Source organism: Treponema vincentii, from assembly GCF_018336815.1.
GTDB lineage: Bacteria > Spirochaetota > Spirochaetia > Treponematales > Treponemataceae > Treponema.
Genome location: NZ_CP050497.1, coordinates 1,153,148 through 1,210,818, shown reverse-complemented (window position 1 = coordinate 1,210,818; position 57,671 = coordinate 1,153,148). Strand labels below are relative to the sequence as shown.

General features: G+C 46.5%; 56 protein-coding genes, 3 tRNA genes and 1 pseudogene (2 of these 60 running past the window's edge). 31 read left to right on the top strand and 29 right to left on the bottom strand.

The annotated features are described in order from the left end of the window. The 3 genes in view from abc-f to GWP40_RS05565 are tightly spaced (at most 2 nt apart) and all read right to left on the bottom strand, a layout consistent with a single transcriptional unit that may run on beyond the window. Positions 1–682: the start of a ribosomal protection-like ABC-F family protein gene (gene abc-f, locus GWP40_RS05575; protein WP_212566397.1), read on the bottom strand. 1,451 nt of this gene lie to the left of the window's left edge; the window shows 682 of its 2,133 coding nt (coding positions 1–682); its start codon is at positions 680–682; its stop codon lies beyond the left edge, outside the window. Beyond that, entirely contained in the window at positions 682–2,001 is a 1,320-nt protein-coding gene (locus GWP40_RS05570) for an SH3 domain-containing protein (protein ID WP_212566396.1), read from the bottom strand. Before GWP40_RS05570 ends, abc-f begins: the two co-directional genes overlap by 1 nt. 2 nt (positions 2,002–2,003) lie before the next feature. Beyond that, a complete protein-coding gene (locus tag GWP40_RS05565; protein WP_212566395.1) occupies positions 2,004–2,165 on the bottom strand; it encodes a hypothetical protein in 162 nt (53 codons plus the stop codon). 211 nt (positions 2,166–2,376) lie between these two features. Between GWP40_RS05565 and GWP40_RS05560 the strand changes: the two genes are divergently transcribed. After that, complete coding sequence (locus tag GWP40_RS05560) at positions 2,377–3,621, top strand: extracellular solute-binding protein (protein WP_212566394.1); 1,245 nt, start codon at positions 2,377–2,379, stop codon at positions 3,619–3,621. 176 nt (positions 3,622–3,797) lie between these two features. Here the strand turns inward: GWP40_RS05560 and GWP40_RS05555 are convergent, their stop codons facing one another. The 12 genes from GWP40_RS05555 to GWP40_RS05505 form a co-directional block, all read right to left on the bottom strand. Then, positions 3,798–5,381 carry a BamA/TamA family outer membrane protein gene (locus tag GWP40_RS05555; protein ID WP_230974629.1) on the bottom strand — a complete coding sequence of 528 codons (1,584 nt, stop codon included), beginning with the start codon at positions 5,379–5,381 and terminating at the stop codon, positions 3,798–3,800. A gap of 202 nt (positions 5,382–5,583) precedes the next feature. Continuing rightward, positions 5,584–6,075 carry a carbohydrate ABC transporter permease gene (locus tag GWP40_RS13390; RefSeq protein ID WP_330997237.1) on the bottom strand — a complete coding sequence of 164 codons (492 nt, stop codon included), beginning with the start codon at positions 6,073–6,075 and terminating at the stop codon, positions 5,584–5,586. Then, positions 6,059–6,421 carry an ABC transporter permease family protein gene (locus GWP40_RS13385; protein ID WP_330997236.1) on the bottom strand — a complete coding sequence of 121 codons (363 nt, stop codon included), beginning with the start codon at positions 6,419–6,421 and terminating at the stop codon, positions 6,059–6,061. Before GWP40_RS13385 ends, GWP40_RS13390 begins: the two co-directional genes overlap by 17 nt. Before the next feature lie 17 nt (positions 6,422–6,438). Next, positions 6,439–7,356, bottom strand: a complete 918-nt coding sequence (locus GWP40_RS05545; RefSeq protein ID WP_212566393.1) for a carbohydrate ABC transporter permease — start codon at positions 7,354–7,356, stop codon at positions 6,439–6,441. Between the two features lie 111 nt (positions 7,357–7,467). Beyond that, positions 7,468–8,730: an ABC transporter substrate-binding protein gene (locus GWP40_RS05540; protein WP_212566392.1), complete on the bottom strand. Its 1,263-nt coding sequence runs from the start codon at positions 8,728–8,730 to the stop codon at positions 7,468–7,470. 215 nt (positions 8,731–8,945) lie between these two features. Next, on the bottom strand, positions 8,946–10,031 hold the full coding sequence (locus GWP40_RS05535) for an HD-GYP domain-containing protein (protein WP_212566391.1): 1,086 nt from the start codon (positions 10,029–10,031) through the stop codon (positions 8,946–8,948). A 3-nt stretch (positions 10,032–10,034) separates the two neighbouring features. Then, positions 10,035–10,700 carry a tRNA (adenosine(37)-N6)-threonylcarbamoyltransferase complex dimerization subunit type 1 TsaB gene (gene tsaB, locus GWP40_RS05530; protein ID WP_212566390.1) on the bottom strand — a complete coding sequence of 222 codons (666 nt, stop codon included), beginning with the start codon at positions 10,698–10,700 and terminating at the stop codon, positions 10,035–10,037. Beyond that, the gene (tsaE, locus tag GWP40_RS05525) at positions 10,697–11,152 is read right to left on the bottom strand and encodes a tRNA (adenosine(37)-N6)-threonylcarbamoyltransferase complex ATPase subunit type 1 TsaE (protein ID WP_212566549.1); all 456 of its coding nucleotides are present in this window, start codon (positions 11,150–11,152) and stop codon (positions 10,697–10,699) included. Before tsaE ends, tsaB begins: the two co-directional genes overlap by 4 nt. Before the next feature lie 706 nt (positions 11,153–11,858). Continuing rightward, a complete protein-coding gene (locus GWP40_RS05520) occupies positions 11,859–12,971 on the bottom strand; it encodes a 4-hydroxybutyrate dehydrogenase (protein ID WP_212566389.1) in 1,113 nt (370 codons plus the stop codon). Continuing rightward, the gene (locus GWP40_RS05515; protein ID WP_212566388.1) at positions 12,968–13,297 is read right to left on the bottom strand and encodes a ferrous iron transport protein A; all 330 of its coding nucleotides are present in this window, start codon (positions 13,295–13,297) and stop codon (positions 12,968–12,970) included. Before GWP40_RS05515 ends, GWP40_RS05520 begins: the two co-directional genes overlap by 4 nt. 35 nt (positions 13,298–13,332) lie before the next feature. Next, positions 13,333–14,808, bottom strand: coding sequence for a hypothetical protein (locus GWP40_RS05510; protein ID WP_212566387.1), 1,476 nt, complete (start codon positions 14,806–14,808; stop codon positions 13,333–13,335). A 200-nt stretch (positions 14,809–15,008) separates the two neighbouring features. After that, on the bottom strand, positions 15,009–16,460 hold the full coding sequence (locus GWP40_RS05505) for a 4-hydroxyphenylacetate 3-hydroxylase family protein (RefSeq protein WP_212566386.1): 1,452 nt from the start codon (positions 16,458–16,460) through the stop codon (positions 15,009–15,011). Positions 16,461–17,221: 761 nt separating this feature from the next. Here GWP40_RS05505 and GWP40_RS05500 point away from each other — a divergent pair. From GWP40_RS05500 to GWP40_RS05470, 7 genes are all read left to right on the top strand, one after another. Then, a complete protein-coding gene (locus GWP40_RS05500) occupies positions 17,222–18,592 on the top strand; it encodes a hypothetical protein (RefSeq protein ID WP_016523802.1) in 1,371 nt (456 codons plus the stop codon). A 219-nt stretch (positions 18,593–18,811) separates the two neighbouring features. Next, entirely contained in the window at positions 18,812–19,096 is a 285-nt protein-coding gene (locus tag GWP40_RS05495; protein WP_212566385.1) for a NifU family protein, read from the top strand. Next, positions 19,086–19,820, top strand: coding sequence for a 3-hydroxyacyl-ACP dehydratase FabZ family protein (locus tag GWP40_RS05490; protein ID WP_212566384.1), 735 nt, complete (start codon positions 19,086–19,088; stop codon positions 19,818–19,820). Before GWP40_RS05495 ends, GWP40_RS05490 begins: the two co-directional genes overlap by 11 nt. 130 nt (positions 19,821–19,950) lie before the next feature. Beyond that, a complete protein-coding gene (locus GWP40_RS05485; protein ID WP_212566383.1) occupies positions 19,951–21,249 on the top strand; it encodes an acetyl-CoA hydrolase/transferase family protein in 1,299 nt (432 codons plus the stop codon). A 387-nt stretch (positions 21,250–21,636) separates the two neighbouring features. Beyond that, the gene (locus GWP40_RS05480) at positions 21,637–21,873 is read left to right on the top strand and encodes an acyl carrier protein (RefSeq protein WP_016523806.1); all 237 of its coding nucleotides are present in this window, start codon (positions 21,637–21,639) and stop codon (positions 21,871–21,873) included. Beyond that, entirely contained in the window at positions 21,874–22,542 is a 669-nt protein-coding gene (locus GWP40_RS05475) for an MBL fold metallo-hydrolase (RefSeq protein ID WP_212566382.1), read from the top strand. It abuts the gene before it with no gap. After that, positions 22,529–23,605 (top strand): LuxE/PaaK family acyltransferase, encoded by a 1,077-nt coding sequence (locus GWP40_RS05470; protein WP_212566381.1) that lies wholly within the window; start codon positions 22,529–22,531, stop codon positions 23,603–23,605. Before GWP40_RS05475 ends, GWP40_RS05470 begins: the two co-directional genes overlap by 14 nt. A gap of 38 nt (positions 23,606–23,643) precedes the next feature. On the opposite strand, the gene GWP40_RS05465 is transcribed toward GWP40_RS05470, so the two are convergent. The 4 genes from GWP40_RS05465 to GWP40_RS05450 form a co-directional block, all read right to left on the bottom strand. After that, positions 23,644–23,826, bottom strand: a complete 183-nt coding sequence (locus GWP40_RS05465; RefSeq protein WP_212566380.1) for a hypothetical protein — start codon at positions 23,824–23,826, stop codon at positions 23,644–23,646. A gap of 2 nt (positions 23,827–23,828) precedes the next feature. Beyond that, entirely contained in the window at positions 23,829–25,571 is a 1,743-nt protein-coding gene (locus GWP40_RS05460; protein ID WP_212566379.1) for an ABC transporter ATP-binding protein, read from the bottom strand. A 75-nt stretch (positions 25,572–25,646) separates the two neighbouring features. Then, complete coding sequence (locus GWP40_RS05455; RefSeq protein ID WP_212566378.1) at positions 25,647–26,702, bottom strand: Fic family protein; 1,056 nt, start codon at positions 26,700–26,702, stop codon at positions 25,647–25,649. A 157-nt stretch (positions 26,703–26,859) separates the two neighbouring features. Further along, positions 26,860–30,057: an energy-coupling factor transporter ATPase gene (locus GWP40_RS05450; protein WP_230974662.1), complete on the bottom strand. Its 3,198-nt coding sequence runs from the start codon at positions 30,055–30,057 to the stop codon at positions 26,860–26,862. A gap of 330 nt (positions 30,058–30,387) precedes the next feature. Between GWP40_RS05450 and GWP40_RS05445 the strand changes: the two genes are divergently transcribed. The 5 genes from GWP40_RS05445 to GWP40_RS05425 all read left to right on the top strand — a co-directional run bounded on the left by GWP40_RS05445 (position 30,388) and on the right by GWP40_RS05425 (position 35,807). After that, complete coding sequence (locus GWP40_RS05445; protein WP_212566377.1) at positions 30,388–30,612, top strand: hypothetical protein; 225 nt, start codon at positions 30,388–30,390, stop codon at positions 30,610–30,612. Between the two features lie 1,122 nt (positions 30,613–31,734). Then, positions 31,735–32,355 (top strand): TetR/AcrR family transcriptional regulator, encoded by a 621-nt coding sequence (locus GWP40_RS05440; protein ID WP_212566376.1) that lies wholly within the window; start codon positions 31,735–31,737, stop codon positions 32,353–32,355. A gap of 110 nt (positions 32,356–32,465) precedes the next feature. Next, complete coding sequence (locus tag GWP40_RS05435; RefSeq protein WP_212566375.1) at positions 32,466–33,050, top strand: MptD family putative ECF transporter S component; 585 nt, start codon at positions 32,466–32,468, stop codon at positions 33,048–33,050. Between the two features lie 238 nt (positions 33,051–33,288). Then, complete coding sequence (locus GWP40_RS05430) at positions 33,289–34,026, top strand: energy-coupling factor transporter transmembrane component T (protein ID WP_212566374.1); 738 nt, start codon at positions 33,289–33,291, stop codon at positions 34,024–34,026. A gap of 32 nt (positions 34,027–34,058) precedes the next feature. Beyond that, positions 34,059–35,807: an ABC transporter ATP-binding protein gene (locus GWP40_RS05425; protein WP_212566373.1), complete on the top strand. Its 1,749-nt coding sequence runs from the start codon at positions 34,059–34,061 to the stop codon at positions 35,805–35,807. On the opposite strand, the gene GWP40_RS12730 is transcribed toward GWP40_RS05425, so the two are convergent. From GWP40_RS12730 to GWP40_RS05405, 4 genes are all read right to left on the bottom strand, one after another. Next, entirely contained in the window at positions 35,770–36,027 is a 258-nt protein-coding gene (locus GWP40_RS12730) for a hypothetical protein (protein ID WP_230974628.1), read from the bottom strand. The genes GWP40_RS05425 and GWP40_RS12730 overlap by 38 nt on opposite strands. A gap of 22 nt (positions 36,028–36,049) precedes the next feature. Continuing rightward, positions 36,050–36,331, bottom strand: coding sequence for a hypothetical protein (locus GWP40_RS05415; RefSeq protein WP_212566372.1), 282 nt, complete (start codon positions 36,329–36,331; stop codon positions 36,050–36,052). Positions 36,332–36,468: 137 nt separating this feature from the next. Then, complete coding sequence (locus tag GWP40_RS05410; RefSeq protein WP_212566371.1) at positions 36,469–37,200, bottom strand: energy-coupling factor transporter transmembrane component T; 732 nt, start codon at positions 37,198–37,200, stop codon at positions 36,469–36,471. Next, complete coding sequence (locus tag GWP40_RS05405) at positions 37,201–37,803, bottom strand: MptD family putative ECF transporter S component (protein WP_212566370.1); 603 nt, start codon at positions 37,801–37,803, stop codon at positions 37,201–37,203. A gap of 269 nt (positions 37,804–38,072) precedes the next feature. Here GWP40_RS05405 and GWP40_RS05400 point away from each other — a divergent pair, with 269 nt between their 5' ends. Beyond that, a complete protein-coding gene (locus GWP40_RS05400; RefSeq protein WP_212566369.1) occupies positions 38,073–39,290 on the top strand; it encodes an acyl-CoA reductase in 1,218 nt (405 codons plus the stop codon). Here GWP40_RS05400 and GWP40_RS05395 read toward each other — a convergent pair. Beyond that, positions 39,270–39,836 (bottom strand): cyclic nucleotide-binding domain-containing protein, encoded by a 567-nt coding sequence (locus GWP40_RS05395; RefSeq protein ID WP_212566368.1) that lies wholly within the window; start codon positions 39,834–39,836, stop codon positions 39,270–39,272. The genes GWP40_RS05400 and GWP40_RS05395 overlap by 21 nt on opposite strands. Before the next feature lie 224 nt (positions 39,837–40,060). On the opposite strand from GWP40_RS05395, the gene GWP40_RS05390 reads away from it, so the two are divergent. From GWP40_RS05390 to GWP40_RS05350, 10 genes and pseudogenes are all read left to right on the top strand, one after another. Continuing rightward, the gene (locus tag GWP40_RS05390; RefSeq protein ID WP_212566367.1) at positions 40,061–40,834 is read left to right on the top strand and encodes an RluA family pseudouridine synthase; all 774 of its coding nucleotides are present in this window, start codon (positions 40,061–40,063) and stop codon (positions 40,832–40,834) included. Then, positions 40,831–41,766, top strand: a complete 936-nt coding sequence (locus GWP40_RS05385) for an RsmB/NOP family class I SAM-dependent RNA methyltransferase (protein ID WP_212566366.1) — start codon at positions 40,831–40,833, stop codon at positions 41,764–41,766. The genes GWP40_RS05390 and GWP40_RS05385 overlap by 4 nt, the downstream gene beginning before the upstream one ends. Before the next feature lie 160 nt (positions 41,767–41,926). Beyond that, positions 41,927–42,569: pseudogene (gene trmB, locus GWP40_RS05380) on the top strand (tRNA (guanosine(46)-N7)-methyltransferase TrmB). A gap of 181 nt (positions 42,570–42,750) precedes the next feature. Next, positions 42,751–43,104 (top strand): hypothetical protein, encoded by a 354-nt coding sequence (locus tag GWP40_RS05375; RefSeq protein WP_212566365.1) that lies wholly within the window; start codon positions 42,751–42,753, stop codon positions 43,102–43,104. A gap of 9 nt (positions 43,105–43,113) precedes the next feature. Beyond that, positions 43,114–43,488, top strand: coding sequence for a chorismate mutase (locus tag GWP40_RS05370; RefSeq protein WP_212566364.1), 375 nt, complete (start codon positions 43,114–43,116; stop codon positions 43,486–43,488). A gap of 67 nt (positions 43,489–43,555) precedes the next feature. Further along, complete coding sequence (locus GWP40_RS12725; RefSeq protein WP_230974627.1) at positions 43,556–43,954, top strand: glycogen/starch synthase; 399 nt, start codon at positions 43,556–43,558, stop codon at positions 43,952–43,954. Position 43,955: 1 nt separating this feature from the next. Next, positions 43,956–45,191, top strand: coding sequence for a glycosyltransferase (locus tag GWP40_RS05365; RefSeq protein WP_230974626.1), 1,236 nt, complete (start codon positions 43,956–43,958; stop codon positions 45,189–45,191). A gap of 100 nt (positions 45,192–45,291) precedes the next feature. Further along, positions 45,292–45,648 (top strand): hypothetical protein, encoded by a 357-nt coding sequence (locus tag GWP40_RS05360; RefSeq protein WP_212566363.1) that lies wholly within the window; start codon positions 45,292–45,294, stop codon positions 45,646–45,648. A gap of 94 nt (positions 45,649–45,742) precedes the next feature. After that, on the top strand, positions 45,743–46,672 hold the full coding sequence (locus GWP40_RS05355; RefSeq protein ID WP_212566362.1) for a hypothetical protein: 930 nt from the start codon (positions 45,743–45,745) through the stop codon (positions 46,670–46,672). 80 nt (positions 46,673–46,752) lie between these two features. Beyond that, positions 46,753–46,825 (top strand) — tRNA-Phe (locus GWP40_RS05350). A gap of 373 nt (positions 46,826–47,198) precedes the next feature. Here GWP40_RS05350 and GWP40_RS05345 read toward each other — a convergent pair. The 4 genes from GWP40_RS05345 to GWP40_RS05330 all read right to left on the bottom strand — a co-directional run bounded on the left by GWP40_RS05345 (position 47,199) and on the right by GWP40_RS05330 (position 49,474). Then, positions 47,199–47,280: transfer RNA gene (locus tag GWP40_RS05345), tRNA-Tyr, on the bottom strand. Between the two features lie 9 nt (positions 47,281–47,289). Continuing rightward, positions 47,290–47,363, bottom strand: a tRNA-Thr gene (locus tag GWP40_RS05340). A 250-nt stretch (positions 47,364–47,613) separates the two neighbouring features. Beyond that, positions 47,614–49,014, bottom strand: a complete 1,401-nt coding sequence (aspA, locus tag GWP40_RS05335; RefSeq protein WP_212566361.1) for an aspartate ammonia-lyase — start codon at positions 49,012–49,014, stop codon at positions 47,614–47,616. A gap of 46 nt (positions 49,015–49,060) precedes the next feature. Beyond that, entirely contained in the window at positions 49,061–49,474 is a 414-nt protein-coding gene (locus GWP40_RS05330) for a cytidine deaminase (RefSeq protein ID WP_212566360.1), read from the bottom strand. 22 nt (positions 49,475–49,496) lie between these two features. Here GWP40_RS05330 and GWP40_RS05325 point away from each other — a divergent pair, with 22 nt between their 5' ends. From GWP40_RS05325 to GWP40_RS05295, 7 genes are all read left to right on the top strand, one after another. After that, entirely contained in the window at positions 49,497–50,615 is a 1,119-nt protein-coding gene (locus GWP40_RS05325) for a hypothetical protein (protein WP_212566359.1), read from the top strand. Positions 50,616–50,636: 21 nt separating this feature from the next. Further along, entirely contained in the window at positions 50,637–51,500 is an 864-nt protein-coding gene (locus GWP40_RS05320) for a peptidoglycan DD-metalloendopeptidase family protein (RefSeq protein WP_212566358.1), read from the top strand. Between the two features lie 370 nt (positions 51,501–51,870). Then, a complete protein-coding gene (locus GWP40_RS05315; RefSeq protein ID WP_212566357.1) occupies positions 51,871–52,512 on the top strand; it encodes a bifunctional 2-keto-4-hydroxyglutarate aldolase/2-keto-3-deoxy-6-phosphogluconate aldolase in 642 nt (213 codons plus the stop codon). A gap of 12 nt (positions 52,513–52,524) precedes the next feature. Next, positions 52,525–54,105 carry a ClC family H(+)/Cl(-) exchange transporter gene (locus tag GWP40_RS05310; protein ID WP_212566356.1) on the top strand — a complete coding sequence of 527 codons (1,581 nt, stop codon included), beginning with the start codon at positions 52,525–52,527 and terminating at the stop codon, positions 54,103–54,105. Positions 54,106–54,306: 201 nt separating this feature from the next. Next, positions 54,307–55,656: a uracil-xanthine permease family protein gene (locus tag GWP40_RS05305; protein WP_212566355.1), complete on the top strand. Its 1,350-nt coding sequence runs from the start codon at positions 54,307–54,309 to the stop codon at positions 55,654–55,656. Positions 55,657–55,661: 5 nt separating this feature from the next. Beyond that, positions 55,662–56,387: a nucleoside-triphosphatase gene (locus tag GWP40_RS05300; protein WP_212566354.1), complete on the top strand. Its 726-nt coding sequence runs from the start codon at positions 55,662–55,664 to the stop codon at positions 56,385–56,387. 11 nt (positions 56,388–56,398) lie between these two features. Continuing rightward, complete coding sequence (locus tag GWP40_RS05295; RefSeq protein WP_212566353.1) at positions 56,399–57,238, top strand: nucleotidyltransferase family protein; 840 nt, start codon at positions 56,399–56,401, stop codon at positions 57,236–57,238. A 21-nt stretch (positions 57,239–57,259) separates the two neighbouring features. Here GWP40_RS05295 and GWP40_RS05290 read toward each other — a convergent pair whose 3' ends face one another. Further along, positions 57,260–57,671, bottom strand: partial view of a hypothetical protein gene (locus tag GWP40_RS05290; protein ID WP_212566352.1) — the final stretch only. 830 nt of this gene lie beyond the right edge of the window; 412 of the gene's 1,242 nt are visible here — the last part of the coding sequence; the start codon falls outside the window, past its right edge — the gene reads right to left on this strand; its stop codon occupies positions 57,260–57,262.

The window sequence follows — 57,671 nt, the reverse complement described above, 5'->3', positions numbered from 1 at the left end:
TAACTGTCGCATCTAAAAACGAGCGGTCATGACTAACCAGCAAAAAACCGCCGGTAAATTTTTTTAGCCAGAGTTCAAGCCAGCTGCGCGCTTCGATATCGAGGTAGTTGGTAGGCTCATCCAAAATAATGATGTCAGCCCCGCTCAAAAGAATCTTCGCAAGCGCAATGCGCATCTGCCATCCGCCTGAAAACTCATCGGTCAGGCGGGTAAAATCTTCCGACGTAAAGCCGAGCCCGCGCAGCGTTTCATCCGCCAACCGTTGCCTGAAATACCAGCCCGATTGTTCAAGTTCCGTCTGCAGCGCGTGATAGTCATGTGCGAGCCGCTCCGCCTTCACGGCATCGGCTTCTTCGCTCATCTGTTTACCGACCGCTTCAAGCTGCTCAACCAGCTGCGCTCCACGGGAAAAGGCGGTATCGGCTTCTTCTGCCAGCGTTTTACCCCTGTGCACAATACCGGACTGCGGCAGGTAGGCAACACGGGTGTTCTTTTCCATCGAAAGAGAGCCGGAATCTGCCTGCATTACTCCTGCGATAATCTTCATCAGGGTTGATTTACCGCTGCCGTTGGCTCCGGTAAGCGCCGCCTTTGTTCCCTGCGTCAGTACCAGCGTAATATTTTGGAGAATATCACGATCACCGAACGCAAGCGAAATATTTGAAAGCTGCACAAACGGCATTATTCTTCCGTTCCTTCCGTCCCGAAAAAGAGGATAACGGGATTGAGGTTACGCACGGCAGCAACGCCGTCGGTAATATTTGCAGGCTGTACATACTCAAGTTTAACGCCCTGTTTGGATATCGTATAAAGGAAATCAATCCAGTCTTCGCTGCCGTCGAATTTGAAAGACAGAACGCCTATATATTCGGTTTTCAGCTTAGCGCTGATAAAATACCGGATTACCACAGAGCCGGAATCCCCTGCCCCTCTCGGAATAATCGCAGGCGATAACACTTGGTATCCGTTCCAACGGAACTGCCCTCCGTCTAAAAACTGGAGTATACCGTAATTTACGGAATTAAACACCGGGCCGGTTGCAACAAGAGTTTGCAGTGCAGCATCCCGCCGTTCGGTCTCTGCCTGAGCAAGCTCCTGCGGATCTTCCTTCAACGTAATAAAATACTGTATTTGCACCCGCCCCTTCTCATCGGTATAATTGACGGCAATCGTATCTGAATCTCTAATTTGCATCAGAAGCGGAGAACCTTCAAACTGATAGGCACCCATCCGGTTTTTTGTGATACCGGTATACGAAAAGGCTACCTGTTCATCTTTCAGCATAATGCGTGCAACGCCGGTTCCTTCGCCGGGGAAGAAGCCGAAGTTATTCGTCATCCGTTCAGGATCAATCTGTTTTTTCCGAATCATATCGCGATAATATTCAGGATACCATCGGCTTTTCAGAATTTCAGTGAGGATTTCATCCGCTGCGGTTTCCGTTGTCTGCCGTGCGACGGACGGTTCCCCTTCATCATACGTAAAAAGATTATAAGAAAAACACCAGCCGCGAGTACCGTCATTGGTCATCACATAGAGCCAATCACCTTCCAAAGGCTTATCCCGTGCAACGACCGGAGTGCCCTCCCCTTTCCAAAGCACCTTCACGATCTGACTTTCGCGCAGGCGGTATACCTGCTTACCTGTATTATCGGGCTTAGAGCGAAGCGGCAGACCGTCCAACTTTACCGCGGCATACACGGAGCGGTATTCGGCAGTCTTTTTGATGTATGCTTCGGCTTCACGTTTTGAAGAACAAAAGGTGAGCTGCCAGAGCGGAATCTCTATTTTTTGATTATTCAGCTCGGCGATATACACCTTCGAAATATTTGACCGGACGAGAATCGGCACCACATCCGACGCTGTCAAGTTATATTCGGGGATAGACCAATTGACGACACCGTAGCCGATCTTTTTAGAACAGCCGGTTACCGTAAAAATAACAAAACAAAGGACCGTTAAAATAAGCTTAGTATTATAAAAACAACGCAATTTTTTCATACTTACGGATTATACTTTAAAGCCCGTATCCGCGCAAGGATATTGCCGCAGAGTAAACGTATCAGTCTGTTTTTTAGTAGCCCCGCAGAATCATTGGAGCTGCTCAACCAGAACTGCCAAGGATGGCAGTGATTCCATACAGCAGCGACGTTTTGTGCACGCACAAAACTCGCCTTCCACTGTTGTACACGGATGTACAACAGTGGAAGATGGTTCAAATGGTCTCACAGCCCCAATGATTCTGCGATTTTTGCCTAGTCTGCCTGATACGTTTACTCGTCTACTCGAAAAATGTGCGAAATTTTGAATCAAATTTCGCACAGAAGAAATGCAACCGCATTGACAAGGAGATTATTGTAGTCATAATGGATGAGTATGAAAAATTTCCTTTTTATCGCAGTGTTTGTATGCTGTATGCTATCTGCTTGTAAAAGTGCCGAGGATTCGATTGCCGTTATTTGGACTGACCGTACTGAATTCATTCCTTATTGCGAAGCTTTTAACAGCGCTCAAAGCCGTTACAAAATAACTGTCAGCTATAAAGAAAACCCATCGGATGCTTTAATGGCCGCATCCGAACAACCGGATATCGTCATTGGACCATGGCTCAGAGGCGATGCAACACGGGTAAAATTCAGTAAGCTGGGAGGACTGCTTTCTAAAAAGAAAATAGATCCGGATATTTTTTATCCGTTATTATTTGAATTGGGGAATAGTAATGGGTCGCAATACCTCTTGCCGGTCAGCTTTAATTTACCGGCCATTATCTTTTCTGCATCGCAAAAAAATTTGGTAAAAACAAATTTTACCATTTCTCTTGAAGAAATGAGAGAACTTGCCGCAGCGTATAATAAAAAAAGCGGATCGGAATATACTAAAATGGGTTTTTCTCCCCGCTGGGATACCGATTTTCTCTATGTTACCGCACAAGGTCTCGATGTATCCTTTGAAGAAACAAAAAATTTCTTTTCGTGGAATGATAAAATGCTGCAGGAATTGATTATGTATACACGCCGATGGTCGGAAGAGATCAATACAAACGCTGCGGCTGAAGATGAATTCAAATTCAAATACCTCTACGATCCGCCGTATACGTTGATTACAAACGGACGCTGCCTATTCTGGTACTTACCGAGCGATAAACTGTTTTCATTAAATAACGAAAGATTAAAGTCGCTCGATTATCGGTGGATGAATTACAACGGTAAGACACCGGTACAGGATGAGGTTATATATGCAGGGATTTGTAAAAAGGCAAAAAATACGGCAGCAGCACAAGCATTTCTGATTTGGTTCTTCAATGAAGAAAGTCAGAAAGGTTTGCTTGCCCGTTCCCAAACCGATAATATGATCGCGCCTGCTTTCGGATTAGCCGGAGGTTTTTCTGCGGTAAAAAACGTAACCGAAAATATTTTTCCCGTTTATTATCCTCTTTTGCTCAAACATTTGCCGCAAACCGATGATTTTTCCGCCCCGCATATCTTACCTCACAACTGGCTGCTGCTTAAAAAAGAAATTATCTTTCCATATTTACGGGATCAAACACGAATGTTCTCCGGTGATGAAAAACCGCTATCACTCAATAGACGGGTATCTGATTGGTATAAAAAACCCCGTTAGTTTTTATCGAAAATCTTAGCGCATCTCTAAAAACTTGGTTAGATTTGCTTCCTATCCTTTGGAATAGAGATGTGCTTTAATAGTGTAGACCGATTCCAATAAAGATTTCACTCATTGCTTCTCCATCACGGTTTGCACGCCCATTTAAACCGGAAAGATTTTTAAGTTCTGTTAAATCAAAGCCGACACTCGCCCTGACATAAATACTCCGCATTTTTTTCAGGATAGACGATCACTTCAAGCCCCCCCGCATACCATCCGTCTGCCGGATGATAGTATCGTCCCGTTTGTTTATCGTGTGTTAAAGCGATATCTAGAAAAGGAACAAGCTGAATATCGCAATTAAAAAATCGCGTCCATGCAACGCCGGTAATAGTTTGAAAATCCAATGAAACAATCCGAATAGGGATGTCGAGATTAAAAGTAAAAGCAGTGTCCGTATCGATCCGTTTATTTAAGATTCCGCGAAGTGTAGAACCTGCCTGCGTACTCGTACTTCCGAATAAATGATAAAAAAACTGCATCCGTCCATATATACCGATCCTATTTATAAATGGATAATATCCGGCTAAAGAGGCGGAAAAGCCGATATTCATCTTTCGTTTGTCGTAAAATTGATAAGCATACGTATTACCGAGTGAAAATGAAAGACCTTTTCTAAAATTCAACTCCCAATTCACCTTTGAAAGAGAAAGCGTATGCCCCCAGGTAAATGTCCATGTTCTCAGACTGTCTGCCTGTATGCCGTCAAACGCCCAGTTTCCTGCGAGGCTCATAGCTGGTGTCCATACGAGCGAGCCGAAGTTTTTCACCTCAGTAATCATAACAGGGGCATGTACAAATAATGTTGTTTTAAAATAATACCGGTCATTAGGATATAAATAGCCTAACCCGCTCGGCCGTTTTTGCTCTGTCTGCTCTACAGGAGGCTCTACGATGTGCTCTTCCCTTTCAGGGGACACTTCAGGGGTTCGCGACGTACTCGTAATGGACATTTGGCTTGATGCACGATCATTAATTGCCAATTCAGGTAAAAGACCGAATGTCAAAGACAGCCGCTTATTAAATTTGACTGATGCCGTCAGTCCGGTACCGATATTTATTTTCGGAGCTTCTTTGTATGCATAAACAATTTGAAAACTATTATCCCATAACAGATTAAATGCCCCTACTTTAAATGGTAATGCAAAATTGATTGAAGATGAAAAAATCTGCTGACCTGTTTCGGTTGAACGGTACACTGCATCTACTTTTAAGGGCTGCAATGTTCCGATAAAATTAAAATCTTGCATTTTCAGCTTCAACTGAAAGCCGCTATTCGAATCGAAAGAAGGATACGGAACTACAATGAAATTCCATGTATCGGTGATTGCGATGGTAAGCGTAACAGGTATTACTGCTTCGTTATTCGGGGCGCCGTACTCCGTATCGATTTGAACTGACTGAATAACCCGAATGTTTTTAAATTGCTGTTCAAGATCTTTGAGATAGCGCAGCATTACTTCTTCCGAATCAAAAATACGACTGGTGTCGATCGGAACTGCTTGGGAAAGCGGATGTTTCCGTGTCATCCCCTTAATGTTGTAGTTGACAACCGTTATTTGATAACTTTGCACAAGAGGTACTTCGGCAGCTGTATCGGTTAGAGGTGTCTCTGTCGGCACATCATCAATAAGAGCGGATTGTGTGGTTTCAGCTTTCTGTGCATAGGCAACCGCACTAAAGAAAATGCATACGCTGACAATGACAGATCGTATCAAACGTGTATCCTTATATGGTTTATATTCAATCATACTAATCCTTTTAAGGAGCAATGCTAAGCCGGACATTTAAAATGGATTTTCTATTTTTTGAATCCAATATGTTTGATTTTCAAGAGTTGCAAAATTTCCGGCAATAAGGTCGATGTACGCGCAATGCCGTCAGCGCCAAGCGATGATATTACATGGAATCGCAATGTGCCTATCCTTTTACAGCCCCTGCGGTCAATCCTCTAATAAAGTTTTTAGACATAGTAAGATAGAGAAGCAAAACGGGCACAGCAGACAAGGTGAGTACGGCTAAAATCCGTGACCAATCAGTCATGTATTGTCCGAACAAGCGTGTTACGCCGAGCAATAATGTTTTGTGCGCATCATTGTTGATAAAGATAAGCGGGAACCACAAGTCATTCCAAAATGGGATAAGATTATAGATAGCGACGGTCGCAAGCGCAGGACGCAAGAGAGGTAGAATAATAATAGTAAAAACTTTGTTCCGCGTAGCTCCATCAATAACCGCAGCCTCGGTCAGTTCGGTTGGAATTTGACGGATAAATTCAGTTAAGACAAATACAGCTATCGGTAATCCCATCGCCGTATATACGGGAAACAGCCCCCATAAAGTATTCAAAAGTCCCAACCCTTTAATAAGCTGCAAAAGGCGGATACTTCCGATTTTAATCGGAAGCATCATACCCGCAATAAAAAAAGAGATATAAAAAACGGGAAGCTTTATGTTTCCAGTTTACCAATGCATAAGACGCCATAGCGCCGAATAATAACACAAGGAAAATCGAACCGAGTGTTACAAATAAGCTATTGCGAAAATATAAAAAAAAGTCACCGTCTGTTATAACCGACACATAGCTTTCAAAATTCCACTTTTTAGGTAACCCGAACGGGTCGGTGTAAATGTCGAATTTAAACTTAAATGAATTAATAACCATTGTCCACAAAGGGAAAAGCACTAAAAACGTCCAAAAAATAAGTACAACATGAGAACTGAGATGCATTCTGTCACGTGAAAGAGAAGCTTTCATTCTATTTCCCCTTTACTTTAATTCTTGTCACCCTGTGTTAAGCGCAGCATTATACCGACGCCAATCATCAGCATAATAAAGGTTACCGTTGCAATTGCAGCTCCCATACCGGGATTCGGAATACCCACCGGATGCTGTCCTGCAATTCCTACACGATAAAAAAGAGTACCGATCAAATCGGTTGCATACTGCGGCGCACCGTTTACATTTTCCATCGCAAAAACAACGTCGAACGCATTGAAGTTATTTACAAATGTTAAAATTGCGACCATACCAAGCACCGGTTTTATTAACGGGAGTTTTATATATCGAATTTTTTGCCAGCCGTTGCAGCCTGCGATATCAGCTGCCTCCAACAAATCGTCCGGAATAGTTTGTAAACCGGCTAAAATCATCATGGCGGGAATACCAACCCACTGCCATGACGATACTAACGAGAGAGCTGTCAGTGCATATTGCTGCTCACCGAGCCACGGTTTTATCAGTGTTTCCAAACCGAGATTTTTTAATAGAAGCGGCAACGCTCCCCATTGAGGGTTCAATATCAACTTCCATAAATAACCGGTAACCAAAATGGCAAGCGTAACCGGGATAAAAATAATCGTCTGATAAAAACGTGTCCACTTCATCCCCTTCGCTGTGAGCATGAGCGAAAACGTAAGACCTAACACATTTTGAACCAGCATGTGAATAAAGAAAAAATACCACGTATTTCCGAAAGCGCCCCAATACCGGCGGGCATTGTCGGCATCACCAAAAAGCTCTTTATAATTATTTAAGCCGACAAAGATATTTTTACCGGACGTCGAAGAACCGGAAAAAAAACTGAGTCTGATTGAATCCGCCAGCGGAAATGCCATAAAGACAGTGTACACGATAAAAGCAGGTAAAAGATATATAATCCATCCGTACCTGTCACTTTTTTTAATATTCATATTCACAACTCCGTTGCGCAAAACAGAATAAACAGGGAGAGGAATGGCTCGAAAGTCGCTTCTTTTCATCCCCTTCCCTGTTTATATTATTTTATATAGATACAAATCAACTTAAGGCTTATACCACTTTGCAACGCCTGCGGCTAATGCATCGGCAGCTTGCTTGGCGGTTTTTTCACCCTTCATAACAGCGATAACGCCCTGATTCATCAGCACGTAGCCGCTGGGATCGCCGTCCATAAAGCGTTCCCATACAAAACGAGCATCCTGCAGCTTTCCTGCCGTAAGCGCAAGAATTTCGTTCGCATGTGCATCTTTAAGTTTAATGGGGGCATTAATCATCGGGAAAAAGCCGGTAGGCATAAATTCGGCACAAACAGTCGCACCCTGTACCGTACAAAGCCATGCTAAAAAGTCTTTACATTCCTGAACATGCTTACTTGCCTTATTATACGCCATACCCGTGTCGGGATGGAAACAAACGGCGGCTTTTTTACCGGCGGGAGCGGGCGGTACAAAGGTTCCCCAATCGAATGCAACATCTTTAAAAGCGCCGGCATTCCATGAACCGTCTACCCACATGGCAGCCTGACCGGTAGCAAACAATGCAATCGAATCGTTGTATGTAAGAGCGGCAAAACCGTTGGGACAATATTTCGCTACATCGGCCATTGCCTGAAACGCACTCACCATTTTGGCATCGTTTAACGGTACCTTTCCCGATTCATACGCTCTACGGCCTTCGGCTCCGCCGACAAAGCCCGGTAAAATGCCCATCATAAAACATTCGTTAATGTCCCATTCATCGGCAAGTCCGTTTGCAATCGGCGTAATGCCGGCTTTTTTCAATTTATCGCACGCAGCTAAAAAGTCTTCCCACGTTTGCGGAACCGCAATACCGGCTTTTTTAAAGATATCTTTATTATAGTAGACAACTTGCACAATCGCATTAAACGGAACGGCAAAGTTTCGTCCATCGGCGGCTGTCCACGGTGCACGATTCCCTGCGGTAAAATTCGATTTTAACCCGGGAATATCCGACACATCGGCAAAATAGCCGTCCATAAGCAGTTTTGCACCGGTCGCGTACGAACGTGCATACATTAGGTCAGGACCGGTACCGCTTTCAAGCTGAAGCCGTAACGTCGCATTGTAATCGACATTGATAGTCGGTTTAAACTCGATCGTTACGTTCGGCTTTACTTTTTTGTACTCTTTAAGCAAAGCGGTGATTTGCGCAACATCATCGGTACGCCAAGAACCCATCGTTAATGTTACCTTCTCCCCGCCTCCTTCATTTGCGCCGTTCGCAAAAACGGGAGAAACTGCCGCAAGTAAGACACCGGCGAGCATCACAGTCATGAGTTTTTTCATAAAACACTCCTAAACCAGATATTTATTGTCCGCTGAAAAGCGGCATAGGGCTTTGCAACGCAAAAGCCATGGTTCACATTATCAGTGCTTATTATAGTATCACCTGTGAATTTCGATTTGTCAAGAAAAATCATTTCCGCTCTGCAGAGCCGGTATTCAGCACCTCCTCGAGAAGCGCTGGGATATTAAGCGCTCAACACAAATAAGCGTTTCTCCTATACCACCGCTTGAGAAGTCTCGGTGTTTGAATGTTCTCCATGTTCATCTTTAAGGGTCTGCCATATCTTATCAAACGCGTGATGTATCTTTTTAAAATGCGTTATCAACAGCGGGTCAAAATGCTTTCCTGCATTATCAAAAATATATTGTACCGCTTCATCATGCGAAAGTTCGTTTTTATATGAGCGTTTCATACGGAGCGCATCATATACGTCAGCTATCGCGACGATCCTTGCCGATAGCGGTATCATCTCACCTTCCAGCTTAAAGGGATATCCAGAGCCGTCCCACCGTTCATGATGGCTCAATGTTATTTCCTTTGCCATTGCAATAGGATAAGAAGACACAATGAGCGCACCGTTAATAGTATGTTCTTTCATGACTTCCCATTCAATGCCGGTTAATTTGCTCTGTTTTTGCAAAATATAATCCAGTGTACCGATCTTGCCCACATCGTGAATAGCGGCTAAAAAGGAAATATTCTCGATAAAATCCGGTGTAATTTGCGGATACCGGTTAAGTCCAAACAGGTAGTCGGAAAACTCTCGGCAATAAAAATTGAGCCGTTGCGCATGGTTTCCGGTATCGTTGTCTTTCAGCATTGACGCTTGCAGCAACCCGTTTAACATCATTTTGTACATTCCGATCTGCTGTGCGGTTATATCTTCAATAATTACCCAATACCCAAGCAGGTAGCGTTTTGCCTTGTCAAAAATAGGATGAACCCGCACTCTCGTATACAGCGTTTTTAACGTGTGCGATTTATGCACCATATTACCGATCCACGACCAACCTTTTTCCGGAGACCGTATACTTTGAAAAAAATCCTGTATCTCCGCTTGAGTAAAAACTCTGCCGAAAACATTAAAAAGAGGCTTCTTCTCCAATGCGTAATAACCCGCAAGTAATGTATACACGCTCTTGGTCATGTAGCGTATAACTAAATTACTGTCAATAATCATAGTAGGAATGCTTCCCGCATTTGTCAATTCAGCAAGTTCGTCAAAATACGCCTGTTGTTCTTCCGCAGTCAGCTCTCCTGTAATTCGGGGCTTCTGCCCGGATGATATACTTTTTTCCATAGTTTAGTCCTTCTCCGCATCGCTCTTCCGAATATACTGAGGCCCTGCATAATCAGCCGCGTTCTTCAGTACATTACCGTGCTTTTGCATATACTTAATCATCGAATATGCAAAAGAGAGAGTATCCGCTTCAATAAAATGAAAGCGGATACTACTTTGTGAAATTGCAGCAGCGTCTCTAAACGCCGCTGTTCCATAGCCGGTAACCAGCCATTCTTCGTTTTCCGAAAAGTGCGGGAGTAAATCAGCCGCTGTTTTGTCAAAAGCTTCCGTTACCGCTGTTCCGTTTTTAAAAAGCTGCGCGTAAAAGCGTTCTCTTTTTGCATCTATTACTACGGCAATATTTCCGTTCCACGCCTCATACTGCGATGCTATGCATGGGAGTGTAGGGATGGGAATAAAGCAGCTGTTACTACTCAGCTGTAATGCTTTTGCCGCTGCAAATCCGAGTCTTAAACCGGTAAAAGAACCGGGACCTTCAGGCGCCAATACTATTTCCGTATTGGCGGCAGTAAACCCCGCAGCTGATACGGCTGCATCGATAAGGGGGAGCAGCCGTTCTGCGTGGGACGGACCGTTACCGGCGAAGGATTGGGTAACTAATCCGTTAGAGCCATAAGCTGCAACTGAAAGGGTTGAAGTGAGGGTATCTATTGCAAGTATATTCATGGTGCTGCCTCATATTCGGTTAAGCTGTCCGTTTGATACGGCCAGTTCGTGATGGTAATAGTTCTACTTGTATCTTCTTCTGTCTTGATATGAATAAGAATGGTACGCGCCGGTAATTCCGACATGATTTTTTCACTCCATTCGATAATACACACGCCCTGCCCGTACAGCATATCCTCAACACCGAGATCTAAAAAATCTTCCGGTGAACTGAGCCGATACACATCCATGTGATAAAGCGGTAGACGTCCGTAATATTCCGATATGATGGTGAAAGTGGGACTGGTAACTGCTTCGGATATATCAAGCCCTTGCGCAATGCCTTTTGTCAGCTGCGTTTTTCCCGCGGCGAGCGTCCCTTGCAAAGCAAGCACATCGCCTGCATTAAGTAAGCGTCCTAAAGCTTGACCAAAATTAATAGTATCTTTTACTGTTTTTGTTCTGTATACCATATCAGCCATAACTTTTTTCTCAAGTTAAAGAAAACATCCTTCGTAATAGTTACAAGTATGAGCATACTATTCCGAAATCTGCCGTTTGTATAGGGTCATCAACAGAAGTAAAAGAACGAATAGGCTTTCCCAACAGATAATTTACTATCAATAAATTTACACCCAATGTGTGTGTGTGTGTGTGGGGGGGGGGGGCAGTCCTATAAAAAACACACTTTTTCATATAAATTTCTCCTTTTAATTAGCATAGCACTGGTATGAGTCTTTGTCAAGTATATGTCCTTTTGAAAATATACGGCGCATCTGCGTTGTCGCTATGCCGAAATAAATGCTCGACGTACAACAAGTACGCCTCCGCTTTATTTCGGCTAGGCTCCTAGCATCTGCACCGTCTATTTTCAAAAGGCTTACGGAATGGGTGTATCAGTACCGCCACGGATGGCGGTGGTTCTATGCAGTAGCCAGTTTGCTTGCAACTGGCAGAGAAGTACACGGATGTACACTGCTCAACAGTCTATTTTCAAAAGCGCTGGATAGGGCGGCATCCGTGTGCCAAAAATGAACAAGGAGGTTTATTTTTGAGCGAGGATGTCAGTGTTTCCCTAACCGAGTTTTTAGAAATGCCCAGATGTTTAATCGATAAAATGGTAAGAAGTAAACGAAGAAGAACCACTAAAAACTCACATTTTTAGTGGTTCCCGATATTTTAAAATAATTCGGTATAGATTTTAATCAGCCGATCTCTGTCAAGGAATACAAAGTTGTTTGCCATAAGGCGCTGCTGATTGGCAATAACGCTGTCGGCAAATTCTGTAATCTGCTCTTTTTTCATGCCATATTCGTGCAGCGGCTTTTTTGGGATTAGACAGTTGAGCAGTTTTTCCAAAGCATCATAAACGTGCGCCGTGTCGCAGCCGAGGATATCTGCCATAAACCGGTTAAGCTTTGCAATTTCACCGTCTTTTTTAATTTCAAGATAATTTTTTAAAACGCCGGCAAACATCGCATAGTTTGATTCGCCGTGAGCGACATGGAAGGTTGCGCCGACCGGATAGCTCATTGCGTGAACTGCTGCGCATCCTGCAATGCTGAAAGCGATACCTGCATAGTTTGAGGCAAGCAAGAAATCGCATAAAAGCGGAAGCCGCGCATCGTGACCGTTCTTCTCAATTTCTTTGTAGCCTTTTAAAATCATCTCGATAGCTTTATATCCGAACAGCTTTGTGCTTTCCGTCGCTTTGGGTGAAAGCGATGATTCAACGGCATGTACCAATGCGTCGATGGAACTCGTTGCAAAAAATTTAAATGGCAAGTCTTTCAGCAGTTCAGGAATTAGTACCGCATAGTCGCCGTACATTTCATCGTGTGCAAGGCCTTTTTTCGTACCGCGTGCATTCAGCGACAGTACGGCAATATTGGTTACTTCCGAGCCGGTACCGCAGGTAGTCGGTACGATGATCAACTCTTTGCCTTTTACGATTTCCTGCTTTCCATCGTATAAGTCCAGCACCGGCGAGGTATGTGTCAAGGAGAAAAACTTTGAAATATCGATGACGGTACCGCCGCCGATTGCGATAATACGCTTATAGCTGCCGTGTACATCTTTATACATCGCTTCGACCATATCATCGGAAGGCTCTCCCGCACCGTATTTTTCTTGAAAAAGCGTCGCGCAGGGCAAGTTCAATGCTCCGAAAAACGGTTTATAGATATACTCATTCGTTATGACTAGATCATCTTTTCCGAGTTTGAACGCTTCTGCAAATTCTTTCGCCGTTTCAAACTTGTGAATCTCGGGTTTTACCGCAAGTTGCTTCATTGCTTTTCATCTCCTATATGTTCGTTAATTTCGTTTGCCCTATCCCAGAGGTCGCCTGCACGGCCGTAAGAGCAACAGCTGAACAAAACGGGGTCTCCGTTTCGTTTAAACTGTTCTCCGACATTGATGCAGGCAGCCTCTTCAACTGATAGTTCTATTTCACGTTTAACGGTTTTAATCCGGCATGCAGTTTCGGTATGTTCGATCACTTCCACATCCGCGCCGGCTGCGATTCCCATATTTTCCATCCGTCTTTTAAGATCGCGCGAGCCGTTTATTTTTTTGACGGTATAAACAGCACAGGGCGCTTCTTGTAATGTCATCATAGCATACCGATCCTTTCATACCGATTTTACCGACGTTAGGCGGCTGTTTGAGCGCCGGACTTTTTTGCAAAAAGCTCGGTTCCTTCGATAACAACCCACAGGATAATGCCGATAAGCAGCGCCCATCCGGGGGTGTAGAAGCAGAGTGCCGAAGCGATAACGCAGGCAATACCTCTTTCGTTTCGGTTGGTACACATCGTCATACCGACGTTACCGCAGGCAAAGGCCTGAACGCCCATCGTAATACCGAAGAATATGGCGAAAGCAGGGCGTATAAGCGTAACGAGCGGCAAAATCAAAACGGCAATAACAGTTGCGGCGCGGAACGTACAGACGCCATCCCAGTAGCTGTGCAAGGTCTTATATCCTCTCTTATAGCGTTCCGTAATAGTCAGCAGACCCGATGCCCACAGCGGACCGCACATGGGAACCCACGGAGCAAAGAGTGACATAATACCGTTACGCAGGAAGGATACGAGATTTGATCGTCCGGCGTCAAAGATAACGGTTTCATCATCGCGGGTTGCGGTTGCTTCGGTAACAATTTCTTTTGCAAGAACAAAGTCGGAGAACGCAATAATGTAGACGGTAAGCGCCATCGGCAGTGCTGCCAAGAAGAATTTCGTAGCCGGCAATCCTAAGCCGAAAATGGTGAAGTGTTCAAGCACAAAGCCGAAAGAAAGCGGCGTAAAGCCCCACTGAATATTCGGCACGGCTATTTCTTTGATAAGGAACGGGGCCAATACAATGGCGAATACTTGTGCCGGAACAACGCCTTGGTTGCGGAGCGTCTCTAATGTTTTGTTCTTTGCAGCGGCCTTTGCAAAGGTCGAGTTAAACAAGAAGAAGTAAGACATCAATACCGCTATGACAACGGTAATCGGCGCTTTGGGCATACGAGATTGGAATACGTTGATACCTGCGGTAACGCCGGCGCCCAATACGATTCCCGCCTTAATGGAGCGCGGTACCGTATCTACCAGTTTACGTCCGATACCGGTTACGCCCATGATTAAAAAGAACAGCGCTACAATCATTTGCAGGGCGATCATTGCATAGACGCGGTCGACATTTCCGGTTGCGTAGTTAGGCAGTTCCCATTGTGCCAAATACTTTAAAGTAAGCGGGAGCGCGGGGGTAATCCATCCGGGAACGACGGGGTCGCCCAATAATGACGGCAGATAATAACAGATAGCGTTTAGTACGCCAAATGTCAGCGACATTAAAAAGACGCTGTTCTCCGTCATCCCCAACGCGGCGATGTTTTCGGGGTTATCAAACCCGAAAGTCGTCATTGTGGTAGCGGTTCCTGCTCCGAGACAGGCGACGCCGAGAAAGAATGCAGCAAGCATTTCCGTCCACGACCATTCGTGATGGATCAGCGGAATGCGTAAATTGAATGGGCCGAGCGGAATGTACGGCTGCACGCCGCCGAATTCTCTCTTCTTTAAAGGAAATTTCCCTTCGTTGAAGTGCTCCGGCATCTTTGCAGTTGCGAGTTGGTCACTCATATATTTCCTCCTTCAGTTATTTCGGTAGCTTCTAAAAGAATACCGAGTTTTTAGAGCTAAACTGTTGTATATGGGTAACAGTTTGGTAAAGCATTTTTAAAAAAAGGCAGGGTTATTGGCCCTGCCTTTATTCGTAAGTTTCGCCTCTTTAGCTGCGGTATGTTATCATTAGCAACCGCAGTTAAAGTTCTTAGGCGGCACTATTCTTTAATCTTCGCGATATCCTTTGCAAGCTTTTTCTTCATTGCAAGGTTACCTTGGCGGGAGATCATGATACGCTGTGCCTGCGGAGAACCGGCGCCGTGCATAGATTCCGTGCGGTAACCGACGGCAGCACTGCCGAGGGTCAGGTTTTCGATCAAGCGGAGAATGCGTAAACGGTTCTCGGTAGAAACGGAGGCAACACCCTGCAAGTATTTGACAACATACGGTCCGAGTTTGGGATCGCGCAGATCGGATTCTGCCGGAGCGGTTACCATCAAGCCGCCTGCGATGTCTTCTGCAAGGCGTGCAATTTCATACGGGAAGCGCGTAACGTTCTGCTTACAGACGTTTGCAAGCAGCAAGTCGATAAGGTAGTTACCGGATTTGGTCTTGGTACCTTCTGCCGAACATGCGATACCGCAGCAGTACAGTGTTTCGTTCAGGTGGGTCATTTCAATCAGCTTGTCTTTAACGTGAGAAGCTTTTTGAGCGCCGTTGAAGTCTGCCGCAACTGCCGCCGCACCGATAAGAACGTCGCCGACGCCGACCTTGCATCCGCCGTAGGACTGGCGGTGATATCCAGCAAAGCGTTCAACCAGCATACCGGCAAATTCAAATTCGCCGTTCAGGAAGATGTGATCGTTCGGAATAAATACGTTATCGAAGATAACCAAGGCTTCGGTTCCGCCGTAGGTGGAGTTACCGACATCGATTTCGGAACCTTCCAGCTTTCTGGTGTCGCAGCTCTGGCGTCCGACAATCATGAAGATACCTTTCGCATCGGTCGGGCAAGCAAAGGCTACCGCATAGTCTTTGTCATCTTCGCCCATTGCGATAGTCGGCATAACGATAACTTCGTGTGAATTGATAAAACCGGTTTGGTGCGCTTTTGCACCACGAACGACGATACCGTCAGCTCTCCGTTCCACGACATGGAGGTATAAGTCGGGATCGGTTTGAGCATGGGGAGCCAGAGAGCGGTCACCTTTGGGGTCGGTCATAGCGCCGTCGACGGTCAGGTCTTCATCCTGAACGTGCCGGATAAACTTTTTGAAGTTTTCATGATAATGAGTCCCGTATTTTTCATCGAGCTCATACGTTGTGCTGTAAACGGCATTAAACGCATCCATACCGACGCAGCGCTGGAAACAAGCCGCGGTTTTTTGTCCGCAAAGCCGCTGCATCTTTACCTTTTTAATCAGATCCTCAGGACTCTGGTGAATATGTGTGAAGCGGTTGATCTTCTTTCCGGTTAATGAAGATTTAACGGTCATTAAATCTTCATATTCCGGCATCTGAGCCAAATCATAGGTAGCCTTCACCGAGTTCAGGGACGGCCGAAGAATCGGATTGTCGACAACATTGTCAACTTTCTTTCCGAACATGTAAACCTGCAAATTCAGTTTACGCATACTCTCAACATACTGTTCGCCTGTCATAAGTGCCATGTGCATACTCCTTACTTTGTTTATTTGTCTATCAGGATAGACACTCTATTATAGTAACAGCAATTTTTATGCCAACATTGCTAATAGAATCTTTATCCTTTGAAAAAAAATAATGTACAATGCAGAAAAATACTCAAAACCCTAAATTTATCGGTATGTTTCGCAAGAAAAGAGTGGTGAATCTCCGTATAAACGGAACGTAAACTAACTTTTGACTGATTTTCCATAAGCATCCTTGAAACGTACTTACGAAACGGTTTTCCGGTGTTCATAACTGAAGCAGTATAGCCGGTGTCTCAACACTCCGTAAAAAGATGGTTCATTTATGAACCAATCAAGAGCTTTGGTTTATAAATGAACCAAAGCAGTATATAAAGAGCAATCCGTAAAGTTAGATATAGCTTACATTTATAGCATTCGTACCGCTATTGCAAGGCTTTACGAAAACACTAAAAAGCAGCTTTTTTTAAAATACGATAATTATCGATGTCAGCAAATGTACATCCGTGTACGTTGTTCAACGACGAGTTTTTCTAGCGAAAAACTCGCTACTGCATAACCCCACCGCCGTCCGTGGCGGTTCTGATACGTTGAGGATTAATTTGTGCGCAGCAACGAAGTAGATGCATCATATATTTGCAAAAAGAGAGGTTGGCATAAAAATTGCTTATAGAATAATAACTATAGCCCGTAGTGTCGAATGACCTTCGCGGTAAATGATAAAGTCTTGATTTAAGAAAGGCTTTAAGGGGGAATTTTTTATGACAGATGCGCAAATGCAATTTAAAAGCCGCTATCGTGAGTACGGCGGTGAGCAAGCGTATTGGCCGGCGGGACCGTTTAAGATTCGGTTGCCTTTTATTCACTATGCATGGTCTTTTCCGGAGATGTTTCAAGCGCTCTTTATGTGCGCGACCTGTTTGGGAGCTATTCCGGTATTAACGGAGGTCTTAGGCGTAAGCTACGAAGTAGCGTTGTCGATGGTTATCATCAACGGCTTCTTTTACACGTTTCACGTGTTACTTGGCGACCCTGTTGTTCCGGGATGGGTTACGCCGGCAATTCCGCTGATTACGGCCTTTTTAACTAACGGCTATGTAATGGGACCGGAGCGGACTCAGGCATTGATTGCCGTTCAGATGTGTCTCGGGCTTATCTTTTTGGTATTCGGCATCACCGGTTTGGGCGGTAAGATGGTTAAAGTCGTGCCGAATTCCGTAAAAGCCGGTGTTTTGATGGGTGGTGGTATTGCGGCTGTTTTAGGTGAATTTAAAACTACCGGCCGTTTTGATAAATATCCGATTTCCATCACTATCGGAATTATCGTGGCATATTTCTGTTTATTCAGTCCGATCTGGGCAGATATGCGTAGGAAGAATAAACTTATCGATTCAATCGGTAAATTCGGAATGCTGCCTGCAATTTTAATCGGTGTCGTAGTGGGGCCGCTCGCCGGCGAATTTGCCATTCCCCATGTACAATGGTGGCCGCTTATTAAAGTGCCGGATTTTGCGGATATTTGGAATCAGCTGTCTCCATTCGCAATCGGATGGCCGAGTATGAAAGTTTGGGCTGCAGCAGTGCCTGTAGCAATTGTTACCTATATTATTGCATTCGGCGACTTTGTTACTTCGGAAGCGCTCATCAGAGAAGCCGATGAAGTTCGGCAGGATGAAAAGATCGACTTTAACGCAAACCGTTCGAACCTCGTCAGCGGTATTCGTAACGTGGCAATGTCAATGACCTGTCCGTATACGCAAATGTGCGGTCCGCTGTGGGCAGCTGTTACTGCAGCAGTTTCTCAGCGTTATAAGGAAAGTCCGAAAGCGATGGAATCAATTTACAGTGGTTTCGGTACGTTCCGTCTTTCGACATTCGTAGCCGTTGCATTGCTGCCTATTTCTTCGCTTTTGCAGCCGTCTTTGCCGCTTGCCCTGTCTTTAACACTGATCGTACAAGGATATATTTGTACGCAGCTTGCGATGAATATGTGCAAAACCAATATTGAACGCGGTATTTGCGGTGTTATGGGCGCTGTTTTAGCAATGCGCGGCGCTGCATGGGGACTTGTTGTCGGTCTTGTTCTTTTTGCACTGCTTTATGATTCGAATAAAAAAGAGGCTGCAAACTAGGCCGAAAAGGCGGAAAACTAATTATCGCCCCCAACGTAGAGCGTTGTCGGGAAACGGCGGGCATTAAGCTCTCCGTATGAATAAATAGTACGAGGCTGTCTTGAAAATAACTGACTTTTGGGACAGCCTCTATGCAGCCGATTCATTCCCTATTCGAGGTAAATCGAATGAAGTAATCGGCGCTTTGTAAAAAAATCGATTGGTAAAAGGAGGAACGGTATGTACGAAGAGTTGGAAAAAACATTGGACACCTATGTACGTCCGTTGCTGCGGACACACGGCGGCGATATGCAGGTAGTGGATTTTACGGACGGTGTTGTTAAATTTAAATTACACGGGCATTGTGCCGGCTGTCCCGCTGCCGACTTCACGACGGAGAATCTTATCCAATCGGAGTTGATGGAACACATGCCCGAAGTAAAGCGAGCCGTTTTGATAAATGAAGTGAGTCAGAGTTTATTGGATGAGGCTCGGTCTATTTTGAAACAGCGCCATGGCGGATAAGATTCCAATCGGTGTGCGCTATTGCGGCGGATGTAACAACCGGTACGACCGTGTTGCCGTTATTCGCCGCCTTGAAACGCTTGTGCCGGAGGTTGAGTTCGTAACGGTACAGCCGGGAACTCCCTATCCGGCCGCGCTTATCGTTGCAGGCTGTCCGACCGATTGTGCAAAGCGGAATGATATTTCCGTACCGGCAGGCCGCTTGTTTAAAATCGGCGGCTGGGAAGACCTTTTACCGGCGCGGGATTTTATTAAAAAAGCATGCGAGGAAGCGCGTGCAAAACAAGAGGCGCGTTCGTTCACCCATGAACAGGTGTTGGAAATACTGCCGCAACGGCCGCCGATGCTGTTTATCGACACGGTATCGTCGCTTGTTCCCGGTAAGGAAGTTAAGGCGTCCTTCTCCGTTACGCCTGAGCTGAGTTTGTTAAAAGGGCACTTCCCCGATAATCCGATATTTCCGGGTGTGTGCGCCGTAGAAGCGATTGCTCAGGCGGCGGACATTTTGTTGTTAACACTCGATCGATATGCCGGAAAAACACCGCTTTTTATGGGAATTAAAAAAGCAAACTTCCGCAAGAAAATTCTTTTAGGCAATACGCTCGAAATCTATAGTACGCTTTTGGAAGAACGGGCGGAATTAGGCTGGATTACGTGCCGCGGCCAAATTTTTTCGGACGGTGATTTAGCCGCCGATGCCGAAGTAACTCTTGCCATGCGGTAAGGGAACGGATGTTTTTAAAGAAATACTCGGGAATCGCAGTTTCCGAGCAGTCTTAACGGGTTTTGAAATACGTTTGTGTAGCGCACGAACGTATTTCAAAACATAAAAAATGTATGGAAAGGAGTATCGTATGTCTGATTGGAAGAAGTATTATCAGGAGCATTTGACGACTGCTGCAGAGGCTGTCAAGCACATTAAGTCGGGTAACCGCGTTGTAATCGGTCATGCCTGCGGCGAGCCTGCTCATTTGGTGAATGCGATGGTGGATAACGCTGCGGCATATAAAAATGTCGAAATCGTTCACATGGTTGCAATGGGCGGCGGTAAGTATTGCCAGCCGGAATATGCCGAAAACTTCCGGCACAATGCGCTGTTTGTCGGCGGCAGTACGCGTGAGGCAGTTGCTGCAGGACGTGCGGATTATACACCGTGCTTCTTTTTTGAAATTCCCCGGCTGTTCAGAACAACCTTACCGGTCGATGTTGCGATGGTAACCGTCAGCCCGCCTGATGAGAACGGTATGTGTTCGCTCGGCGTATCCGTCGATTACACACAGGAAGCGGTAAAACAGGCAAAAACCGTTATCGCGCAGGTCAATAAGGAAATGCCGTGGACAGGCCCGAACAGTCTCGTTTCGGTACAAGACCTCGACTTTATTGTCGAACACAATGAACCGTTGATTGAATTGCCGCCACCCAAGATCGGCGATATAGAAAGAGCAATCGGAGAGCATTGCGCCTCGCTTATTCCCGACGGAGCGACCCTCCAGCTCGGTATCGGCGCTATTCCCGACGCCGTTCTGTTGTTCCTTAAAGGTAAAAAAGATTTGGGTATCCACTCCGAAATGTTCTCGGACGGCGTAGTCGAACTTGCAGAAGCGGGTGTTATTACCAACAAGAAAAAGACGCTGCATCCCGGGAAGTTTATCGTCAACTTCTTGATGGGTACCAAAAGACTGTATGATTTTGTCAATCATAATCCCGATGTCGATATGCGTCCGGTCGACTATGTGAATAACCCGTTCATCGTTGCACAGAACGATTATTTGGTTTCGATTAACTCCTGCGTACAGGTAGATTTGATGGGACAGGTCGCTTCCGAAACCATCGGACTTAAGCAGTTCTCCGGCGTCGGCGGACAGGTTGACTTTGTGCGCGGCGCATCCGCAAGCAAGGGCGGTGTTTCGATTATGGCAATGCCGGCAACGGTAAAGGGCAAGATTTCGAAGATCGTTCCGCTGTTGGATGAAGGCGCTGCCGTTACTACAAGCCGCAATGATGTGGACTATGTCGTTACCGAATACGGCATTGCCGCGCTGAAAGGCTTGACATTAAAGCAGCGTGCGCATAATCTGATTGCAATTGCGCATCCCGACTTCCGCGACGAATTAAAAGCTGAATTCGAAAAACGCTTTAACTGCAAATACTAAAAGGCTTTTGCGTTATACAACCGGTAGCCGTGTCCGTACTGATAAAAACGGCATATAATGCCGGAGTGCATAGCCCGCGTTAGGGATTGAAGGGGCGCCGTTGTAATTTTTCAAAATTACAACGGCGGTACATAAAACGGCGCCAATGTGCCGTTTTATACTAGACCTATTCGATAACTGCGTTGTCGAATAGGTCGCCGAGTTCTAAATCGTACAAATAGCACGATGTAGAACATCGCATTTCAAGGTAACCTGTTCAGAAACGGAGGTTTCCGAACAGGTTTAATGCAACCCCGAAAAGCCCGACGGCCGGTCAAAATGTTTCGGATGCGGATATTTTGACCGACCGGAACGCCCAATATAATTAAAAATGGATTGGAGATGGAAATGACAAATCTTGAAAAATATGACCGCATTTTTTTACAAAATTTTCCGGTGAAACAAGAGGATTTACCCGGATTAAAGTACCGCGGTTTGAAAGAATGGGATTCGGTTGGGCACATGGACTTGGTAGGCCTTATCGAAGAAACGTTCGGAATTAATTTAAGTACGCTGGATGTTTTGGAATTTTCAACTTACGAGAAAGGCAAAACGATTCTGGCGAAATACGGTGTAGAGATTTAAGTGTCTGCCATAGCGATTTCGGTGTGGACGGAGCCTCTGGCCGAAAGCAACTGCTATATTATATACGAACATAAAGAAAGACACGGGAACGAGGTCGCTCTCTGCGTGGTGATTGATCCGAACGATCCTGCGGGGCCGCTTTCGGTGCTGGAGCAAAAAGGCTTACGGCCTGAATGGATACTTTTAACGCATGAGCACTGCGACCATACGGCCGGTTTGGAGCCGATGCGGATGCGCTTTCCCGATGCGCAGGTAATGGCGAGCGAGAAGTGTAATATTGGGATGCAGAATGCGCGGCTTAATATGTCGCGGATGATGGAGGTGTATCTCACTTTTTTCGGCAAGTCGGGCGTGTCTTATACCCCGTTTGTGTGCCGCCCTGCGGATAAAACATATAACGAAGCCTGTACGCTGGACTGGCGCGGGCATACGTTCCGCTTTGTGCCGTTGCCCGGGCACACCGCAGGCAGCGTCGGTATTTTTCTTGATGACGATATCTTTTTTTCGGGCGATTATTTGTTGCCGGGCAGGGAAGTGATTTTGCGGCTTCCCGGCGGCAGTGAAAAAGACTATCGTGAAATTACGGAACCCTTCTTAGCAACATTACCTGTCGGTATTCATATTTATCCCGGCCACGGCAAGGATTATAACTATCATGACCATAGATAAATTTATACAGCTGAAACCGTATTCATTGACGCATCAAGAAAAAGCGGCGGCATACACCGAGCTGCTGACGGAACAGACGACGTTTCACCGTAGCCATTGCGAGCCGTATGGACGGTTATTAAAAGCCTTAGGAATTCCGGAGAACGCTGTTTTTTCTACGGAGACGGCGCCGATACTGCCGGTATCGGTTTTTAAGGAGCTTTCACTCAAGAGTGTTCCCGAAGAAGCGATTTTTAAAACGCTCACTTCATCGGGAACGACCGGCCAGCGTGTTTCGCAGATTTATTTGGATGCGGAAACGGCGGCAAATCAGCAGCAGGTGCTGTACCGGATTATTGCCGATTTTGTCGGTGAAAATAGAATTCCCTATCTGGTATTCGATACGAAAAAAACACTGCGGGATAGGAAGATGTTTTCGGCACGGGGAGCCGGTATTTTGGGCTTTTCCTTGTTGGCGTCCCGTACCTGTTACGCACTTGACGAAAATATGGAGCTGGATATTCCGGCTGTTCGGAATTTTCTTGCCGAACATGAGGGGGAGCCGGTACTCGCCTTCGGTTTTACCTTTATCATTTATAAACACGTAATCCGTGTTCTTGAAGAAAAAAAGATACGCTTCGATATTCCGAACGGGATACTGATACACGGCGGCGGTTGGAAGAACCTCATTAACGAGGCTGTTTCTCCGGAAGAGTTTAAAGCACGGATAACCGCTGCAACCGGCATTGCGCGCATCAGCAACTATTACGGTATGGCGGAACAAACGGGCTGTATTTATATGGAATGTCCTGCAGGGCATCTGCACGCAAGCATTTGGTCTGACGTGCTTTTCAGGCGGGCAAAGGATTTCAGTATTTGCGGCGTCGGGGAGCAGGGGATTGTACAGGTACTGTCGCCGCTGCCCGGCTCTTACCCGGGGCATTCGCTGTTGACTGAGGATACCGGCGTGCTATTGGGAGAGGATGACTGTCCCTGCGGGCGGCTCGGTAAGTATTTTTCCATTACCGGACGTATCCCGCGCGCGGAGGTAAGGGGTTGCAGCGATACGTATGAGCAGCCCTAGACATAAAAACCAAAAGAAAACCCAAAATCGCTGCCGTTTTACCTTTTAAGCACCTTATATAGGAGTATACCGACGGCAAGTAAAAACACACCTGCGATATCTAATCCCCGCAGTATCCAAACGGGAATAACGGCTGCCGGAAGATACAGCCCTCCAAGCAGCAAAAAAATACTGATGATAATAAAGATAAGTCCGCATATTTTTGATCCGGTTCCGCTCATTCTTACGCTCCTTCTTGCCACGATGTAGCGTCATTATGGGCTTGCGTCATGCGGTAATAGAGCCCGTGCGCTTTGATCAGTTCATCATGGGTGCCCTGCTCTTTGAGTTCTCCGTCATCAATGACAAAAATACGGTCTGCTTCGCGGACGGTTTCCAGCCGGTGAGCAATAACCAGTGTGGTCTTTCCGCGGCATAATTCACTCAAGGCTTTCTGTATTGCCTGCTCGTTATCGGCATCGATACTCGCGGTCGCTTCATCCAAGATGATGAGCGGCGCGTCTTTGAGAATACTCCGTGCAATCGAAATACGCTGGGCTTCTCCGCCCGAAAGAGAGGCGCCGCCTTCACCGATAACGGTATCGAATCCGTACGGAAGCTGCATGATAAAGTCATAACACTGCGCTTTTTTTGCCGCTTCGATCACCGCTTCTCTATCCGCATGAGGACGCCCCATCGCGATGTTATTTGCAATCGTGTCCTCAAACAGATAAACCCGCTGAAACACCATACTGATATGATCCATTAACACCGGCAGCGGAAGCTCTTTGATGTTTTTTCCCCGTAAGAGGATTTCGCCCTTCGATATATCCCAGAACCGTGCCAGTATATTCATAATCGTGCTTTTTCCGCCGCCGGACTGCCCGACAAAGGCTGCCATCTGCCCTTGTTCGATACTGAACGACAGATTATGCAGCACTTCTTTATCCCCGTAGTCAAACGACACATTTTTGAATGTTATTTCCGTATCGGCTGTTTGCGGCAAAGACTCGGTTCCCGTATCCTCAAGTTCCCGTTCGTTAAACACTTCGTTCACACGATTCAGCGCAGCTTGCATGATCGCCAGAATGCCGGTCTTTTGATAGAGCTGTCTAAGCGGCGTAAAAAGATTGAAGGCAAACAGCATACAGCCGACAAATACGGTGCTTGACAGGGCGCCGTGTTGAAACAACCAAATATTGAGGGCAAGTATTGCGGTCATACCGAGACTGTAAATAATCAGTAGTGTTCGCTCCTTGGGGGAATATTCTTCTTCAAAAGACAAGCTCGCTTCTTTCATGCGCTCAAAGCTGGCTCTGATATCTTCCGCACCCGCTCCGGTGAGGTTATAGCTTTTAATTACGCCGAGCCCTTCCGTGTATTCCAACACGGCGCCGGTCAATGCTTCGATGCTTTTTTGGCGCAGCTTTGAATTACGGGCGGAAAGCCGGATCATCGGCTGCGCGAAAAGAATTGCCGTAAGCTCCGTCGCAAGGGCAACAGCTCCGAACAGCGGATGCAGCGCAAAGAGAAACCCCGTCAAAATAATCTGCGCCGCGATGCTGCTTGTAACCTCCGAAACAGCCGCCATCGCCTGCTCCTCGATAAAGACCATATCGGCCGACAACACCGAACTGATTTTTCCGATATTCCCCGCAGTAAAGTATCCCATCGGCAGCCGGCGCAGATGCCGCCCAAGCTCAAGCCGCTTTTCCGCAAAGACCTTATATCCCGCTCCCGCTTGCAGCCGGTCTGCGATATTTTGACAGATTGCCTGAATAGCCAGCAAAAGCAGCATGACCGCTGCCGCATAGACAGCCGTTTTAACTTCTGCTTCACCTTTGATAAGCATGTCGATAAGTTTTACGGCAACCATCAGCGGCGCATTTGCCGCAACCGCTTTTAAAAAAGTAAACAGATATGCCAATCGGATTTTCCGGGCATACGTGCCGGTAAATACGAGTAACTGATGAACCATCGCAATCATAGAGAGCTTCCTTCTTCGGCTCCGCATCGGCGCCCCAACGTTTTATAATTTTATAACACAAAGCTCGGACAATTACTATTCTTTCAGTAAATCCATCAAGCCGGTATTTATAAACAGATTGTCTTTTCCAACCTTTATACAGGTAAGAATACCGATAGCTTCCAGTTGATGTAGGTAACGGGAGGCAGCTTTCCGTTCTACCCTCAACGTTTTTACAATGAACTCAGTTTTGCAATAGGGATTTTCAAAAAGGGTTTCTACCAGTTCTTTGGAATAAATTTTCGGAGCTTCCGATTTTACTTTTTCGATTGTGCTATCTAAAAGTTCCTTTATCGCTTTTACCTTCTCAATTGTTTCTACAGCGGTTTCTTCTATTCCTTTAAGGATAAAAACAATCCATTTTTCCCACGCTTCTTCCGTACGGACTTTTTGCAAAAGTTCGTAGTATTGTTCTTTATTTTTGATGATATATGAACTTAAATAGAGAATTGGGAGATCAAGATGATGCTTTAAAATCAAATAAAGGATATTTACAATTCTTCCGGTTCGTCCATTCCCATCATAAAAAGGATGGATGCTTTCAAACTGATGGTGAAGTATTGCAAGTTTTGTCAGAGAATCATCATCGTTGTTTAAATACTCAGTAAAGTTTTTTAAGAGTCCGTCAATTTCTTCTTTTGTCTGCGGCGGAATATAGACAACTTCATTCGTACGGTCATTCATCAGCTTTGTGCCGGGTACAGTTCTGATTCCCGCATTATTTTGAACAAGCTGTTTTTGAATGTTTATGATATCATTTATAGAAATAAAATGATGTTTTTTTAGTTCTGCAAAACCTGCGTATAAGGCCTCTCTGTAGAACATAACCTCTTTTGTAGCAGAATCAACTTTTTTTACCGTTTCGGAAAGAGCTTTATAGAGCTCATCTTTTGTGGTAATGATATTTTCAATCTCTGAACTGTCTTGAGATTCTTGTAGCACAACGGCATTAATAAGAATAAACTGATTAGGAATCACCTGTGCAATACCTTTAAGCTCGGCAAGCGCTTTAGACGCTTTGCTTTCTGCTTTGAGGATAGTAATTGTTTCGGTCTTTTTAGGATCAACCGGCAATTTTTGCAATTCCGACATGTCCCAATTATAGTCTTTTTTGGGACATGTGATCAAGATGTGTACCAAATATTAAAAAAATGGTACATATCAATTCGTTCTTGCGCCGTTTTCACGGTAGCCGGGGATGTCTCAAAAGTTGGTTAGTTTTTGGACAGCCCCTAGGGTTACTCCCCTCTTACTTCCCCCGTACCGTCCAGTCTGCGGTCTCTTCAGAGATACGCCAGAGGTTTTGGTATTCCGGGCTGGTTTTAATAAGCTCCGCATGACAGCCGGAAGCGGCGATACGTCCGTCTTTGAGCACAATAATGCGATTGGCGTTCATAATGGACTTCATTTTATGAGCGATGACGATAATGGTTTTATCCCGCACGATTTCGGATATTGCCTGATTCATCTTTTGCTCGTTTTCGGGATCGATAAAGGCGGTTGCCTCATCCAAAATGACAATCGGCGCATCTTTGAGTATTGCCCGTGCAAAGGCAATCCGCTGCCGCTGCCCGCCTGAAAGTTTACTGCCTGCTTCCCCTGCAAGCGTTGCGTACCCGTCCGGCAGTTCACGGATAAACTCATCCGCCTGCGCTTTTTTTGCGGCGGCAATAACCTCATCGTCGGTGGCGCTTTTTTTTCCGATACGGATATTGTCGGCAATGCTCTTGTTGAATAGAAACACATCCTGAGAAACATACGCAATCTGTTCATTGAGCGCTTCTAAGCTCATTTCACGGATATTCTGTCCGCCGATTAACACCTCGCCGCCCGAAACATCGTAATAATGCACCAAGAGCTTTGCCGCCGTGCTTTTCCCGCTGCCGCTCGCCCCGACTAAGGCGGTCATCTGCCGCTCTTGCGCCGTAAAGGAGACGTCTTTCAGAACTTCCAAATCCTTGTATGCAAACCGGACATTACGGAACTCGATGTCGTGCCCCGTGCCGGAAAACGGCGCTGTTCCCGTTTTCAGTTCGGGGTAATCAAATGCTTTTTCCAAGGCCTGAATTTTATAACTTGCTTGCGGTACGGCGCCGATAAAACTCATGCAGCGGAGCAGGAGCGGCGCAATTCCGAAAGAAAGACAAATTATCAAAATATAGCGGGTAAGGGTCAGCTGACCGAGTAAGATAAGCAGGGTGCCGAACGGCAAGCTGTATAGTAAGATGTTTGAAAACAAGCTGCCGTATAAAGCCATCCACGGAAATGAAACCTTGTACCACGACAGGGCAAAATCGCGGTACGCAGTAACGGAAGAAGCGAACCGTTCGCCGAATTCATCCTGCCGGTTAAACACGCGGACAACTTCCATACCGTTTACATATTCGATAATGGTATTGTTCAGCCGCTTTGCTGCGGCAAAGTAACTGCCCATCTGGTCGATACCGACCCGGTACATCTGCCCCGAAACGCTAATACCCAGCGCAATGACGACGCAGGTAACCAGAGCAAGCTGCCAGTCGATCACGAGGAGGAACACAAGCGCAAACACGGCAACGGTAAGATTAGCAATTCCTTCGGGGATCATGTGCGCCAAAAGGAGTTCTATCGATTCAATGTCATCGATGAACAGCTTTTTTATTGCTCCGCTGCCCATCTCCCTTATTTTCCCGAGCGGCTTACGCTCCAAGTTTTCCTGCAAAAAGCGGCGTATGTTTTCCAGCGTGTTGTAAGCTGCACGGTGCGAAAGCTGAAAGCCGTACATGTACAGAACAGCATACACAATTTCCGCCAGTAGGATACCTGCAAGCATTTTCCCGCTTCCGGCTAAGGTCGGAACCGAACCGTTTAAGACCTGCTCAAGGATGGTGTATACCAAAAGATACGGGATAATACTCGCCGCTGCTCCGAGTGTCATACAGAGCGCTGCCTTGTATATCGTACGGCGGTGTGCTCCGGCGTACTGCAAAATCTTGCCGATGGAGCTTTGTTTGTCCCGCTTTCGGCTCGTATTTTCATCGCTGCCTTGTAAAAAATACGCCGAAACCCGTTCAATGCCTGCTTGATTCAACGGATAGAAGGCTAAGACCCTGCCGTTTTCGATATGGAGGATGTGCGTGCAGCAGCGCATAATCAATTCGGGGTCATGGGTAATAACGAGCGAAAGGGCGGCGCTTGTCTGCAGTTCGCGTAATAGAGAGCCGAAGCGTTCCATACCGCGGCGGTCAAGTCCGCTGGTGGGTTCATCAAAAATGAGGAGGTCTTTTTTTGCGCAGAGTGCGGAAGCAATCGCTGTCCGCTGTTTTTGACCACCCGATAATGAGGCCGGGTGCCGGTCTTTCAGTTCGAGGATTCCGAGCCGCGCCAATACGGCTTCGGCATCCGCTGCGGAAGCGCCGGTGTTCATCATCACTTCTTCCAGCACACTGTCGGCGAAGAGTTGCCGGTTGACATCCTGCATCACCATAAAACTGCGTTTGCTGCGCTCCTCGGCCGTCAGATACGCGCCGCCGACTGCGATGCTCCCGTTTGAAGGAATCAGCCCCGCGAGCGCTTGCGCAAAAGTGCTTTTGCCCGATCCGTTATCACCGATGAGCGCTACAATCGAATGTTCGGGCAGCGCGAGCCGCTCTATATCGAGCACACGGGTAGAGCCGTAGCCGCAGGTTACATCGAGCGCTTCAAGCGCGGGCTTTGACACGGGTTGGGTTTCAGGCAGCGTACTGCTCTTGACCGGCGTTTCTTGCGCCGCATCCTCTTTCCGTGCAAGCGCGGCGAGGAACTGCATATCGGTGAGGCGCAAGCCCAGCGTGGTTAAATCGGATTCGCTGAGCGCTTTCATTTCGTCCCGTGTAAAAATACGCTCGATCCTTCCGCCGCGCATATAGATAAAGCGGTCTGCTACATCCATCAGGTAATAGAGCCGATGCTCTGCAATAACGACAGTCTTTCCCGCTGCTTTGATTTTTACCAGCATCCGGTGCAGCCGCTGAATTGCCCGTTTATCCAAATTAGAGGACGGCTCATCCAGCACGAACACACGGGGATCGGCGGTATAGCAGGAGGCGCAGGCAATTTGCTGCTTTTCTCCTCCCGACAGTTCAAAAATATCCCTGTCCATCAAATTATCGAGCTGCAAGTCGCGTTTTGTTTTTTCGAGGCGCTGTTGAATCTGCTCCCTTGGGATGCCGAGATTTTCGCAGCCGAATACAAGCTCGCCGGTGGTGTCAAGGTTAAAGAATTGGCTCTTTGGATTTTGAAAAACGCTTCCGGTGAGCGCTGCAATATCGGATAAGTTTTCCGTGTTTACACACACATCGCCGATCATCACGGAACCGCTCATCTCGCCTTCATAAAAATGAGGAGCAAGCCCGTTTATCAGCCGTGTAACGGTAGTCTTGCCGCAGCCCGACTCGCCGCATAATACGACAAATTCGCCGTCTTTTATGGTAAGGTCTATTTCGGATACGCCGTCTCCGGTACCGTGTTCTCCGCTGTAGGAAAAAAGAGACGTTTTTAAAATTGATCACACTATTACTCTCCGATAGTATTAGAGATTTTGTATACTATAACTATAATACGGATAGACAAAGATGTATATGTGTAATGAGGAAGATTTAATTTCAGTAAACATAGTCTTAATTGTAGGCGATCGACGGCAAACAAATATCTTTGCAGAACGGCTACGAGCGCACGAATCTGCGGGATTTTAAAGTCTATTTTTTTTTGAAAAAATATGATAAACTATTTGCAGTCTGAATAATGCAGGAGATAGGGAATGTCCGTTACAGCATCTAAACTTGCACAAATGATGAAAACACTCACAGAAGAAGATTATAGCGCCGTGATAAAATATGTTGAATTTCTTATCAGCTCTCGTAAACAAACTACAAAAGCGACTATTCAGCAAATACAGGAAATGTTTACTGATAATAAAGGATGGAATTCTGAAGAAGAAATGCTATCGGATATGGCGGCTTTCCGTCGTTCGCGGTTAGTATAAATGCGAATCTTTTTAGACACGAATGTCCTTATTTCCGCAGGTTAAGCGATGCTCTTTTTCATAATGCGGATATTATTCTAACCGGCGATAAGGATTTTCTTGAATCTGATGTAGAAAAACCTTTAATATTTTCTCCTACAATGCTATATGATTATTTAACAAATGAGGGATAATGACCACTTTACGGTCTCCAACTCAAATCTTTTTCATTTTATACTGCATCATCAGAGGCAGCGTTTTCCCTTCTCAACTGAATTCTCGGATTACCATACAGGGCAACCGCATTATAAATATTTTTAGTGGTTGCTTCCTTCTGTGCGAAATTTTATTCGTGCGTACGAGGGTTTAATACCCCGACGCTTGCGTCGTAACAAAGGGTATTAAAGCCGACTGCAACCACCTTATGAGAACATACAATGCGAAACATTGAGCATTGTACCCCGACGCTTGCGTCGGGGTTGTTGATTTAAAATTTCACACATTTTTCCGAGAAAAGGGTAAACGCATCAGGCAGAATAGAGAAAAATCGCAAAAAAATTGAGACTGTGAGACCATTTGAACCATCTTCAACTGTTGTACATCCGTGTACCTCTCAACCGATGTACGTCCATGTACATCGGTTGAGGACAAGTTTTGTTCCAAAACTTGTTTCTGACCTATCCCACGCCCATCCTTGGGCGCATTGAAGGCGAGTTTTGGCTCAATACCGCCATGGACGGCGGGCGGATAGATCAGAAACGACGTTTCACAAAAATTTTATTTTTGTGAAACTCGCAAGGTAATTTGCAACAGGGACGTTGCAAATTACCGTAACATCGCTGTACTGACAGGAAGTCAGTGGTTCCAAACAGTATCGAGTTTTTCATCAGAAAAACTCGAAGCTAAAAAATGTACAGGGATGTACATTTTTTAGCGATGCCATCCTTGGCAGTTCTGGTCGAATAGTCTCAATTTTTTTCGCGGGGATGTTAAAAAAATAGCCTGATGCGTTTACCCCGAATTACCCTATCGTTTTCCATTGACACATCCTCTTCTTTGTCATACAATGCTAACAAAGTTATCAAGAACAAGAAAGATGCTCTAAAAGCTTAAAGTTAGTTTTTGAGGGCGACTACTACGGATATGGCAAGCGGAACATACGAAGCAACCCACACAAGAATTTTAGAAAGCGGCAAAAAGATGTTTTTGCGGAATGGTTATGAACGTACAAACCTGCGGGATTTGTGTGGTGAGGCGGGCGTAACGACCGGTGCGTTTTACCGTCATTTTAAGGACAAAGAAGCGCTCTTTTCGGCTTTGGTGGAGCCTGCCGTCAAGAGTATTCACGATACATACGAGACCGCTGCGGATGAGTGCTTTCATTGCCTGAGTATGGGAAACACGGAAGACATTTGGGCAATTTCGGCAGAGACGATAGAAGCATTTGTCCGCATCATTTACTCGCATTTTGATGAGTTCAAACTCCTTTTGTGCTGCGCGGATGGCACACCGTATATCAATTTTACCGACCGGCTTGTCGAACGGGAACTACAAGACACACACCGTATGTACGAATTTTTGGATAAAAAGCATATCAAATACAACCGGATTGATGGAAAAAAGCTGCACATGCTGATCCATTCTTACTTTTCTTGTATTTTTGAAACGGTTTTGCATGATTACACGCAGGATGAAGCGCTTGAAGTTGTGCATACCCTTGCCGAATTTTTTTCTGCCGGCTGGCGGAAGGTTTTACAAGTCTAATATATTTTTTTTAAATAAAAGATAACAAAGTGTGCTATCTATGTTATCAAAAAAGAGGCTCTAAAAAATACAGGGTTTAGGGTGCTCAATATTTTAATGGAGGTTTGCGTATGCAAAGCAATAAGTTGTCGGCGAAGGATCTGATAAATGTCGGAATCTATACGGCGATGTATCTGGTTATTTTTTTTGTTGTCGGGATGATAAATGCAATTCCGGTTCTGTATCCGTTTTTGTATGTGATTGTGCCGATTGCGACGGGGATCCCGTTTATGCTGTTTTTGACAAAGGCGGATAAGTTCGGGATGGTCTTTATTATGAGCGTTATTTTAGGGATATTTTGGTATCTGATGGGATACACGTATCTTCCGATTATCGGCTATTGCGTGATGGGGGTGATTGCCGACCTTGTGCTAAAGGCGGGCAAATACAAGAGTTTTAAGGCGAGTGTGCTTGGCTACTGGCTTTTCTCTTGCGCGATGATAAGCTGTCAGGCGCCGATGTGGCTTTTTGCCGCAACGTATATGGAACAGGTGCGGCGCTCAATGGGTGATCAATACGTTGAGGGGCTGCAAAAGTTTATGCCGCCGTGGATGGGATTGGCGGCAATCGGTATTCTGTTTGTTTCTTCACTGCTCGGCGCGCTGCTTGGCAGACGGATGTTGAAAAAGCATTTTGAAAGAGCCGGTATTGTATAGGCGCGTATAGGTGCCGCCGGTGCTGCATGGGGTGGGATAAAGGTTCGCTGAGAATCATTGAGATAATGGCCATATACTAGACCTGTTCGATAACTTCGTTGTCGAACAGGTCGACGAGTTCTAAATCGCACAAATAGCACGATTTAGAACATCGCATTTCAAGGTAACCTGTTCAGAAACGGAAATTTCCGAACAGGTTTACTGGATAAAGGAACAGATATTAGATAAGGATTACATAATGGACGATTACGAGCCGTATAGACCGCCGCGGGTGAAGGGGGTGCACCTCGATCCCCGCACCAAGGTGCTGTTTATGTTTTTTCTTGCAACGCTGATATTCTTTGTGGAAGAGCAGAGTATGCTGAATATGGTGATTGTGCTTATTCCCATTAGCCTGCTTTTTCTGAACCGCCAATACCGGCCGGCGCTGATTTACGGAGGGCTTTTTGCGCTGGCGGCTGCGGTCAAGCTGTCGAACATGGCGGGGGCGCTTCCGTACCTTGCGGCGATGCTGTGGGGGCTTTTAAGCGAGCTGATTTTCCGGTTTTTTCCGGTGTTTATGTTCGGCTACTATATTATCGAATCGACAAAACCGAATGAGTTTATCGCAGCGATGAGCCGGTGGCATGTGCCTGATGCGCTGATCATTCCCATATCCGTTGTCTTCCGGTTTATCCCTACGTTGGGAGAAGAAAACCGTTCAATCAGCAGCGCGATGCGGATGCGGGAAATCGGGTTCGGTACGCCTCGGTTTTGGCGGAACCCTGCGATGATGTTGGAGTACCGGCTGATTCCGCTGATGATGTCGATTGCGAAAATCGGTGAGGAGTTATCGGCGGCGGCTTTGACGCGGGGCTTAGGGGGATTGAAAAAGCGGACATGCCTTGTTGAGCTGCACTTTGGCATATACGATGCGGGCATTGCCGTTATCGCGGCTGCGCTGCTTGTCTGTACGGTGTTACGCATTGGGGGATGATTGGGGAACACCATGGATTAGAGGATGATAAGATGATTGAGTTAAAAAATGTAACTTTTACCTATCATAACGCGGAGCGGAGCGCGGGAGTGTACGGCATCGACTTACAAGTCCCGGCGGGACAGGTGGTGTTATTGTGCGGACTGTCGGGCTGCGGTAAGACGACGATTACCCGCCTGATTAACGGGCTTGTTCCGGCGTATTATGCGGGGATGCTGGAAGGACAGGTGCTTATCGACGGGAAGGATTCGGCGTCCGTAACGCTGTATGAGCTTTCGCAAAAAGTCGGGTCGGTGTTTCAAAATCCGCGCTCTCAGTTTTTCAGTTTGGATTCCACGAGTGAAATCGCTTTCGGCTGCGAAAATACCGGCGTTCCGCGGGAAGAAATGTACCGCCGCATCGGACAGGTAAGCAGAGACCTTGATATGGCTGACCTTTTGGATAGAAACCTGTTTGCTCTTTCCGGCGGAGAAAAGCAAAAAATAGCGTGTGCTTCTGCGGCGGCGATGCAGCCTGCCATATTCGTCTTGGATGAGCCTTCTTCCAACCTTGATCTCCGCTCTATTGCCAATTTGAAGGCGGTAATACGGAAATGGAAGGAGCAGGGAAAGACGGTCGTTATTGCCGAGCACCGCCTGTACTATCTGATGGAGATAGCCGACCGCGTGATCTATATGGAAAACGGGCGGATTATCAAGGATTTTCCGATAGCGGAATTTCTGAAGGTAGATACGGCAGCGCTGCACCGGAAAGGTTTGCGTTCGCAAAAAGCGATGGAATACACTCCCGGATGTATCCGTGCATGTCAAACCGGAGGAATCCTTGAAGGAACCTTTGAATGTGCCCCCGCCGGAAAGTCTCCGGCATTTGACTGTGCCTCTGTCGAAAGCTCTCTGGCATCCGAATGTGCTTCCGCCGAAAAGCCGCCGGTATTTGAGCGGTATGTTACGTTTTCCGGTCTTGCGTTCTCCTATGGGAAAAAGCGCGTTCTCGATATACCGGAGCTGAAGGTTCCTTCCGGTGCGGTTACGGGTGTGCTTGGGTTTAACGGTGCAGGAAAATCGACCTTGGCGCGGGTTATCTGCGGGCTTGAAAAACGGGCGAAGGGGGTGTTGAACGATAACGGAAAATCCTACACGGCAAAGGCGCGGCTGAAAAAGTCCTATATGGTGATGCAGGATGTCAACCATCAACTTTTTACGGAAAGCGTTATCGAAGAAGTTTTGTTGAGTATGGATGTAAATAACGTAAGCGGCGAAGCGGCACGGCAAAAAGCGATGGGCATCTCTAAAAACTCGGTTAGATTTTTAGAGATGTCCGACGAGTTTTTCGATAAGTCTTTTAACTGTTATGACTTAGCGAAAAACATCGCAAATAAATCTAAGGAAAACCTCTTAAAAACTGAAGTTTTTAGAGGTTCCCCGATAGATATTTTGGAAGCGATGAATCTTTCGGAATTTAAGGAAGTGCATCCGATGGCGTTATCGGGCGGACAAAAGCAGCGTCTTGCCGTCGCAAGCGCGATTGCTGCCGATAAGGAGTTCCTTATTTTTGACGAGCCGACCAGCGGCCTTGACTACGCACACATGCGGGAAGTTGCGGGAAGCATCACACGCCTCGCCCGCGCAGGCAAAACCGTGTTCATCATCAGCCATGATCCTGAGTTAATTACTTCCTGTTGTAATTATCTCATTTTTATGGATGGCGGAAAGTTGGTGTGGAGCGGCGGCTGGTCGGAGACAATCACGGAAAAGGTGAAGGCGTTTTTTGAGGGGAGGTAGCGGGGAGAGTAAGCAGCAAGCTTAACTTAAAACGCTGCTCATTAAACGGTATTTGCTGTTTATAGCCTTTAAGTCGATTCCGGTACATTCTATCGAAAGCAGGAACACGGAAATCAACGTAATCATAAATCAGTACTTCTTCTTTTCCTGCAAAATTTCTGTGCAATCGGCCGCAGTATTGCGCAAGCGTCCCCTTCCAGCTGAACGGCATTGCAAGCATAAGCGTATCGAGCCGAGGATTGTCAATTGATCTTTTCCTGTGCGGTACTGTTCCGAGTAACAAGTACATGCGATGGATGATAGACATCTGCTGTTACCGATTCCGACATCGTCTGGGCCATTATTTGTAGGTTGTATTCAACCGCAGCAGCATCTTTATTTTTTGTGCTTTCTTCGGCGACTTTTTCTTCAAGGACAAGCCGAATATCTTCATGAGTCGTTGCAAAAGAATGTAGTAACTCTATAAGCTCATCATGAGAGAGGGTTTCTAAATATGACAAAACAGCGGATGATCTATCGGACATTAATAAATGCTCTATTAAAGCCGGTTGAGTTCCAATAATCGAAACCGGAAAATTTCATCTGAACAATTAAGGCGATCCAAACTCCATACGACAGTATAAAACGTGCGCTGTTCCACAAAGTCATACCACATTTTCCATCAGCTCCTCCCTCCTACAGCAGCATAGAACGCAATGCCTACAAACAGCAGTATAATGATGTAGTCCGGAAAACGCATCTTTACCGCTTCGTATGATGTCCGTTTCCGTTCCGCATCAAGACCGCGTGCAAGGGAAGCGGAGGCGAGCTCATCCATAACGGAGATACAGCTGAAAAGGAGCGGTATCAATATGTACTCGATTGTTTTAAAAGGCGCCCGTATCACCGCACCCGGTTCAAGGGATATGCCTCTAAATGCCATAGCCTTCCGCACGCCGTCCCATTCTTCCTGCACTGTCGGGATAAACCTGAGCATTACGGATAGGGGGATAATAACAAAGAGCGGAAGGTGCAGAGCCGACAATGCCGCGATGAGTTGACTGATGCGCGTTGTTTTAATTAAAAATGAAAGAGAGAGGAGCAAGGGAAAACCGTACCGGCACATCATAATAAGTGCGACAAGAATTCCGGTTAGCGCGGGAGCGCCTGTGCCGGAGGTGATGATGCGGTAGCGCAGATATTCCATACAGGCCATGAGAGCGCCGCATTTGAGTGCAAACCATTTTTCCCCGCACAAGGCTAATAGCGCGCACATCGCTGCGCAGTACATCCACAACGCACATTCATTATAGGAAAAGGTACTGACAGCGATACCTGCACAAAATAAAAGCAGCTTTGTCCGCGGGTCAAGCTTTAAAAGCCCGCTCCCGCTTCCATACAGCCCGAACGCCATTTATACGGCTCCGGCTTTTTCAAAATGCTTTTTAACCAAATTTTTTGCGATAAGTGCGCCGCCGATTCCCCCTACAATAGCACAGCCCAGTATGGCGAACCATATTTTTCCGTGAAATGCCATGTTTGCAAACGACTGTGCATAAGCGGCGCCGCTGTATTTTTCCGAAAGCATCATAAATTTATCGTAATCGGTGAGCAGCATTAGCGTCGGAGCCGCCATATTGAGGTTGAAAAAAACAAATGACAGCAGATACATCTTGCGGGATTGATACTTACCTAAGAACAGAATCAGCTCTGCGATAAGCGCCGCCGCCAGCGAAAAGATGACTGCATACAAACTTTGCGTACAAGCGATCAGCGTAAAAAATGCACCGAATATCAACGCAGCGCCGAACTTATGCACTTTAAGCACGCACAGCATATACACCGTACCGCAAATCAACCCAACCGTCAGCGGCGCCATAAAATACAGCACGGGAGAAATGGCGGAAGAACCCATGACGATAATCAGCATCAGTACAATGTAGAGTGCACCGAATGCCCCTGCATAAATAAAATCCTTTGTCCGCATCTTTTTATCGGATTGTGTCGTTGAATCCATCGTAGTTAAACTCCTTACGTTTGGAACTTAGACCTATTCTGAAACTTTCGTTTTCGAATAGGTCGACGAGTTCACGCATCGCGCAAATAGCACGATGCGAGAACATCACATTTCAAGGTAACCTGTTCAGAAAGGTGAGTTTCCGAACAGGTTTATTGATATGACGGTAATATATAACAGTGTTATGTGTCAATAAGCTGCATGTACACCGTCTATTGAAACATCTTTCTACTTTATGGCATACTAACCATGTGAAGGATGATACAACCATGCAGATAAGAAGCGATGAAATTACCATACCGCGGCAAAGTACCGTAAGGTTGTTGGCAGGCGTTTTGCAGCCGGAAAGAGAACCGTATCTCGTGTTTTCACCGGAGACAATGTCATTCCTTGCAGCGGTATCGGCTGAAATCGGCGCATCGGAACTGCATTCCATACCGGAGATTGCCGCATTCGGCTTCTGGTGCCGCAGGCCGCATCTTGAAGCCTTAGCCAAGCGCCATGCCTCACCATTTCCGCGTCTCGGCCGAGGCTTGGCGTTCCATATTGCGCCTTCAAATGTGCCGACGATGTTTGCCTATTCATATACAATCGGGCTGCTCGCAGGGAACGCAAATATCATTCGGCTGTCGGAGCGGGGCGGCGAGATCAGTATGATGCTCTGCGCCTGTATCGGCCGAGTGCTGGATCGCCCTGAGTTTGAAGCTATAAAACAGCGGACATCGTTTATCAGCTATGGTCGGGATGATACCGTAACGGCTGCGTATACGTCCGCGTGCGATGCGCGGATAGTATGGGGCGGGGACGAAACAATACGCCGCATACGTGCGCTTCCACTGCCGCCCCATGCGGTCGAACTGGTATTCCCCGATCGCTGGTCGTTTGCGCTGTTCAGTCAAGCCGCGTTTTCCCAAGCGGATGAAGAAACGCTTACTGTATGGGCGCACCGGTTTTACAACGATACCTATCTAATGGATCAAAATGCCTGTTCCGCCCCGCATCTTGTCGTGTGGGAAAACGACGGAGGAGACTCCGCAGTCCGTATTCGCTGGTGGGAAAAGGTTGCGGCGGAAGCTCAAGCAGCGTACCAATTCGGCGCCTATCAAGCGGCGCGGAAATACGAGCAGCTGTGCCTTTCCGCGATGACGCTACCGGAGAAAGTTTCCGTCAAACAGTATGCAGGTAACCTTTTATATGTCGCCAGTCTTACAACGCTGCCTGCCCAAGCAGCGGAGACGCTACGCGGAACATTCGGCTTTTTCTTTGAAACTGAAATCCGCAATAAAGAAGAATTGCTACCGCTGCTTTCGTTCAAGGTGCAGACGCTCTGCGCGGAAGGTTACCGGCGGGAAGAACTGGCGCAATTTTTTGCGCAGCGCCGCGCGGCAGGTATCGACCGAATCGTTGCGTTGGGGCAGGCGATGGAAATGGATACGATTTGGGACGGTAAAGATTTAATCGCGGAATTATCGCGGATCATCGTTTAAGCCGAAGCTTTCTTCTTTTACATCCTCTTGGAACATATCGACCATCGCGGTTAAGTATTCCTGTGCAAATACCATACTGCGCTCGTCGGCGAGTTCTTCGTTCGCGCTGCGCAGCTTTTGCAACAGGCTGAAAACGATATACGTCATCATTACCAATCCCGCCTTGGGATAGGCGTTAATATATTTTTTGAACTGACTGCGGGAAAGGATCAGCACGACGGTATCTTCGGCAGCGCTGACGGTAGCGGTGCTGAGTTCATCCTCCAATAGAGCTGATTCGCCGACCGAGGCATGATCTTTCAGTGTCGCGACATGCACCTCTTTGTTCCATTTTCCTTGTTTTACCACGTCAAGAGAACCGCTCATCAAGATATAAAAATTGGCATTTATCGTACCTTCGGCAATTAGCACCTCACCTTCGTCAAATGCGCAAAGCTGAGAAAACTGAGCAAGCGCCTCAAGTTCTTCTTCGGCAATGCAGGATAAAAAGGACACGGCCGATAATTCATTCCGCAACAGCGGCAGGGGAATTTCTACAATATTCATCTTCTCACTCCATAGGGTAATCGCATCAGACACTTTTGGGGATATCTCCGCATTAACACAGTATACGTGATCAACACAGTATACGTGCGCATATTAATAAAATCAAGATAAAAATAGATTTTTTAAATTAAAAGGTAAGTTGTAAATTAAAATACCCTGATACAATTGCTGTGATTGTCTCGGCAGGGAAAAACAACTATAATGCGTTTCTATTGTTGTGAATTATGTGTAAAGAAACTACCCGTGTTTATTTTGAAGATGATTATTGTGCGGTTGTGTATAAAGCAAGCGGCGAGAACTCCCAAACCTTTTTTACTCGGCTTTTTCCGCATAAACCGTTTATCGCTCCGGTCAACCGGCTTGATACCCCCGTATCAGGGCTTCTGCTGTTGGCCTTTTCCGCGCCGGTACAAACACTGTTTTCCCGCACTTTTGAAGCCGGTTCAGTGCAAAAAGAATATTGGGCAATATGCGAACGCTCTCCGGGACATTCTGCAGAAATATCGGAGCCTCAGCGGCTGGAGCATTGGCTCGGCTTTCATACCAAAACACAAAAAGCCTTTGTCGGTACAACTCCGACCGATACGGTCCCTTCCGATATGGAGCATACCGGTATGGCTTTTGCGGAGACGGATTCCACCGGTAGCGCAAAAGCTAAAAAGACCAAAAAGCCGGCGCTTAAAAAAGCCGTTTTATATTGGACTTTGTGCGGAAAAGGCGACCGGTACGACTTTATCCGTATCAGGCCGGAAACAGGACGCACGCACCAAATTAGGGTACAGATGGCGGCCGCCGGGCATCCCATCAAGGGAGATTTAAAATACGGAGCGCGGCGCAGTGAACCGCACAGCGGTATACGGCTGCACTCCTATAAGCTGTCGTTTATCCATCCGGTTACGCACCAAACCGTTACCGTTGAAGCGCCGCCTATGCAGCTCGACACCCTCTGGAAGGCTTGCCTAGCGGCCTGTATTACAGATACGGAGCGGCGCCCGTGAAGCGAGCAAAGAGGGTAACCAAGCAGGTAAGCGGGGCAGCCGGGTTTGAAGCGTACTATAGCGTTCTTTTCGGCGACCGTTGGCCGGCGCTTCGGGAAGCGCTCCTGCAAGAGACGCAGCCGGTTGCGTTTTCGGTGTGTGGCGGAAAGCCATACTACCTCGATCAGGCGAGCATCTATGCGGCACAAGCGCTTCCGCCGGTCGATGCGGGCTGCTATTTGGATATGTGCGCCGCTCCGGGCGGTAAAACGCTGGTGCTTGTCTCCGGTATGGGGCAGAAAGCTCAGTTGCAGGCAAACGAGCTTTCACGGGCGCGCCGAGCGCGGCTGCTCACCGTAGTTGACGAACACCTGCCGCCGGACATCCGCACCCGCGTCGAAGTTACCGGCTATGACGCCGCTACTCTCCCCCGCTACAGGCAAGCGTATTACGACCGCATTTTGCTGGATGCACCCTGTTCTTCGGAGCGCCATGTAATTACCGATGCGAAATACCTTGCCTGCTGGACACCTGCACGGATTAAAATGCTTGCGCAACGGCAATGGGCGCTCCTTTCGGCAGCCTTTCTTTTGCTGAAACCCGGCGGCTTTTTAGTGTACGCCACATGCGCGCTTGCCGATGCGGAAAACGACGCCGTTGTACAAAAGCTGCTAAAAAAATACGGAACCCAAGCCGCCGTCCATAGCGGCACCGCATCCGAATTGGCCATAGGCGATACCAAAGCTGCTGATGGAAGCGTGTCAGCTATTCATACCGTTACAGCGTCGTTAGAACCGGCGGCGGCTCATACCGAAACCGCCGGTAAAAACAGCGCCTCACCCATACGCAGCGAGAAAACGCTATTCGGCTGCCGGTTTTTACCCGACACCTGTGGAGGAGCAGGCCCCTTGTATTTTTCGCTTATCGAAAAAGTGAATCACGAGGAGCTTTAAAAACAGAAGCTTTAAAGCTCCTCGCACAGCAAAGAAGGATACCATGATAACAGAGCAAATAAACCACAATGATCAAACAGGTCATAATGAACAAACCGACGCAGCCGATACGCTGCTACAGGGACGCCCCATCAGAACCTTTGTGCTGCGGAAGGGACGCATTACCGAAGCTCAAAAAAAAGCATATACGGAATATGCACCGCGCTGGTGCATCCCCTACAAAGCGCAGCAGCTTTCTTTTACGGAACTGTTTGCGAATGAGCATCCTGTTATCATCGAAATAGGATTCGGCATGGGGGTTGCAACAGCTGAAATCGCAGCGCAGCATCCCGAAATGAACTATATCGGAATCGAGGTTTTTCAAGCAGGGGTCGGGAAGCTGCTAAACGAAATTGAGCAGCGCGGTCTTAAAAATATCCGCATTATCGAACATGATGCTATCGAAGTACTGGAAAATATGATTCCCGATGCCTCAATCGCAGGGTTCCATATCTTTTTTCCCGACCCGTGGCAAAAGAAAAAAGCACCATAAGCGGCGGCTGCTTCATCGCCCCAGAACCGACTTGCTCGCTCGAAAACTGCAAGCAACCGGCTACCTCTATATGGTAACCGATTGGTACGACTATGCGGAGGATGCCTTTGCTGAGCTTTCGGCCACCGAAGGGATCCGCTCAAAATACGAAGGATTCGCCCCTCCGCAACCATGGCGCCCCAAAACCAAATTCGAGCAAAAAGGCCTCAATAAAGCGCACCCCATCACCGAGCTGATGTTCATCCGGCTCGCCTACAATCAACAACCCTGACGCAGAGCGTTCGTCAACACTATACATCCGTGTATAGTGTTGACTACAATGGTGTAGCTTTGCCACACCATTGCTACTGCGTGGAACCACCGCCATCCATGGCGGTAAGAAACGGCGGGTATTAAACCGCACGAATAACGCCCTTGCATGTTCCAATCGGACAAGTTATACTCGGTTATTGATGGCATCTCCGACAATTCGAAAACAAGTGACTATTCGCTTTTTGCATAGAACCGTACTTTTCCTCTTTACCGTTCTACTTGCCTTGTTTGCTTTGTTCATTTTAGGAAATATTCAAAACTTTTTGGATTCCAGTCAGATTATCATTCTGCAATTTCTTATCGCGGGCGGTATTTTACTATTCTTAGTTGCCGTTTTTGCTTTATTATTTGAAATCAACTACAGTATTTATTTACGGAAGCTCTACTACCCCGGACGTTGCATTATCAGCGGGATAGCCTGTATATTCGGACTGGCGATTGCAATTGCAGCTTCCGCTATCATTTTACTCTCTAACGGTCTTAATGAGGCATAAGGACATACAATGATTTTTGGGAAAAAACTATACGCGGGACGAGCTGCCGTGTGTACTCAAAATACGCAGGAGCAAATCAAAACTGCTGTCGTTACTGCATATACACGCTTTTTGGAAGTCAACGGATTGCGTGAAAAAGACATCGTTTCTCTCCAATTTTCGATTACATCCGATATAACTGCGGCAAATCCTGCAACTTTATTGCGCTCCGCCGGTTATGCTTCTGCGACTGTGCTTTTCTGCAGTACGGAACCGAATATCGACGGCAGTCCTCACGGTATCATCCGTTTTCTCTTTTATTACTATGGAAAAAAGAAAGCCGTACCGATCTATTTGGGCGGGGCGGAAAAACTCCGACCGGATCTGTTTAATCACACAGCGTAGCGGATATTTCTGAAAATTATCGTTTTTAGAGGTTCCAACTACTTTCTTTTAAGGACATTCCAGTTTTATGAGCATCAAGAAAAACAGTACATCGATATGGGTTGTGAGCCGTGAATATGCCGGATTTGCAGAAGCCGGAGGAGTAAAAAACGTTGTAAAATCATTGGCTGAAGCAGCTGCCGATTACGGTTTCGCGGTTACGGTATTTTTACCCCGTTATGGAAACAACATCGAAGCTTTCGACACCTGTACAGGAGAAGTGAACATCCGTGTCGGCGATACCCTGCATTCAGTGCAATATTTTGAACTTTTTAGGAAAAATATCCGTTTCATCTTTATCGACTCCGGTATTTTCACGGAAAAAAAAGATATTTATACCTACTGTGCCGAAGAACTCGATTATTTTCGGGAAAAACTGCACCGACCTGATCTTAAAAAAAGGAGACGGTTACATAGACAGCCATGAAATGAATGTATTATTCCAAAAAGCAGTCTATTGTTACGGATTACGCAGCCACACCGCTCCGCAAATACTGCATTGCCACGATGCCCACACCGCTTTGCTACCTGCGTTTGTCTCTGCCCGCTGTATGGGTAGACGCCTGTTTCGGCATACCCGCACACTTATCACCATTCATAACGCAGGGGACGGCTACCGTCAAACCTTTTATTCGTTTGAATATGCGGCACATTTAACCGATCTCCCTCACAGAGTATTGGAATACGGCAGAGTCGATTATACCGTCGAACCGTTTCTTGTCGGTTCCGCCTTTGCCGATTTAACGACGGTTTCTCCGTGGTATGCAAAGCAGCTGATTTCACCTGAGCATTCTCCATATTCGTATCTTTTTTCAAAAAGCCTTGCCGAAAAGCATATTCACATTACCGGCATTACCAACGGAATCGATTTTGCAGCCTATAACCCTTGTGAACCGGAGCGTTCGGGGCTTCCCTTTGCATTCGACGTGCAAAAAGAGCAGTTTGAAGGAAAATATGCATGCCGTTCATTTTTACTGGATAAACTGCAGACGCAGACCTGTACAGCGCCGCTGTATAATGGCATACAGCAATACGGCAGCATGAGCACACAGGAACAGAACCGGACACTCTACATAATGTACCACGGCCGGTTAGTTCGGCAAAAAGGGGTAGATGTGTTACTCAAAGCAATTCCCCGCATACTGGAACACTCCCCCAACCTACGATTTATTGTGATGGGACAGGGAAACCCCGAGCTTGAAACCGAAGCAATGACCCTCGCTGCCGCGCTGCCCGGGAAATTCGTGTACTGCAAGGGATATAATCGAAAGGCGGCAAGGCTCATCACTGCAGCAGCGGACTTTATCGTCTTACCGAGCTTATTTGAACCATGCGGCTTGGAAGATCTTATCGCTCAAGTTTACGGTACTATCCCGATTGCGAACGCACAAGGAGGCTTGCAAAAAATCATAAACGGAAAAACAGGTTTTTTATACACACTTCCTGACGGCGAAGAACAAAACACCGAAATACATGTCGGCACATTGACGGAGACCGTGCTAAAGCAAACAGAATATTTTTTCGCAAGCAGCAAAGCAAAACTCACCGATATTCCGTATTTTAAAGATATTATTTTATACGCATACACAGCGCTTCACACGGAATTTTCATGGAAGTATATTTTTGACAAGCAATACCTAAAACTCTATTTTCCGCACAAATAATTTTTTTCTTTGTTATTCGTAAGGAGCGGTGCGGCATGGTGATTGAAAGTATCCCATTTTATGCCGATATACAAAGAGAGAACCAATAACAAGGAAAAAAATGAACAAAAAGATTATTATCGATTTTTTAGACGAGCATTGGAATGACTTTGCCTCTTTGTTATCCGAAGCAGCAGATACGGCAGCCGGTCGCACACTTATGGAGCAATTTCCCAATGACCTCTGCGAATTTGCGAGTTTGCTTTCAAAAATAATGACTGGACAACAAATGCGGACAGTTGATAAACAAAAAGGGCTTTTAGAAAAAGCACGGCAATTCCGAAAAAATGCTTCCCTCAATGATGGCAAAAAACAAGCTTCAATTATCGTTAAAAACGGTCTTTTTACGGTACGCCCTCAACAATACAACGAAGCATTAAATAGCTCCTTTAAAACACTGGTCGATTCGGTTCTCTAGCACAAAACGGCAATTTATGGATAATAAAAGAAGATGTTCCAAAAGTTGATTACTTTCAGGACATCCCCACACAATCTAATGGATAATAGGAAATATGGAAGACAAAAATACTGAATCGGGACTTAAAAAGACAACTGTAGATATTCCAACTAAACGGCGGTTCGGCGATAGAAAAGAAGGGAGACGTATCCGCTCGATAGACCCTATGACGGTAGTGGCGCCCTTTATTATGCCGTCAAGAATAGGAGCGCAAAATTTATTCCAAGACAGCATTAATGTAGCGGCAATCGAGCATTTCGTACATAAAAAGAGAGCGGAAGGCCTTGCCGGTTTCGGTATCATGCATGTAGTAATCGCAGCATATATACGAACAATATCTCAGCGTCCGGGAATTAATCGTTTTTTGAGCGGTTTACGGCTGTATGCCCGCCATAATATAGAAGTTGTTATGGCTATCAAAAAAGAGATGTCGATAGAAGCCGAAGAAACAATGATGAAGTTTTTCTTTGACCGAAGCGCAACCGTTACCGATGTATATAACGAGATGACGCATAAAATAGACGAATATCGAAATAAACATAAAGAAAAAGAGAGCGCCTTTGATAAAGTTGCGCGGAAACTTGGATTTATGCCGAGTTTTCAATTACGAGCTGCAATCGCATTTCTGAACTGGCTCGACTTTCATAATTTATTACCCGAAAGACTAAGGCTCCTTAGCCCTTTTCACTGTTCCGTTGTCTTTTCTTCGATGGGATCGTTAGGTATCCGTCCTATATTTCATCATTTGTACAATTTCGGCAATGCCCCTGTATTTATCACTTTTAGTGCAATGCGAAGATCACAAAAAAGCGAACGGGACGGCACCGTTACCAATATACGGAATCTCGATCTCACCGTTACGACTGACGAGCGCATCTGCGACGGATTTTACTATGCATCTGCTTTCCACGAATTACATAAATATTTAGAGGATCCTGAATTGCTCGAACAACCACCCGAAAAAATTATCTACGATATCGATTGATAGGTTCATTGTTCCAAAATATTGCACGGAAACAGCTTGACACGTATCAAAAAATCGGATATAAATTATTCATTATTTTTGCCGTTGTAGCTCAGTCGGTAGAGCAAAGGACTGAAAATCCTTGTGTCGACAGTTCGATTCTGTCCGACGGCATTATTCAATCTTTTCGCTGTTTTTAACTTTCTTTCAACACATTCTTGTCATTGATTCTATATTTTATAGCTGCTTTTACTATTGATTTTGTATTCTATCCTTTAATAAACCTGTTCGGAAACTCACCTTTCTGAACAGGTTACCTTGAAATGCGATGCGTGAAATCGTCGACCTATTCGAAAACGAAAGTTTCAGAATAGGTCTAATATAAATGATACAGATGTCATAATGAATATCTTCCTCAAAAATTTAAAAAATCGTGAGAGTTTGAGTATTTTTAAGTAGTGTATATAGTGTATATATAGAAAAAACAAGAAATGAAAACCGGCGAAACCTCAGCTACCTATTCGCCTCTAACTATTTTAAAATAAAATGGGGAGACAAGGATTCGAACCTTGGAAGGCGGAGCCAACAGATTTACAGTCTGCCCCCTTTGACCGCTCGGGAATCTCCCCATATCGATGAGCCAACTTAGGGATTCGAACCCTAGACCCCGAGATTACAAATCACGTGCTCTGGCCAGCTGAGCTAAGTTGGCATAAATATGAGATGTATCATATCGGTTTCTTTATAGTCTGTCAAGTATAAAAAACTTCTAAAAACTCCAGTTTTTAGAGATCCTCTGCGCATTTACACCAGCAAAACAAAAAGAGCGTGGAAATGCAGCAAAAGGTGCTTACTTTTTCGCCATTTCCACGCTCCAACCACAATCAACATACCTCGACGCAGAGCATCGGGGTATTAAACCTTCCGCACGAATCAACTTGAGGATAATCCTCTTTACCCCCTTACAGTTTGTGCATTTTCTTAGGCTGCGTCATATTCTCCGGTTTTAGAATTTCGTCAAGCGCTTCCTTCGATAATAGGCCGCGCTCCAACACAAGGTCGTAGACGCTACGGTTGTCTTTGAGGGCGGTTTTGGCAATATCGCTTGAAGTTTCATAGCCGAGTACGGGATTAAGCGCTGTTACCAACCCGATGCTCCGGTAGGTCAGTTCCTTACACCGCTCCACATTCGCTTCGATGCCGTCGATACAGCGCTGCCGAAGCGTGGACATACCGTTGTTTAAAATCGAAATCGATTCCAAGATACTGTAAATAATAACCGGTTCAAAGACGTTCAGCTCCAACTGCCCCGCTTCGGCGGCCATCATCACCGTCGTATCGTTTCCGATAACACGGAAGCATACCTGATTCATTACTTCGGGGATAACGGGATTGACTTTGCCCGGCATAATCGATGAACCCGGCTGCATTGCCGGAAGATGTATTTCATTTAAACCGGCACGCGGACCCGATCCGAGCAGTCGCAGGTCGTTGCATATCTTTGAAATTTTTACCGCAAGGCGTTTTAGTTGCCCCGAATAGGAAACAAAACAGGTGGTATCATTCGTTGCGGCAATCAAATTCTTCGCTTTCGTAACAGGGTAGCCCGAAATTTCTGCCAGCCGTTTTGTTACCAAATCCGCATAAGCAGGGTCGCTGTTGATACCGGTTCCGATAGCGGTTGCCCCCATATTGATTTCGAGTAAGCCGGAAACAGCCTGCCGGATATGGGACACTTCCTCCTCCAAACTCGCTGCGTAAGACTCAAATTCCTGACCGAGTGTCATCGGTACCGCATCCTGCAGCTGCGTTCGCCCCATTTTGATATGCCCGCCGAATTCTTTTCCTTTTTTACGGAAAGAAGCAACCAAGTTTTCAAGCTCGGTAATCAGTCCTTCCGTATGTAAACAGATACCGAGTTTTGCTGCCGTCGGATATGCGTCGTTGGTAGACTGTGCAAGGTTGATGTGATTGTTCGGATGGCAGAATTGGTATTCGCCTTTTTTATGTCCCAGCAGCTCAAGTGCGCGGTTTGCAATCACCTCATTTGCATTCATATTGGTAGACGTTCCCGCTCCGCCTTGAATCATATCCGCAGGGAATTGCTCATGCAGTTTACCGGCGATGATTTCTTTACAGGCAGCGATAATCGCTTCCGCCGTCGGTTTTTCCAGCAAACCTAATTCATAGTTCGCCTGTGCCGCTGCCTGCTTAACCATCGCAAGGGCTTTTATAAACCCCGGATAGGCGGAAAGATGCACGCCGGTAATATTGAAGTTTTCCATACAACGGAGCGTTTGTACACCGTAATACGCCTCATCGGGAACATCCCGATACCCTAAAAGATCATGTTCTTGCCGCATTGTTTCCTCCTAATCTTTTTGGCAGTTGAATTTTCTGTAATATTTCTTATTTCCGATGCAGCTCGTGGAGTGAATCGAAAGGATAGACCCCGCTTACGGTTGTCTCAATTCGATTATCGGCGGATGATCCGAATATAACCGGCGCTTCCGGCTGCATAAACTCGGAGATAACCTGCCGACACGCACCGCACGGCCCAACCGGATAGTCTGCATCGGGGGTCGCAATTGCAATAGCAGTAAAGTTTTTTTTGCCCATTGCAACCGCGCTAAAAAGAGCAGTGCGTTCGGCGCAGTTGGTCAATCCGTAAGAACGGTTTTCAACATTCACGCCGGTAACGACACTCCCGTCATCAAGCAGTAATGCAGCGCCTACTCTAAAATGAGAATAAGGAGCATACGCATTTTTCGCTGCCTCCATAGCTTGTTCAAAGAGATGATCATACTTACTTGAATTTTTCATATTACTATTATACCATACAATCATGAAAATTGCAGCATTCGATAATCGTTTTGTTATTTTTCCTATTCTTTTTTTATTCATATATATTTTTGCAGCAGCAGTTCCTCTCGGATCCGATATCTATTTGAAACCCGTATGGGCGCGCACCATCACACCGGATAGCGCTCAGGCGGAATTGGAAGGAATCGGTAACGAAGCCGAAAATACAATTCCACAGGCGGCAGCAGAACAATTCGCCGGCAAAGCACCAAAAGTATTTTTGACGGAAAGCAGGTTCGGTTATTTTACCGCCGACAGTGAATTACTCCGCTCATCTCCCGTAACCCAACGTATTTCGGCTTCTTCTACGGCTTGGACTGAATACGGGAGCGATGCTGCAAAAACACCGATTTATCGCCCCGACGGCTCGCTGATAACCGTCATCGAAGAGCCGGGATTTGTATACATCGACGAAAACCGTTTTTACCTGTTTGAGCCGGGTGGAAGCGCCGTTAAACAATATGACACCGATGGGAAACCGCGCTGGCGTTATCTGCACACCGCACCGATTACGGCCTTTCATAGCACAAAAGGCGGAACTATCATCGGATTCTCTGACGGAAAACTCGTTGCTCTTGATTCCGCAGGTAATGTACTGGCAGACTTTTATCCGGGAGGCAGTGATTATCAGGTTATACTGGGAGCGGCAATCTCCGCCGACGGGAAGCTCGCCGCCTGCGTGTGCGGAATTGACTGCCAACGAGCCTTGCTGATACGGATAGACGGTAATAAATATAAAATCATACATCACCGAAAATTGGAAGGAAATCTCCGCAGGCAGGTCTTTGTGGATTTCGATATAAAAGGCAAGAACGCCGTGTTTGAGTGTGCCGAGGGTATCGGCTTTATCGACTGCGATCGGTTAATATCGGGCATTATGCCTCAGCGGGGAACGGTCGTTTCCAGCGGGCAAACTCCGTATAAGAATATGATGGCGATTATCAGCAGACAGGAACAACGCTCGACATTATCATTTATCGAAGCTCCTTTTTATGTCGTTGGGCATACTACCTTTCCCTCAAAAAATACGTTCCTTGTACAAGAGCGGGAAACAATATTCCTTGCCACCGACACCAAATTAGCACGTATCGATATAAAATAAAGTGAAAAATAGGATACTGATATGAAACGATTTTTCTTTTGCATCTTAGCGGCAACGATGTTTTTTGCAGAATTATCCGCATTGGAATGGCCTGCCGACACACAAAATTTCGTACGGCTTTTCGGACAACGCATCGGTGAAAATACTTTTGAACAAGGTTTGACCTTTGAAGATGCAACGACGGTACGCGCTGCCGATGACGGCATCCTTTTGATTACGCTGGATAAAAAATACGGAGCCGGCGCTTTTCCTTCTACGCTTGGGAATGCATTGGTATTTTTACACGATGACGGACTCCAAACGGTTTATGGAAACATGGACGACACCACGGTGTTCCGAAATAGAATAACCACAGAATCTGCTGCGGTTATCGGAAAGACAGGGAACAGCGGATGGGGAAATCCTAACGAGCTTATCTTTCAAGTCAGCGATAATCAAAAAAAAGTATATATCAATCCGTTGTTACTGCTTCCGTCAGTCAACGATAAAATAGCGCCGCAGATACAAGATATCATTTTGATAAATGAGCAAAACACCGCGTTTCAAGTAAGCGGGCAAAAAAATGTGCGACAGGGCAGCTATGAATTATATGCGGATATCTCCGACACGGTTACACAGGGCGGACATAGCTTTAGTCCTTTCCGTATTACGATTTTTGTAAACGGAACAAATATTCGAACCATTCCCTTTGAAACCATTACACAAAAAGACGGTGAATCGTATCTGGGTAATACCGCCTTTACCGATACGCTGCTGTACCGGCGGAACAATGAGCTCTATTTGGGTAAGATTATCTTAAGCCGCGGAAAATCCGATATATTAATTACAGCCCGGGATATTACCGGCAATGAAAAATCGGAACAGTTTACCATCCAAGTAGACTAGCGGATCAGGGAAAACGCATCAGATTGTTGTTTTAACGGCTCCGCAAAATAATGGAGACCGTCAAGCAGAGTTTCGCCGCTTTGCGGCTCAAATACTTGCCCTGTCTCCATTATTCTGCGGCATCGGATATATCCGTCTGATGCGTTTGCGTTTTCCTTGGAAAAGCTGTGCGAAATTTTAGGCAAAATTTCGCACAGTTTATTTTAGAATAAGGACAATCTCATCAGACACTATAGATAAGAATCGCAGAAGAATGGAGGTTGGATGACCATTTGAACCGCGAAGAGGTTCAACTCTGGGCAGACAGCCTCCATTCTTCTGCGGGAATATTCTCGCAACTGTCTGATGAGATTGTCCTAATGGAGGAACGATGAAAAAATACGAGCTGATACAGGCGCTGATTGAGGCGGGAGCGGTTGCCGTTATTCGGGCGGAGCATAAGGCACAGGGGCTTAAAATTGTGGAGGCAGTGCGTGCCGGAGGAATTACGGCAATCGAAATTACGATGACCGTACCGCATGCCGACGAAATTATCCGCGAGTTAAGCGGAGCATTCGGTGCGGATGTATTGCTGGGAGCCGGTACGGTGCTCGATGCGGAAACGGCGCGTGCCTGCATCCTTGTCGGCGCCCAATACATTGTCGGGCCGTCTTTTAACGAAGACTGCGCCCGCCTCTGCAACCGGTATGCGGTGCCGTATATTCCCGGCGTGATGACGCCGCAGGAAGCGGTGCGGGCGCTTGAGTTCGGAGCCGATATCCTCAAGCTGTTTCCGGCAGAGCTTTTCGGACCGAAAATCATCAGCGCCTTTAAAGGACCGCTTCCGCAGGGAATATATATGCCGACCGGCGGCATTACTGCCGAAAACGCAGCCGAGTGGATTAAGGCAGGAGCCGCGGTACTCGGTATCGGAGGAGCGTTGACGAAGGGCGCCAAAACCGGAGATTTTGAATCGGTTACCCGCACCGCCCGCCAATTAAAGGAAGCAATCGCCGCTGCGCGCGGTAAATAAGTATTATTTGTTATGGATACCAATTCGGAAACAGGAACATTGCTGAAAAGAAGGCAAGAAAATAAATGGCTTTTAGTGTTTGAAAGTCTCGTAACCGGCTTGTTGACGGGGCTGGTTATTACGGGTTTTCGGCTTTCGATCTCTTATCTTAAAAATATCCGTATTGCATTATACGATGTTATACGAGAGACAGGCACAGTCAGTGTTATTCTCGCGCTGGCAGGTTTAGCGCTGATAGGATTATTTATCGGTTTTATTATTACGAAATGGCCGATGATTAAAGGCGGCGGCGTTGCACAGATCGAAGGCGTTTTTATGAAAAAATTGCAGTTTTCCCCGCTTTCGGAACTTCCGCTTAAATTTATCGGCGGCGTTCTCGGAATCGGACTGGGACTTTCGATGGGGCGGGAAGGACCTTCCGTGCAGCTTGGCGCGTATGTCGGAGATGCCGTTGAGCGGCTGGGAAAACGATCGTTTACCGAACGGATATGCCTTATTACTGCAGGAGCCGCCGCAGGTCTTTCGGCAACCTTTAATGCCCCTTTTGCTGCGATTGTTTTTGCACTCGAAGATATCCATCATCATTTAACCCCTCTACTTTTAGCCTGCGTCATGGCAGGATCTTTTGCCGGCGATTTTGCCGGAAGTTTCTTTTTGGGTTCCGGCCCGATTTTTCGATTTTTTACACCTGTAGAATTTCCGCTTTCCCACTTCGCATGGCTGATAGGACTCGGAATGTTTGTAACACTTGTCGGACACGGCTTTAAACAATCGATCTATTTTTTTCAACGATGCTATAAAACACTGCATATTCCGCCGGTTCTGCGGCCGGTTATTCCGTTCCTGTTGTCGCTGCCGGTCGGCTTATGTCTAAGTTATTCTTCCGGCGGTGGAGAGGGGCTGATAAAGGCATTGACCGAACAGTCGTTCCCGCTTATGACATTGCTGATGTTCTTAACCGTTAAACTGCTTTTTACCGGTATTTCCGCAGGATCAGGGGCTATCGGTGGTATTTTCGTGCCGCTCCTTGCCTGCGGCGCAGCTGGCGGAGCATTATATGCGACGGCGCTTGTGCACCTCGGCTTATTGGCACAGGAGTACGTGAATGCCATGATTCTCTTTGGGATGGCTGCCTGTTTTACCACTGTTATTAAAGCGCCGCTTACTGCCTGCGTTATCGTGTTTGAAACGAGCGGGGCGCTCCATCAGCTGAGCGGTTTAGTGCTTACTTGTTTTAGCGCCTATCTGACGGCAAATCTTATCGGTTCGCAGGCGCATGACCATATTCTGTTGACACAAATCCTCGAATCGGAATATCAGTCTCCGGATCAAAAAACAAGCGCGGGCGTCGGTGTACCTCAACTGTATGAACTGCCAATCGGGTTACACTCAGTTACTGCATTAAAGAAAGTTCGTGAAATAGATTGGCCTCAAAAATGCCGTATTGTCGGCGTTATACACGGCGAGCACGAGATTATCCCCGATGGAACTACCATATTATATCCCGGGGATAAACTGATTGTCCTTGCAGAAGACAATACCGGTATCCTTTTAAAACAGCTTACCGATTTAACCAATGAACAAGCTAAATAATTTTTAGGTAATCTTACAAATTTTTCTTGCTATTTATCGTATTCGCAGCTATACTGATAAAGTGAGTAATCAACAACTCCGACGCAAAGCGTCGGGGTACAGTGCTCTCATACCGTATGAATCATTCGCATCTCTATCAGTATATATTTTTTATAGAGCAAAATTGCGCGGATGATATGTATTTATAAGAAGGAGGAGATTATGAGTATTTCAAAAGAGAATATTTATAAGCTCGAAGGTCGTGTTCCGTTAAAGAACGCGATTCCGTTGGGTATGCAGCATGTTTTGGCTATGTATGCCGGAAACCTTGCACCGATTCTCGTTATATCGGGCGTACTTAATATCCCAGCGGATATTAAAGTTTCTCTGCTGCAAAGCGCTATGTTTGTTGCCGGCGCCGTTACGTTTGTACAGTTGCGGCCTATCTGGAAAATCGGTTCGGGACTTCCCACTGTTATGGGAACCAGTTCCGGCTTTATCCCCGTTGCTATCGGCGTAGGACTGCAATATGCCGCAATGGGAGACTGGTCGAACGGATATGCCGCCATTCTCGGCGCGTCCCTCATCGGCGGTTTAATGGAGTTTATGCTTGGGTTCATCGTTAAACCGATCCGTAAGTTCTTGCCGCACGTTGTTACCGGAACCGTTGTTACCACCTTGGGAATTTCGCTGATTCCCGTCGGTATTAAATTTGTCGGCGGAGGCGTCGGTCTTGAAAAAACTCCCGGTTTCGGCTCGATAAAAAATCTGCTCATCGCACTGTTTGTCTTTTTAATGATTATCTTTATCCGTCAAACATTTACCGGTTTTTTAAGCATCTCTTCTATCCTGATTGGGCTTATTGCAGGCTATATTGTGGCTATCTTTGTCGGTATGGTTGATTTTACGCCGGTAAGAAATGCGGCGTGGATTTCCGCTCCGCTCCCGTTCTTTGCCGTCGGACACCTGAACCTCGCCTTCCATTGGGATGCGATTGTTCCGTTCATGCTTGTCTACCTTGCGACAACCGTAGAAACAATCGGGGATAACACCGGTATTGCAGTCGGCGGTCTCGGACGCGATATAACCGACAAAGAATTACAGGGAGCTGTTCATGCGGACGGTTTCGGCAGTATGTTTGCGGCAATCTTCGGTGTTATGCCGAACACCTCGTTCAGCCAGAACGTCGGGCTTATCGGTATGACAAAAGTTGTCAACCGCTTTACAATCGGAATCGGTGCAGGCTTCTTGGTATTGTGCGGATTCTTTCCCAAACTCGGAGCAATCGTTTCGACTATCCCGAACCCGGTATTGGGCGGCGGCGTATTGCTGATGTTCAGTATGATCACGATGAGCGGTTTAAACCTGATTTATCAAAGCGGGAAAATTGCAGAACGCGATGTAGTCATTATCGCGGCATCGCTCGGCGTCGCGTTCGGTTTAAGCAATGTACCGGAAGTTATGCAACATCTACCGGTATGGTTCCAGAATATCTTTAAGCAGGCAATTGTCGGCGCCTTTGTTACTGCGCTTATTCTGAATCTTCTGTTGCCGAAGTCAAAAGAGGATTAACCGATTTGAGCATATCGCCGCACAAAAGTAATGCTTTCAATACTCCTAACGGCACCGGCGCTGAGCAGTCGGCTGTTTCAGAATGCGGAAAGCGGATATTCTTTGTTACCGGCGAACAGGGCTGCGGAAAGTCTACGTTTCTTGCAGCCCTTATACAAAAATTTAATTTACAGCCGTCAGGCTTTATTACAAAAAAAGAAACGTCTCCATCGGAAGTTGCAGTATATATGCATCCGGTCATCGGCGGTACTGCCATATATCGATACACAACCGGCAACCGTGTCGGGATATGCAGCCCGCCGAAGCCTGTCGGTTTCGCGCCGGTATTTGATGCGTGCGGAGTGATGCACTTACAGCAAGCGGAAGCGACGGTACGCGCTTCGCTTGACTGCGGTCATTCCAGCGCCGATTCTTCCGGCTGCACCGAAACAGTTTCGCAGCCGCATTTGCCGGTCATCTTAATGGATGAACTCGGCGTTATGGAAGCGGATGCGGAGATTTTTTTCCGCACCGTATGTGCGTTGTTTTCCAATCCCCGGGATTATATCATCGGCGCTGTAAAGCCGCGCGGAACACGCTTTTTACCGATCTTGGAACAAATGCCGGAAGCAGCGGTGTTTCACCTAACGCCGCAAAACAGACCTGTGTTATACGCTCAGCTTGAACAAGCTGGAAGCTTTGCCGCGTTTTTACATACTATCGGCAGCGGATTTCCAAACGGTAAAAAATGATGCCGAGGAATATGTATACTCTCTCGACGGCTCCCGCAAAAAAACATACCGGCAGCGCCGCCGAACTCCCCACTGCAATCATCCTTGCAAGCGGACTTTCTACGCGAATGGGCTGCTGCAAACAACTGCGCCTGCTTTGCGGGAAGCCGTTAATCCAATACACTGTTGAAACATTACTGAAAGCCGGTATTATGCATTTGGTGATTACGGTTAATGCCGAAACACGGCAGCCGATAACGGAAATGATGGAAGCGATAACAGAAAAACAAACGCAAAAACATCCCATGCAGAACGCTGCCCTACAGGAAGCCGCCGTCGAAGAGAACCTGTCTTATCCATTCCACTGTGATATTGTTTTTAATCTTGAACCGGAGCGGGGACAGGGACATTCGGCGGCTCTGGCAGTACAAGCCGCTTGTGCCCGTTATATGGAAGCGCTTGCAGTACAGACCGCTTGCCGCGACTATGCGGAAGGTTCTGCCTCAACTACCGTCCATTCCTATAGTCCGAGCGGCCTTTTATTCTGCACTGCCGACCAACCTTTTTTACAAGCCGACAGTATCCGTAACCTCTGCACCGTATTTCAGAACCATCCCGACCATATCGTTTCCGCAGCCTTTAACGGCAAGCACTGTTCTCCGGTTATATTTCCGGCAGCATTAGCCGGTGAGCTTAGCCGCTTGGACGGAAGAATCGGCGGCAGAACCGTGATGAACGCTCACCCTGACCTGATTCTGTACTCCCCGCTCCGCTCCGAGATGGAAGCCTTCGACATCGATACGCCTGAAAACTTTAAACAGGCAGAGAAATATCTGCAGCAACCAAATGCAGAGCAACCGCACCTGAAATAGCAGGTATGACTTCGGCGTTTTTTATCGTCCGAGCCGGAACATAAGGGTTTTACCGCGAATCATAACCAGTGAAATTTTTTCCATGCCGGTAACGCTTTCTGCTGTCGAGTAGACAATATTTTCCATATCTTCAACTCTGCCAAAATATTGTACCGCATATTTTGTTTGGGCGGCGGATTGATGCACTACCCGTATTGCTTCAACTTTGCGCTGTAATTCATTTCGGAAGTTACTCATCAATTTGCTGTCTGGGGTGTTGTTAATGGTAATCTCATACCGGATACCTTGCGCATAGTCCCGCACCAATGCTTTTTTTGCTTGATCGACGGCAACGCTCATTGCCTTAAACACCGTTGATTTTATCGCATTCTGCGCTGCCGCTTCGGTACTACCGCGATCGAACGTCTTGGGACTGCTATAAGGCACAGCGCCG

Coding starts and splice junctions, on each gene's coding strand:
- GWP40_RS05305 (WP_212566355.1), top strand. CDS start 54,307: ATGAGTATTTCAAAAGAGAATATTTATAAGCTCGAAGGTCGTGTTCCG.
- GWP40_RS05495 (WP_212566385.1), top strand. CDS start 18,812: ATGTACGAAGAGTTGGAAAAAACATTGGACACCTATGTACGTCCGTTG.
- GWP40_RS05405 (WP_212566370.1), bottom strand. CDS start 37,803: ATGGATTCAACGACACAATCCGATAAAAAGATGCGGACAAAGGATTTT.
- GWP40_RS05465 (WP_212566380.1), bottom strand. CDS start 23,826: ATGAGCGGAACCGGATCAAAAATATGCGGACTTATCTTTATTATCATC.
- GWP40_RS05440 (WP_212566376.1), top strand. CDS start 31,735: ATGGCAAGCGGAACATACGAAGCAACCCACACAAGAATTTTAGAAAGC.
- GWP40_RS13390 (WP_330997237.1), bottom strand. CDS start 6,075: ATGATGCTTCCGATTAAAATCGGAAGTATCCGCCTTTTGCAGCTTATT.
- GWP40_RS05560 (WP_212566394.1), top strand. CDS start 2,377: ATGAAAAATTTCCTTTTTATCGCAGTGTTTGTATGCTGTATGCTATCT.
- GWP40_RS05485 (WP_212566383.1), top strand. CDS start 19,951: ATGTCTGATTGGAAGAAGTATTATCAGGAGCATTTGACGACTGCTGCA.
- GWP40_RS13385 (WP_330997236.1), bottom strand. CDS start 6,421: ATGAAAGCTTCTCTTTCACGTGACAGAATGCATCTCAGTTCTCATGTT.
- GWP40_RS05470 (WP_212566381.1), top strand. CDS start 22,529: ATGACCATAGATAAATTTATACAGCTGAAACCGTATTCATTGACGCAT.
- GWP40_RS05535 (WP_212566391.1), bottom strand. CDS start 10,031: ATGGAAAAAAGTATATCATCCGGGCAGAAGCCCCGAATTACAGGAGAG.
- GWP40_RS05410 (WP_212566371.1), bottom strand. CDS start 37,200: ATGGCGTTCGGGCTGTATGGAAGCGGGAGCGGGCTTTTAAAGCTTGAC.
- GWP40_RS05505 (WP_212566386.1), bottom strand. CDS start 16,460: ATGGCACTTATGACAGGCGAACAGTATGTTGAGAGTATGCGTAAACTG.
- GWP40_RS05390 (WP_212566367.1), top strand. CDS start 40,061: ATGTGTAAAGAAACTACCCGTGTTTATTTTGAAGATGATTATTGTGCG.
- GWP40_RS05515 (WP_212566388.1), bottom strand. CDS start 13,297: ATGATGACATTACAAGAAGCGCCCTGTGCTGTTTATACCGTCAAAAAA.
- GWP40_RS05295 (WP_212566353.1), top strand. CDS start 56,399: ATGTATACTCTCTCGACGGCTCCCGCAAAAAAACATACCGGCAGCGCC.
- GWP40_RS05310 (WP_212566356.1), top strand. CDS start 52,525: ATGGATACCAATTCGGAAACAGGAACATTGCTGAAAAGAAGGCAAGAA.
- GWP40_RS05500 (WP_016523802.1), top strand. CDS start 17,222: ATGACAGATGCGCAAATGCAATTTAAAAGCCGCTATCGTGAGTACGGC.
- GWP40_RS05520 (WP_212566389.1), bottom strand. CDS start 12,971: ATGAAGCAACTTGCGGTAAAACCCGAGATTCACAAGTTTGAAACGGCG.
- tsaB (WP_212566390.1), bottom strand. CDS start 10,700: ATGAATATACTTGCAATAGATACCCTCACTTCAACCCTTTCAGTTGCA.
- GWP40_RS05435 (WP_212566375.1), top strand. CDS start 32,466: ATGCAAAGCAATAAGTTGTCGGCGAAGGATCTGATAAATGTCGGAATC.
- GWP40_RS05510 (WP_212566387.1), bottom strand. CDS start 14,808: ATGAGTGACCAACTCGCAACTGCAAAGATGCCGGAGCACTTCAACGAA.
- GWP40_RS05330 (WP_212566360.1), bottom strand. CDS start 49,474: ATGAAAAATTCAAGTAAGTATGATCATCTCTTTGAACAAGCTATGGAG.
- tsaE (WP_212566549.1), bottom strand. CDS start 11,152: ATGGTATACAGAACAAAAACAGTAAAAGATACTATTAATTTTGGTCAA.
- GWP40_RS05355 (WP_212566362.1), top strand. CDS start 45,743: ATGGAAGACAAAAATACTGAATCGGGACTTAAAAAGACAACTGTAGAT.
- GWP40_RS05430 (WP_212566374.1), top strand. CDS start 33,289: ATGGACGATTACGAGCCGTATAGACCGCCGCGGGTGAAGGGGGTGCAC.
- GWP40_RS05570 (WP_212566396.1), bottom strand. CDS start 2,001: ATGAAAAAATTGCGTTGTTTTTATAATACTAAGCTTATTTTAACGGTC.
- GWP40_RS05370 (WP_212566364.1), top strand. CDS start 43,114: ATGATTTTTGGGAAAAAACTATACGCGGGACGAGCTGCCGTGTGTACT.
- GWP40_RS05315 (WP_212566357.1), top strand. CDS start 51,871: ATGAAAAAATACGAGCTGATACAGGCGCTGATTGAGGCGGGAGCGGTT.
- GWP40_RS05545 (WP_212566393.1), bottom strand. CDS start 7,356: ATGAATATTAAAAAAAGTGACAGGTACGGATGGATTATATATCTTTTA.
- GWP40_RS05445 (WP_212566377.1), top strand. CDS start 30,388: ATGTCCGTTACAGCATCTAAACTTGCACAAATGATGAAAACACTCACA.
- GWP40_RS12730 (WP_230974628.1), bottom strand. CDS start 36,027: ATGCTTGCAATGCCGTTCAGCTGGAAGGGGACGCTTGCGCAATACTGC.
- GWP40_RS05455 (WP_212566378.1), bottom strand. CDS start 26,702: ATGTCGGAATTGCAAAAATTGCCGGTTGATCCTAAAAAGACCGAAACA.
- GWP40_RS05360 (WP_212566363.1), top strand. CDS start 45,292: ATGAACAAAAAGATTATTATCGATTTTTTAGACGAGCATTGGAATGAC.
- GWP40_RS05325 (WP_212566359.1), top strand. CDS start 49,497: ATGAAAATTGCAGCATTCGATAATCGTTTTGTTATTTTTCCTATTCTT.
- GWP40_RS12725 (WP_230974627.1), top strand. CDS start 43,556: ATGAGCATCAAGAAAAACAGTACATCGATATGGGTTGTGAGCCGTGAA.
- GWP40_RS05365 (WP_230974626.1), top strand. CDS start 43,956: ATGAATGTATTATTCCAAAAAGCAGTCTATTGTTACGGATTACGCAGC.
- GWP40_RS05375 (WP_212566365.1), top strand. CDS start 42,751: ATGGCATCTCCGACAATTCGAAAACAAGTGACTATTCGCTTTTTGCAT.
- GWP40_RS05415 (WP_212566372.1), bottom strand. CDS start 36,331: ATGTCCGATAGATCATCCGCTGTTTTGTCATATTTAGAAACCCTCTCT.
- aspA (WP_212566361.1), bottom strand. CDS start 49,014: ATGCGGCAAGAACATGATCTTTTAGGGTATCGGGATGTTCCCGATGAG.
- GWP40_RS05425 (WP_212566373.1), top strand. CDS start 34,059: ATGATTGAGTTAAAAAATGTAACTTTTACCTATCATAACGCGGAGCGG.
- GWP40_RS05480 (WP_016523806.1), top strand. CDS start 21,637: ATGACAAATCTTGAAAAATATGACCGCATTTTTTTACAAAATTTTCCG.
- GWP40_RS05320 (WP_212566358.1), top strand. CDS start 50,637: ATGAAACGATTTTTCTTTTGCATCTTAGCGGCAACGATGTTTTTTGCA.
- GWP40_RS05540 (WP_212566392.1), bottom strand. CDS start 8,730: ATGAAAAAACTCATGACTGTGATGCTCGCCGGTGTCTTACTTGCGGCA.
- GWP40_RS05400 (WP_212566369.1), top strand. CDS start 38,073: ATGCAGATAAGAAGCGATGAAATTACCATACCGCGGCAAAGTACCGTA.
- GWP40_RS05395 (WP_212566368.1), bottom strand. CDS start 39,836: ATGAATATTGTAGAAATTCCCCTGCCGCTGTTGCGGAATGAATTATCG.
- GWP40_RS05490 (WP_212566384.1), top strand. CDS start 19,086: ATGGCGGATAAGATTCCAATCGGTGTGCGCTATTGCGGCGGATGTAAC.
- GWP40_RS05460 (WP_212566379.1), bottom strand. CDS start 25,571: ATGATTGCGATGGTTCATCAGTTACTCGTATTTACCGGCACGTATGCC.